Source organism: Mycobacterium sp. AT1 (assembly GCF_002043095.1).
In the GTDB taxonomy this organism is placed as follows: domain Bacteria; phylum Actinomycetota; class Actinomycetes; order Mycobacteriales; family Mycobacteriaceae; genus Mycobacterium.
The window spans coordinates 1-47,906 of the sequence record NZ_MVOC01000096.1 but is presented as its reverse complement, the minus strand read 5'-3'; the positions used below and the strand labels follow the sequence as shown (position 1 = coordinate 47,906).

At 64.9% G+C, this 47,906-nt stretch carries 45 protein-coding genes and 2 pseudogenes; 27 read left to right on the top strand and 20 right to left on the bottom strand.

Annotated elements, in window-relative coordinates; all coding sequences use genetic code 11:
- A partial coding sequence (locus tag B1790_RS32610) for a GMC family oxidoreductase (RefSeq protein ID WP_079927420.1) occupies positions 1 to 1,177 on the top strand: 1,177 nt, incomplete at its 5' end.
- Here B1790_RS32610 and B1790_RS32605 read toward each other — a convergent pair.
- Both B1790_RS32605 and B1790_RS32600 read right to left on the bottom strand, forming a co-directional pair.
- Positions 1,132 to 2,067, bottom strand: a complete 936-nt coding sequence (locus B1790_RS32605) for a helix-turn-helix domain-containing protein (protein ID WP_158083913.1) — start codon at positions 2,065 to 2,067, stop codon at positions 1,132 to 1,134. The two genes, B1790_RS32610 and B1790_RS32605, sit on opposite strands and share 46 nt — an antisense overlap.
- Positions 2,068 to 2,619: 552 nt before the next feature.
- Positions 2,620 to 3,534: a LysR family transcriptional regulator gene (locus B1790_RS32600; RefSeq protein ID WP_079927413.1), complete on the bottom strand. Its 915-nt coding sequence runs from the start codon at positions 3,532 to 3,534 to the stop codon at positions 2,620 to 2,622.
- 71 nt (positions 3,535 to 3,605) lie between these two features.
- On the opposite strand from B1790_RS32600, the gene B1790_RS32595 reads away from it, so the two are divergent.
- From B1790_RS32595 to B1790_RS35720, 4 genes and pseudogenes are all read left to right on the top strand, one after another.
- On the top strand, positions 3,606 to 4,544 hold the full coding sequence (locus B1790_RS32595; protein WP_198952183.1) for a DMT family transporter: 939 nt from the start codon (positions 3,606 to 3,608) through the stop codon (positions 4,542 to 4,544).
- Between the two features lie 132 nt (positions 4,545 to 4,676).
- Entirely contained in the window at positions 4,677 to 5,444 is a 768-nt protein-coding gene (locus B1790_RS32590) for a hypothetical protein (protein WP_079927411.1), read from the top strand.
- Entirely contained in the window at positions 5,441 to 5,962 is a 522-nt protein-coding gene (locus B1790_RS35535) for a DUF302 domain-containing protein (RefSeq protein ID WP_233165431.1), read from the top strand. The genes B1790_RS32590 and B1790_RS35535 overlap by 4 nt, the downstream gene beginning before the upstream one ends.
- 3 nt (positions 5,963 to 5,965) lie before the next feature.
- A pseudogene (locus tag B1790_RS35720) lies at positions 5,966 to 6,199 on the top strand (hypothetical protein); the annotation flags it as partial.
- Positions 6,200 to 7,110: 911 nt separating this feature from the next.
- Here the strand turns inward: B1790_RS35720 and B1790_RS32570 are convergent.
- From B1790_RS32570 to B1790_RS32490, 17 genes and pseudogenes are all read right to left on the bottom strand, one after another.
- Positions 7,111 to 8,022, bottom strand: a pseudogene (locus B1790_RS32570) (IS256 family transposase); the annotation flags it as partial.
- A 131-nt stretch (positions 8,023 to 8,153) separates the two neighbouring features.
- Positions 8,154 to 9,614, bottom strand: coding sequence for a hypothetical protein (locus B1790_RS32565; protein ID WP_233165430.1), 1,461 nt, complete (start codon positions 9,612 to 9,614; stop codon positions 8,154 to 8,156).
- Positions 9,615 to 9,751: 137 nt separating this feature from the next.
- Entirely contained in the window at positions 9,752 to 10,552 is an 801-nt protein-coding gene (locus tag B1790_RS32560) for a mammalian cell entry protein (RefSeq protein ID WP_079927409.1), read from the bottom strand.
- Positions 10,519 to 11,070, bottom strand: a complete 552-nt coding sequence (locus tag B1790_RS32555) for a mammalian cell entry protein (RefSeq protein WP_079927419.1) — start codon at positions 11,068 to 11,070, stop codon at positions 10,519 to 10,521. The genes B1790_RS32560 and B1790_RS32555 overlap by 34 nt, the downstream gene beginning before the upstream one ends.
- On the bottom strand, positions 11,067 to 12,065 hold the full coding sequence (locus tag B1790_RS32550) for an RDD family protein (RefSeq protein ID WP_079927408.1): 999 nt from the start codon (positions 12,063 to 12,065) through the stop codon (positions 11,067 to 11,069). The genes B1790_RS32555 and B1790_RS32550 overlap by 4 nt, the downstream gene beginning before the upstream one ends.
- Positions 12,062 to 12,676, bottom strand: coding sequence for an Mce protein (locus B1790_RS32545; protein WP_079927407.1), 615 nt, complete (start codon positions 12,674 to 12,676; stop codon positions 12,062 to 12,064). The genes B1790_RS32550 and B1790_RS32545 overlap by 4 nt, the downstream gene beginning before the upstream one ends.
- The gene (locus tag B1790_RS32540) at positions 12,646 to 14,196 is read right to left on the bottom strand and encodes an MCE family protein (RefSeq protein ID WP_079927406.1); all 1,551 of its coding nucleotides are present in this window, start codon (positions 14,194 to 14,196) and stop codon (positions 12,646 to 12,648) included. The genes B1790_RS32545 and B1790_RS32540 overlap by 31 nt, the downstream gene beginning before the upstream one ends.
- Complete coding sequence (locus B1790_RS32535; RefSeq protein ID WP_233165432.1) at positions 14,197 to 15,387, bottom strand: MCE family protein; 1,191 nt, start codon at positions 15,385 to 15,387, stop codon at positions 14,197 to 14,199. It abuts the gene before it with no gap.
- 5 nt (positions 15,388 to 15,392) lie between these two features.
- Entirely contained in the window at positions 15,393 to 16,997 is a 1,605-nt protein-coding gene (locus B1790_RS32530) for a virulence factor Mce family protein (protein ID WP_079927405.1), read from the bottom strand.
- A gap of 3 nt (positions 16,998 to 17,000) precedes the next feature.
- On the bottom strand, positions 17,001 to 18,476 hold the full coding sequence (locus tag B1790_RS32525) for an MCE family protein (RefSeq protein WP_142271647.1): 1,476 nt from the start codon (positions 18,474 to 18,476) through the stop codon (positions 17,001 to 17,003).
- Complete coding sequence (locus B1790_RS32520) at positions 18,473 to 19,513, bottom strand: MCE family protein (protein WP_079927403.1); 1,041 nt, start codon at positions 19,511 to 19,513, stop codon at positions 18,473 to 18,475. Before B1790_RS32520 ends, B1790_RS32525 begins: the two co-directional genes overlap by 4 nt.
- Positions 19,510 to 20,727: an MCE family protein gene (locus tag B1790_RS32515; protein ID WP_079927402.1), complete on the bottom strand. Its 1,218-nt coding sequence runs from the start codon at positions 20,725 to 20,727 to the stop codon at positions 19,510 to 19,512. The genes B1790_RS32520 and B1790_RS32515 overlap by 4 nt, the downstream gene beginning before the upstream one ends.
- A gap of 5 nt (positions 20,728 to 20,732) precedes the next feature.
- On the bottom strand, positions 20,733 to 21,614 hold the full coding sequence (locus B1790_RS32510) for an ABC transporter permease (RefSeq protein ID WP_079927401.1): 882 nt from the start codon (positions 21,612 to 21,614) through the stop codon (positions 20,733 to 20,735).
- Position 21,615: 1 nt separating this feature from the next.
- Complete coding sequence (locus tag B1790_RS32505; protein ID WP_079927400.1) at positions 21,616 to 22,413, bottom strand: ABC transporter permease; 798 nt, start codon at positions 22,411 to 22,413, stop codon at positions 21,616 to 21,618.
- A 475-nt stretch (positions 22,414 to 22,888) separates the two neighbouring features.
- A complete protein-coding gene (locus B1790_RS32500) occupies positions 22,889 to 23,650 on the bottom strand; it encodes an SDR family NAD(P)-dependent oxidoreductase (RefSeq protein ID WP_079927399.1) in 762 nt (253 codons plus the stop codon).
- A gap of 39 nt (positions 23,651 to 23,689) precedes the next feature.
- On the bottom strand, positions 23,690 to 24,871 hold the full coding sequence (locus B1790_RS32495) for an acetyl-CoA C-acetyltransferase (protein ID WP_079927398.1): 1,182 nt from the start codon (positions 24,869 to 24,871) through the stop codon (positions 23,690 to 23,692).
- Between the two features lie 155 nt (positions 24,872 to 25,026).
- Entirely contained in the window at positions 25,027 to 26,247 is a 1,221-nt protein-coding gene (locus tag B1790_RS32490) for a glutamate-cysteine ligase family protein (RefSeq protein WP_079927397.1), read from the bottom strand.
- A 166-nt stretch (positions 26,248 to 26,413) separates the two neighbouring features.
- Here B1790_RS32490 and B1790_RS32485 point away from each other — a divergent pair, with 166 nt between their 5' ends.
- From B1790_RS32485 to B1790_RS32410, 16 genes are all read left to right on the top strand, one after another.
- The gene (locus B1790_RS32485; RefSeq protein WP_233165429.1) at positions 26,414 to 27,631 is read left to right on the top strand and encodes a CaiB/BaiF CoA-transferase family protein; all 1,218 of its coding nucleotides are present in this window, start codon (positions 26,414 to 26,416) and stop codon (positions 27,629 to 27,631) included.
- A gap of 15 nt (positions 27,632 to 27,646) precedes the next feature.
- The gene (locus B1790_RS32480; protein WP_079927396.1) at positions 27,647 to 28,327 is read left to right on the top strand and encodes an SDR family oxidoreductase; all 681 of its coding nucleotides are present in this window, start codon (positions 27,647 to 27,649) and stop codon (positions 28,325 to 28,327) included.
- A gap of 66 nt (positions 28,328 to 28,393) precedes the next feature.
- Positions 28,394 to 29,110, top strand: a complete 717-nt coding sequence (locus B1790_RS32475) for a glutathione S-transferase C-terminal domain-containing protein (RefSeq protein WP_079927395.1) — start codon at positions 28,394 to 28,396, stop codon at positions 29,108 to 29,110.
- Between the two features lie 34 nt (positions 29,111 to 29,144).
- A complete protein-coding gene (locus B1790_RS32470) occupies positions 29,145 to 29,849 on the top strand; it encodes a glutathione S-transferase family protein (protein ID WP_079927394.1) in 705 nt (234 codons plus the stop codon).
- A gap of 2 nt (positions 29,850 to 29,851) precedes the next feature.
- Positions 29,852 to 31,204, top strand: a complete 1,353-nt coding sequence (tadD, locus tag B1790_RS32465; protein ID WP_142271649.1) for a non-phosphorylative glyceraldehyde 3-phosphate dehydrogenase TadD — start codon at positions 29,852 to 29,854, stop codon at positions 31,202 to 31,204.
- Positions 31,205 to 31,241: 37 nt separating this feature from the next.
- On the top strand, positions 31,242 to 32,777 hold the full coding sequence (gene isoA / locus B1790_RS32460; protein ID WP_079927392.1) for an isoprene monooxygenase oxygenase subunit alpha: 1,536 nt from the start codon (positions 31,242 to 31,244) through the stop codon (positions 32,775 to 32,777).
- Positions 32,778 to 32,812: 35 nt separating this feature from the next.
- On the top strand, positions 32,813 to 33,097 hold the full coding sequence (locus B1790_RS32455; protein WP_079927391.1) for a toluene-4-monooxygenase system B family protein: 285 nt from the start codon (positions 32,813 to 32,815) through the stop codon (positions 33,095 to 33,097).
- Complete coding sequence (locus tag B1790_RS32450; protein WP_079927390.1) at positions 33,090 to 33,434, top strand: Rieske 2Fe-2S domain-containing protein; 345 nt, start codon at positions 33,090 to 33,092, stop codon at positions 33,432 to 33,434. The genes B1790_RS32455 and B1790_RS32450 overlap by 8 nt, the downstream gene beginning before the upstream one ends.
- A 21-nt stretch (positions 33,435 to 33,455) precedes the next feature.
- Positions 33,456 to 33,782 carry an isoprene monooxygenase effector protein gene (gene isoD / locus B1790_RS32445; protein WP_142271646.1) on the top strand — a complete coding sequence of 109 codons (327 nt, stop codon included), beginning with the start codon at positions 33,456 to 33,458 and terminating at the stop codon, positions 33,780 to 33,782.
- A 2-nt stretch (positions 33,783 to 33,784) separates the two neighbouring features.
- Positions 33,785 to 34,813 (top strand): toluene hydroxylase, encoded by a 1,029-nt coding sequence (locus B1790_RS32440; RefSeq protein WP_079927389.1) that lies wholly within the window; start codon positions 33,785 to 33,787, stop codon positions 34,811 to 34,813.
- Positions 34,814 to 34,839: 26 nt separating this feature from the next.
- Positions 34,840 to 35,862, top strand: a complete 1,023-nt coding sequence (locus B1790_RS32435; RefSeq protein WP_233165427.1) for a 2Fe-2S iron-sulfur cluster binding domain-containing protein — start codon at positions 34,840 to 34,842, stop codon at positions 35,860 to 35,862.
- Between the two features lie 30 nt (positions 35,863 to 35,892).
- On the top strand, positions 35,893 to 37,278 hold the full coding sequence (locus B1790_RS32430; protein WP_079927387.1) for an aldehyde dehydrogenase family protein: 1,386 nt from the start codon (positions 35,893 to 35,895) through the stop codon (positions 37,276 to 37,278).
- Positions 37,279 to 37,321: 43 nt separating this feature from the next.
- Positions 37,322 to 37,732 (top strand): hypothetical protein, encoded by a 411-nt coding sequence (locus tag B1790_RS32425; RefSeq protein WP_142271645.1) that lies wholly within the window; start codon positions 37,322 to 37,324, stop codon positions 37,730 to 37,732.
- Positions 37,733 to 37,847: 115 nt separating this feature from the next.
- Positions 37,848 to 38,261 carry a hypothetical protein gene (locus B1790_RS32420; RefSeq protein ID WP_233165426.1) on the top strand — a complete coding sequence of 138 codons (414 nt, stop codon included), beginning with the start codon at positions 37,848 to 37,850 and terminating at the stop codon, positions 38,259 to 38,261.
- Between the two features lie 310 nt (positions 38,262 to 38,571).
- Positions 38,572 to 39,612: a glutathione synthase gene (gene gshB, locus B1790_RS32415; protein ID WP_079927384.1), complete on the top strand. Its 1,041-nt coding sequence runs from the start codon at positions 38,572 to 38,574 to the stop codon at positions 39,610 to 39,612.
- Complete coding sequence (locus B1790_RS32410) at positions 39,609 to 41,006, top strand: FAD-dependent oxidoreductase (RefSeq protein WP_079927383.1); 1,398 nt, start codon at positions 39,609 to 39,611, stop codon at positions 41,004 to 41,006. Before gshB ends, B1790_RS32410 begins: the two co-directional genes overlap by 4 nt.
- Before the next feature lie 203 nt (positions 41,007 to 41,209).
- Here the strand turns inward: B1790_RS32410 and B1790_RS32405 are convergent, their stop codons facing one another.
- Positions 41,210 to 41,785, bottom strand: a complete 576-nt coding sequence (locus B1790_RS32405; RefSeq protein ID WP_233165425.1) for a MarR family winged helix-turn-helix transcriptional regulator — start codon at positions 41,783 to 41,785, stop codon at positions 41,210 to 41,212.
- Positions 41,786 to 42,180: 395 nt separating this feature from the next.
- On the opposite strand from B1790_RS32405, the gene B1790_RS34870 reads away from it, so the two are divergent.
- The 6 genes from B1790_RS34870 to B1790_RS32385 form a co-directional block, all read left to right on the top strand.
- Positions 42,181 to 42,354, top strand: a complete 174-nt coding sequence (locus tag B1790_RS34870; RefSeq protein WP_158083911.1) for a hypothetical protein — start codon at positions 42,181 to 42,183, stop codon at positions 42,352 to 42,354.
- A 179-nt stretch (positions 42,355 to 42,533) separates the two neighbouring features.
- Entirely contained in the window at positions 42,534 to 42,665 is a 132-nt protein-coding gene (locus B1790_RS35715; protein WP_255407319.1) for a hypothetical protein, read from the top strand.
- Positions 42,666 to 43,551: 886 nt separating this feature from the next.
- Positions 43,552 to 44,937, top strand: a complete 1,386-nt coding sequence (phnA, locus tag B1790_RS32400; RefSeq protein WP_079927382.1) for a phosphonoacetate hydrolase — start codon at positions 43,552 to 43,554, stop codon at positions 44,935 to 44,937.
- 18 nt (positions 44,938 to 44,955) lie between these two features.
- Positions 44,956 to 46,290 carry an MFS transporter gene (locus B1790_RS32395; protein WP_079927381.1) on the top strand — a complete coding sequence of 445 codons (1,335 nt, stop codon included), beginning with the start codon at positions 44,956 to 44,958 and terminating at the stop codon, positions 46,288 to 46,290.
- A 108-nt stretch (positions 46,291 to 46,398) separates the two neighbouring features.
- A complete protein-coding gene (locus tag B1790_RS32390; protein ID WP_079927380.1) occupies positions 46,399 to 47,310 on the top strand; it encodes a LysR family transcriptional regulator in 912 nt (303 codons plus the stop codon).
- A gap of 57 nt (positions 47,311 to 47,367) precedes the next feature.
- Positions 47,368 to 47,906: AMP-binding protein (locus B1790_RS32385; RefSeq protein ID WP_142271644.1), on the top strand; the 539-nt coding region annotated here is incomplete at its 3' end.

The window sequence follows — 47,906 nt, the reverse complement described above, 5'->3', positions numbered from 1 at the left end:
CCCGCGGTACCGCGGGGTAGACGGACCCATGACGCCCGGTCCCGCTCGCACCGAGGAGGCCAACCCCCTATCGAGTGTGTTCCTCGAGGGCGCCCTCGCCGCCGGGCATCCGATCACGGAGGACTTCAACGGACTTCACGCCGAGGGGGCGGGATGGCACGACATGACGATCGTCGGCGGCACCCGACAAAGCGTCGCCGCCGCCTATCTCCACCCGATCCGCAGCCGGACGAATCTCACCGTCTCCACCGAGTCACGTGCCGTGAAGCTGGTCATCGACGGAAACCGTTGCCTAGGTGTGCGATACCGACGAAAGGGCGCCATCCACACCGCGTATGCCGAGAATGAAGTCGCGCTCAGCGCCGGCGTGGTCGACTCGCCACGGTTGCTGATGCTCTCCGGGATCGGGCCGGCCGCCGAACTCGAGGCAGCCGGGGTAGTCGCAGCACACGACCTACCCGGGGTCGGTCGCAATCTGCACGACCACCCGTTGTGCGGGATCGTCTATGAAGCGACGCAGCCCGTTCCCGCCGGACGGAACAACTACGGCGAAGCGTCCCTGTCGTTTTGCAGCAACGGGTCGCTCGCCGGACCGGACATGCAGATCTTGTTCATCCACATTCCCTTCCATCCGCCGCACCTCGTCGGACCGACCAACGGCTTCACCTTCGGCGTGACCACGGTGCCCGACGCCCGGGGAACGGTCCGGCTGCGCGACGCCGACCCCGACACACCACCGCTGATCGACCCGAACTATCTCGGCGCGGAGTCCGACGTGCGACGGATCATCCACGGCGTCGCCATCGCGAGGGACATCGCGGCGAGCGCCCCCTTCGCGCCGTGGAGAGGGCGGGAGATATTGCCCGGACCCGACGCAACGAGCGAAGAGTCGCTACGCGAGTACCTGGCCCAGGCCACCAGCACCTACTACCATCCCGTGGGAACCTGCGCGATGGGCATCGGTGACGACGCGGTGGTCGACGCCGAGCTACGCGTCCGCGGTGTCAGGGGACTGCGAGTGGCGGACGCGTCGATCATGCCGAAGATCGTCTCGGTGAACCCTGGTGCAGCGGCAATCATGGTCGGGGAGAAGGCGGCCGACCTCATCTCGGGGTCAGCAGCAACTACCCGTCAACGAGGGACCGATCTCCACTCGGCCAGCGCGGAGCACCGGTAGCGTGACGGAGACGTTCCGTAGCGCGCACGAAACGACCGCGACAGCACGGCCGGATCTGACAGGCACCACCTACCGGCGACATCTCCGATCGAGAGTCCGCGCATCGCCGGATCGGCCAGATCCTGTCGGATCGCTTCCAGGCGCAGATCGCGGATCATTCCGGCGACACCCCGAGTCTCGTTCTCGAACAACCGCTGCAGCGTGCGCGTCGACACGTGGTGCTCGCGGGCGAGCTCGGCGGTGGACAACGAGGGATCGGACAACCGGGCCTTGATCGAGTCGAGTACGGCGTTGCGCAGCAACAGTTCCGGCGTGAGGGTCGCGCGGTCGTCGAGGTCGACCAACGTCGCCGTCAACAACGCGGTCACCGCCACGCCCAGCCGGTGACGAGCGCTGGGCGACGTCGTGCCGAGTCGGCCGACCTCGGTGAGTACCCGGCGCAACGCGCGGCCGGCGCCGCTGGTCTGATACACCCGCGTCGATGCGTGCTTCAGCACGTCCGTCGGCATGCCCATGGTGGCCAGTGGGACGGTGACCACGACGCAACTCCACCGGTCGGGCAACTCCAGCTGATAGGGACGCGACGCCTCGTAGACCGCGAACTGGCCCGGTCCGACTTCGAGGTCGGAGCTCCCCTGGCTGAACCACCCCACGCCATGTCTCATCATGATCACCTTGGCAACCTCGAGGGAAACCTGGTGCGCCGAGGAGACGCTACGGCTGACTTGTTGTGCGTTTCCCGTCAGTGAGAAAGCGTCGACGGCACCCAGCCGGGTCTGCGTGAGCCGGCCGGAGGCGCAGTCGGCGCCGGTCGGTCGACTTTGCAGGCCACTGAATTGGCCCTCGAGGAGCTGGCCCCACCCCGATCCGTCTATCAATGGCTCTCGCACGTTCTCGAGATTACGAGCCTTACCTGGCAACACCTTGGAGTGAACTGCGAAGTAATCCAATCATCGGGGAGCTGCCGGCGTGCCCCTCGGTGCAGGGGTTCCCGTCGGGCGAACGCCTTGGAAGACGACGTGGACGTAGGTGCTCGGCACACGGTGTGCTGACAAGCGGTTTGACACGATCTCAGACTCCAGCGCGAGCGCTGGACTAAACAGCGGCCACGTCGCCCTGGGCCGTCTTGAGCGCAACGCCATGCTGCCGGATGGGGACGGGAGGACCGCGCAACCCAACGCTTTCCTCCGATCTCCGCTCGACAGGAATCTTCGCCGTCCCCCAGCATGCGGTGACCGCACTACGCGAATGCCCGCGCGGTGTCTCGGAGGCGCCGGTAGGCGTCCACCTCGCCACCGGGCCTCGCGTGCTTCGCTCGCTGCTTGTTCGAGGCCGTCGCTTCCTCCAGCTCCGGTGATGCTGCGCTTCTTCCGTTCGGTCAGGCCCCCGTGATCGCACCGCACGCACGCCCCGGTCCGTGCCCCTGGTCGCCGGCGGGTGGCCTAGCGGCGTTGGATCGCTTCGGCAGCCTCCACGATGTGTCGAGTCAGGCGCCCAAGCCCAACATCCGAGACCGAGGTGGCCCGGGCGAGCGAGAAGACGTACCGGAATACCGGTTGGTGTAATTCGAGGAGGCGGACCCCCTCCGGTAGTACCTGGCAACCTAGTTCGGGAATCAGCGCCACACCCACGCCAGCTCGGACCAGTGCCAACTGTACGGTAAAATCAGTTGCCTCGGCAATCGCGTCCGGTACGAAACCCGCTGCGCCGCACGCGCGTTCGATCATCTGGTAACAGCTCCACACTGGGCGGGGGACGATCCACCGATCGCGATTGAATTCCTCCAGCCCGACGCGTGTTCGAGTCGTGACACGCGCATCAGTGGTACTCACCGCCAAGCGGACCGACTCGGTGAGCACCTGTGTGGCGCTCAGATCGCCTACCGAGACTGGCGCCACGTTTGAGTAGGCATGGGTGACCGCGAGGTCTACCGTGCCTGCACCGAGAGCTGACAGCGCTTCCGGAGGCTCCATCTCCGCCATGGTCATTGGTGGCACGACACCCGGTGCGGACAGTGCCGTTGACCACGCGTCGGCGACGAATGACCGAGCCGCGGTCGGAAACGCCGCCACCCGATAGGTGCCGGTCGTCCCCTCCCGAAGTGCGCGAACATCCATTTCCGCGGCTGTCAGCAGGTCGAGGACACCTCGCCCATGAGCAGCCAAGACTTTCCCGGCGGCGGTCAGCCCCACTCGGCGTCCGCGACGTTCGATGAGCTTGAGCCCCAGTTCTCGTTCCAGGGAACGCAGTTGGATCGACACCCCGGGAGCGGCGAGCTTTAGCTCTTCTGCCACCGCGGTCACCGTGCCCAGGCGCTCCAATTCGGTCAACATCCTCATCTTGCGGACATCCAGCATGAAACCTTATTTATCAATCAATGACCAAAAAGTAAATGGAACTTCGGTGTTGGTTGCTGCAGGATCGACGTGTGAAGACGTTGCGGGTACTGGCCGCGGGCCTGGGTGTGGTGCTGCTCTGGGCGAGCGCATTCCCCGCTATCAAGGTCGCTTCTCCGGACCTGGGCCCAGTAGGTTTGTCGTTTCTGCGGTCGCTGTTCGCGTCGGTGACGTTGCTGATGTTCGCTCCGCTGCTCAGAGTCCGCCTACCGCGCCGGTCGGACCTTCCGATCCTGTTCCTGCTGGGACTGCTGCTCGCCGGCTATCAGCTGCTGCTGAATTGGGGAGAGCAAGAGGTGCCTGCAGGCACCGCCAGCGTCATCGTGGCCGCAGCTCCTCTCGTCTCTGTGGGCATTGCCGCGATTCGTTTCGGCGAGCCGCTGACGACGATCAAGATTATTGGTTCCGTCCTTGCGTTGTCGGGCGTCGCGGTGGTGTGCTTCGCTCGGTCTGGGCCGACCCTGTCTGCGGGGGTTGTCATCGTCGTGGTGGCGATGGTGGTGCAGGGCATCTATCACCCTCTGACCAAACCTGTGCTTCGCACCTACAGCGGTGCCGAGCTGACCACCTACGGCATGATCGCCGCCACCGTCGTCGCGCTCCCGACCCTCCCCTTCTGCTGGCAGCCGATCACTGATGCGCCGTCCTCGGCGTGGCTCGGGGCGCTTTACCTCGGAGCCCTGCCCTCGGCAGTGGGATTCATCTTGTGGGGCTACGCCGTGGCGAATCTGCCCATCGCGACCTCCACCTCATTGCTCTACCTGGTTCCGGCCGCTGCCATCGTCATCTCCTTTCTGTGGCTCCACGAGCTGCCACTGCCAGCCGAGCTGGCCGGCGGCGCGATCGTCATACTCGGTGTCGTCGCGATCAGTCAAGGCGACCGCCTCCGCGCGCGAGTACGTCACAAACCGCAACCGCAGCCCACCGCCGTCGCCGATGTCGGTCACGTATCCCATGCACGTCCCATCTGACAGGACCCGTATGAACGCTTGCTACCTCCAGTGCCCAACTACCGGGCGCACCGCGGAGTTGCCGACCGGGCCATCTCCACTGCCGCAGTTGGCACGCAGGGAGTTTCTGCGCTTAGACAACGGCTTTCGACGGTGAGCCCCGATCTTCTCGCCACCGTCATCGATCGGGCCGGTGGAGCGGCCCTGTGGAGCCGGATCGGCCAATTGCGCGCCCACCTGACGATTGGGGGTCCGATCTGGGCTAGCAAGGGTTGGCCAGCCGGCCAAACCTTCGATCAAATGGTGACGCTGGACCCCAAAGCCCAGCGAATACGGTTCTCGCCGTTCACGCTCCCCGACCGCTGGATGGAATTCGACGCCGTCGCCGACACCGTCACGCTGCAGCCGTTCGACGGTTCACCCGCAGAGGTTCTGTCATCGCCGCGCGCGTCGTTCACCGGAATGCTGCGATCCAGTCCCTGGGACGCCGCGCATTTGGGCTACTTCTTGGGCTATGCGTGCTGGAACTACCTCACGTCGCCGTTCTTGTTCGCCTATCCCGGCGTTCTCACTCACGAATTAGACCCATGGCGTGAAGCTGGACAGTCCTGGCGACGGCTGGCGGTGACCTTCCCACCGACGATCGCCACACACAGTCCCAAGCAGGTCTTCTACTTCGACCACGATGGTGTGCAGCGGCGGATGGATTACATCGCCGAGGTCAACGGCTCGGCTCTGGTGGGGCACTACAGCACTCGATTTCGCGACTTCGGTGGTCTGCAGATTGCCACGCGCCGACGTGTATTCCGCCGCACCCCCGACAACACGGTGAATCTGAACGTCGCTTCCATCACCCTCGACATCCACGACGTCGAACTAGATTTCTCGGCCGACAACGAGATAGGAATGGCCTCGCCGTGACCAGCTCCAACGACGTAATCGAGTACCAGACGCGCCGACTCGACATCGGGCTGCCTTCGCTCTACGACCAGGCGCGGGACAACTTTGAACGTTTAGTTCCCGAGGTCGACTACGCACGCTTCTTTCAACTTGCCAACTGGCAGGCCCATCTCGAGCTAGCCGAAATCAACGCCCCACACGGCTTCATGTTCTACAACCGCATCGACGTCTCCGCCGTGTTGGCCAATGCGCCGTCCGCGCCGTGGAAGGCCACGCAGTACCTGATGGGTAATCACACGATCGCCGAACGGATGTTCCGACATGACCCGTCCATCATGTTGCATGCTCCGTTGCGTGCCTTGATCTACGCCGATCGCGAAGGACACACCCACTTCACGATCGACCAGCCCAGCTCGCTATTCGACAGCTACGACAGCCCGGCCGTCAGCGCCGTCGGAGTCGAACTCGACGAGCTGGCGGCCCAGCTGATTCACCTGCTCGGAGGCCAGCCGCCCTCCGAGCTCACCAGTCGTCGATAGCGCTTGAACGACGCCGATAATGAGAGAGCTGGCAGCGCAGGGACGCAGGATTGTCGGCAGACGTGCGGCAAGCTCGACGATGGGTGGACGGCCGAGTCCAAGGGTAGAAAGGCCTACGACGGTCTGCACGACGTGTTCACCGATCAGCCTATGGGCGCGCTGACCGAGGAGCGCAACGACGTCAACCCGTTCACCCGGACCCAGCAGGACGAGGTGGCGGCCCGGTCGCACCAGCGCGGGGACTAACGGTGTTTCCGGCGGTTTTCATCAATAGGTTTCGGCTGCCGGGAATCGGTTGGCGAAGGTGATCGCGAACGCATTCGGGGCAGGTTTCGTGCGCCGTGAGTCGCTGTGATTTGAGTGGAGGTGAGAGACCTTTGCCGTCGGGTCGTCGCAGCGGCCCGATCGGAGCTGAGGGCAGCCCAAGCCGGGAGGTGTCGGGGAGGGTGGGAGCAGCCTTGACAAAGCCGGGGCGTGTCAGCGCTGCCAGATGGTGCGGGTCCGGCGAGCGCGATCGAAAGGAGGGCGTGAGGAACCGATGTTGTAAAGCCCCTCAACGCTATACCGACTCGAATCTGGTGGATGTGGGTCGGGAGCGGCGCATCCCGAGGTGTGTAGGAGCCACGGGAACTTTCCGGGCCGGTGAAACGCGGTCTGGAGAGGCTGCGGAGAAGGTCTGCGGCGTAACCGCAGTGAGGCCGCAGGGGCAGAGGCGGACTCCTCCTCGATCGATCGAAGCACAGTGAACACGGGAACCGTTGCGGGTCTGCCCTTTCCGAGTGCAGCCAGCGTATCGGGGGGGCTGGGCGCACCGTCGGTCGATCGGCTCGCAGCGGGGCGGAGTTGCCGTAGTACTCCGGGAAAGCCGGTCACATGGGGAAGGGCAACAGCGAGAGGAGTCAGTTGGTTGCTGTAATGCCGAAAGATGCGCCGCCGAATGGCGGCGCCGGCGGCGCGGGCCCGAAGGGTCCGTGGCAGCGGGTATCGGAGATGCAGGACAAGCTGCACCGTTGGGCGGCGGCCGATACTGGCCGCCGATTTGATGATGTGTTCAACCTCGTGCACGACCCGGCGACGCTGATCGTGGCGTTTGATCGGGTCGCGGGTAACCGGGGCCGCAACACACCCGGTGTCGACGGTGTGACTGCCGCCGTGTAGATCGGCTTCACATCGCGTTGGATCTCGTCCCAGTACTTTCGTGATGTTAATCGAAATGGGTTGCGCAGCAGGTGAATGATGCAGATCTGCACGATCGCTTGCGGCCATACGTTGCTCACCACATCGGGCAGACCCTTCAGTCCGTCGCAGACCACGAAGAACGTGTCCTTGACGCCGCGGTTGCGCAGATCGGTCAGCACGCTCATCCAGAACCTGGCGCCCTCCCCGCCGGTGCCGGCCCACGAGCCGAGGATGTCGCGTTCCCCGGCCAGGGTGACCCCGATGGCGGCGTAGAACGGGCGGTTGGCGACCTGGCCGTCGCGGACCATCACCACGAGATCGCGTCGATGAAGATCGCGGCATAGGTTTCATCAAGGGGCCGTACCGTCCACGCGTTCATCTCCTCGAGCACCTCGTCGGTGATCCGGCTGATCGTCTCCTTGGACACCGACGCACCGTAGATCTCGGCCAAATGCGCCGAGATATTCTCCGTCGTCAGGCCTTTCGCGTACAGCGACAAGACCACCTCATCGACCCCATTCAGCCGGCGCTGGCATTTCTTGACAATCTGGGGCTCGAAGGTCGATGCTCGATCCCGGGGGCACGTCAAGTTCGACCGGGCCGGTGGTGTCGGTCAGCACCGTCTTGGAGCGGGTGCCGTTGCGGACGTTGCCCGACCCCGCCTCGGGCGGGTCGTGCTTCTCATAGCCGAGGTGTTCGGTCATCTCCTCATTGAGCGCGGTCTCCAGCACCGTCTTGGTCAACTGCTTCAGCAGCCCGTCGGGCCCAATCAGCGACAGGCCCTGCTCTTGGGCCAGTCGCACCAGCTCGACCGCAGCCTTCTTCTCAGCGGACTGCTCAGCCGCCTTCTTCTTCGCCATATCTTCCAGTGTCGTCATCACGGCACCTTTCTCGCCGAGCAACGCTCAGCGAGTCAGTGCCGGAAACACCGTTAGATCCACAGCCCCGCGCTGGGACGCGAAGCGGTGCAGGTGGTCTGAGGTCACCGGTGTCGCTTCCGGTCATCGGTGTGTCAGCTAACGTCGGCCGGAATGGGTGGACTGGACGTCGGAGTCAAAGGGCTCGGCGGTTCGCCTTGCGCTCGAAGCAGTTTACTTGTGAGAGAACGGATTAGGAATCCGTAGACAAAGACCGCAGCACCCAGGGCGCACAGGAGGGGCGCGAAGATGATGAGCTGTGGCCAATTGGTGTCGACGATCACGAAGTGGGGTTGTTGTCTTTCCAGTCCGGGAATTACGTCGTTGCGGAAGTAGTCGCGGATGAGGGGGACCGAGCGGGAGGGCGTGCCATCGAAGTGGGTCAAGTTTTCGGTGCCGGGGACTTCGGTCCATCCGTCGGTGACAGTCTTCAGGCTCGTGATCAGTTGATAGGTCTGCGGCAGTTGTGCCTTCATGTCCTGTAGGACCCGTTCGGAGGTCACGTGTGACGTCGAGGCCAGTACGTTGATCAACGTGGTGGCATCGGCGGTGGACGCAGAGAACGGTACGCCGTCGAGCAGTCGGGCGGCGTGGGGGAAGTTGAGGTGGACTAGGCCGCGGACGTCCTGCAGGGGGATGCCGACGTGCTGGGCGACGTGCTCGAGCAGCGCCGGGTATTCCTGGGTCACGCCACCGTCGGGCAGGACCGCGGGCCCGAGCGCATCGACGAAGATGGAGATGAACTCGACGCCGGCATGGTCTCCTTGGATGCGGTCCAAGGCGAAGACGGGCCGGGTGTCATCCAGCAGAGCCTGACCGCCGATGAGGCGGGGAAACAGGTTCAAGGCGAGCACCAATCCGGGCACGATGACGCCGATCACCGAGACGACTGCCCACGCATATCGCAATCGGTTGCGTTTCACACCATTTCGCGTCTTGACTATCATGGCCACGCCGAACGCGATCACGGCAGCACCCAAGACCAGCAACAGCGGCGGAAGGAACCACACACCGCCCCTTGCACCCAGCGGCCGGAAGTTGGCTTGTTGGCGTTCGACGGGTCCCACGACTTCCTGGCTGAGGTAGGTTCGCAGCTGCGGCATCGTGCGCACCGGCGTGCCGTCGAAGCGGGTAAGCGCTTCGGTGCCGGGGATGGCGTCCCACCCGGCGGTGAGTTTCGGCAGGTTTTGATACACCTGCCAGATCTTGGGGTAATCGGTTTGCAGCATCTGGTCGGTCTGTGCCGGCGTTTGTTGCAGGACCGTGCTCAGGTAGTGGACGAGTTTGGGCAATTCGGCGCTGACTTCGGGCAGTGGGAGCGAAGTAAGAAATCCGTTGATTGCGGGAAAATCATTGCGTAGCAGCTGTTGTGCTGCATCGGGAGAGCTTCCGGTGCGCGAGGCGATGAAGTCGATCAGTCTGGGCATCTCGGCTGCCGCCCCGTCGGGGTGCATCATGGCGTCACCGGTATCGGTTGCCGCGGAGACCATTTCGATGCCAGCGCGGGCACCGATGACGCGGTCGACGGTGAACGCCGGGCTGAGGTCGTCGACCATCGACTGCGCGGCGCCCAGCCGGTCGAACAGCTGCCACGACACCACCAGGATGACCACGATCACCCCGACCAGCGCTACTCCGGCCCATGCCAGCGGAACCGATTTGCGGGCCATATTTGCCTTTCATCGTCGAGTCGTCAGAGCTGCGGAGTGAGGTCAGTGAAGCTGACGGTAGACATTCCGGTGACCAGCCAGCGCGAGCTTTCCTGCGTCATGGTGAGTCGGTAGCCGACGTACTTCAGCGAAGGGACGTTCTTGGTCAGCGGACTCGTCGCCGTGGTGTTGGTGAAGACGATGGCCACCGCGTCCGAACCGTTCAACGACTCGACCCCCGCGCCGACGACCTCGGTGCTGTCTGTCACCTGGGCTTGCTTGTTTGGTGCGGCGGCCGCGGCGAGGAACTTGCGGTATTGCGCCCCGAAGTCTCCGCTGAGGTACTGCCTGGCGCGGTCGGCCAGAGTGTCGATCGTCTCGGGTGTATAGGTCCACAAGGTGGTGACGGCGGCGACCGCGGTGCGTACCACCTCGGTGCGCGTGGACGCCTCGGCGCGGTCGGCCAGGTAGGCGTGCAGACCGGCACCGGCGAAGGTCAGCGAGCCCACGAACACCGCCGTCGCCACGGCGACGAGAGCAATCTGCCACCGGTTGAAGCGTGAACGCGCAGTGCCTTGTTCATCCGAGGTATCGGCGGAGGGGACGTCGTCGGCGCCGGTCTCGGTGGTGGTGGCGGGGGAGTAGTCGTCGCCCTCGTGCTCGAGCAGGGCGGTGGTACCGGAGCCGGAAGCGCGACGTTGACGCTTTCCGCGCGGAGTGGCGCTCGGCGAGCGTTGGGGGCGCCGGTTTCTCACTCTTCTCGCGCCGCCCCCGGCGACTCTCTGGGTGCCGTCCTGGTCGTGTTCGGTGGTCACGTCATCGGGATCAGGCTGCTGATCTTCCATTGGTCACCCTCCTGTTTCGTCGTGACGACCCACCGGTTGGCCCGTGCCGCTTGCAACGTGCCGTCCGGTGACTGCGATGTGAGCTTGGTGACGACGAGTACGTCGACGCTGCCGTCGTCGTTGCGCCGCGACACCCCGGCGTCGAGCACGGTGCCCGTCGTGGGTTCGGATCGGGCGATGCCGATGAGGATCTCGTTTTCGTTCTGGCGGTATTGGTCGGCGAATCCACCGGTGGCCTGGGCCAAGATCCGATCGGCGTAGTCGTTGGCGTGGAATGGATCCGGAGAGGTGAATTCGGTCATGAACGTTCGGACGTAGTCCACGGCGAAAGCATCGGTCATGGTTGCCCGCCGGTGGACGTCGTGTGACGACAGCACCCAGGCACAGGTCGCGATCGCGCTGATTGCCACGAGGGCGGCGACGGTCACCACCAGCGGCGCCCCCCAGCGGCGCGCAGGTCGCGGCGGCGGCGGAAAGCACGGGACATCATCCGGATCGATCTTGCGGCGGGGGCTCACGGCTTGGCCTCGATCGGTTGAGGGCTGGTCACGACCGTCAGATCGTCGAGACGCCAAAGCGCCGAGCCGGATTGAACGAAGGTCACCCGCACCGTTGCGGTGAGGTAGCGCTGATCGGGCGCAGCTCCGCGCTGCCCCTGCAAGAACAGCAGCATCGTCGCCCGGCCGCGGCCCGCGTCGAGCACGGCGCCGTCGGTCACCCAGTATTCGTTGCGCACCGCTCCCGACCTGCGGATTGACTGCTGCTGGGCGGTCAGCTGCCCGCGGTATCCATCGGTGACCAAAGATTGGGCGCGCGCGAAGTCGGCCTCGATGGTGTCGGGGTGATACGTCAGGATCTGCTCGACGACGTGGGGGCCCAGCGCGGTGATGGCCGCGTCGGTGTCGGCGACGGTACGGTCCGGCAGGGCGATGACGGCGAGGCTTAGACCAGCGCCGGCGGCGCAGAGCACGGCCGCGGCCAGGGCAGTGACGACCGCGGCGCGGCGGGGCCGGCGCGCCGCACCCACTGCTGGCGCCACGTGGGTTTCGGTATCGCAGATCATGTCGGCGAAGGTCCGTCGACGGGGATCCTTCAGCGGCCACAGCCAACCCAGAAGCACCGGCACGGTGTCCAACAGGTGCGCCGCGTCGCGCAACAGCAGTCTCACGGGCCCGACGACCGATCCGTCGCGGCGGACCAGCGTGAGCCCGAATACTCTGCGGCCCAGTGTCTTTCCGCTAGCACCTGGGAGGAGAAACCTGTTGAAGCCTGTCCAGAGCACCGCCGCGACACCGAGGCTCACACACCCCCACCACCATCCCCCACGCAACGGCACGGTCAAGGCGACCAGCGCCGCGGTGGCCAGCACCGCAGCGCCGGGCAGGAGGTCCAGACTCCATGCGCCGGCGCGCGCAGGCCACGATGCCCACTCCCCCGCGGGAGGCTCGTCGGGTTCGGGCCTCGTGTCCGAGGATGTGGTGTGCGGACGGGCCGCGACGTCGGTGAGCGTCACTTGGCCACCTGATCGAGTTCGGCGACCTTGAACTGGCCGTCGACGGGCACCATTTTGACCCGTACCCGGTAGCTGTTCTCCCGGTCGGCCATCCCCTGCTGAGACACGGTGGCGCGGAATACCACCAAGACCTGGATCGACCCGTTGTCGCGGACCCGTTCGACGGCGGCGTACATCTCGGGGACATGCACACCGACGTCGACGGCTTGGTAGGCCTGCGCCAGCACCTCGCCGTACCACGTGGCCTGGTCGCCGAAGCTGCCCGTCGAGCATTCGGCGAGCTTGCGTTGGGTGGCGGGCAACGCGGCGGCGTTGGGGGGTTGGGTGGCCGCGACGCAGTCCTTGGCGGCTGCCAGCGCTGCGTCGGCGGCGGCGGCGTTCGCCTGGCTCCCGCGATGCGCCTGTCGCGCGTAGAAACCGCCGGCGCCAGCACCTCCAGCGAGCAGCAGCAGCACAGCTGCGATCAGGATCGGCCACGGTCGTCCCGTGCGTCTACCACCTGAGTCGTCGGTGTCGGTCGACGTGTCGGTGGCGTCGGGCGTTCCGGCGGTCATCGAGGTGTCGATCGGGGTCAGAGTGCTCACCCCACCGGTGCCAGCATCTTCTTCCATCCGTCGTCTCCTGCCTGGATCGAGTTGTCGACGGAGTATCGAACCCCGTCGGGCCCGGTGATCTCTCCGGACTGGGTGTGGATGGGGGCTACCGGCGGTCCGGCCGGGGTGTAGATGCACGGGTTGGGTTGCTGGCCGTTGCATTGGACGGTGCCTGACCCGGGCGGGCTGAGTGCGTCGTTGACGGGCGGCGGTGTGCCCGGCAGTCCGGTCGCGGGCATCGGGTTGAGGCCCGTGTCGATTGTCGGCGCTGGCACCACGAAGCCGGGTTTGACCGGTTGATCGCAGCGCGCTGCGGGCGCCGGGCAGGTCAGCCCCTGGTCAGGGTCGCCGTACCAGGGGTTGGTGCCCATGGGTTCATAGGGTTGACCGCTGCGGCACTCCTGCGGTGTGGCGGCGGTCTTGCCGGGGACGTCGACACAGGGGATGTTGCGGGCGCCGCGGACCGCGTTGGCCGGGGTGTCCTGAGGGATCTTGCAATATGTGCCCGAGGGCAGCGGCGCGATGCTGGTATCGGCGGGTGAACGCCACTGCGAGGCAGGCAGGAACCCGGTCAGGCAGGGCGGGGGCTGGTTGATCGCCAACCCGAGGTCGATGCGGGCTTCGCCGGGGAACGCCAGGGTGGTGGTCTGGGCGACTGAGGCGGCCTGCGGCAGCAGCACCAGCACCTGCTCGATGCCTGCCCGGTAGCGCAAGAGCAGACCGGTGACGACTTCGAGGTTCGCCAAGGTCTGGGGAAGGGATTCGCGGACGCCGCCTAGGACGTCGTTGGCGGTGTCCAGGGTCGGGGCTGCGTTGGTCAGCACGTTCTTGAGCTGGGGGTCGTTGGCGGCGGTTTGGGTGGAGATCACGTTGAGGTTGTGGATCCACTGCTTGATCTGGTCGGTGGAGGCCGATTGGCTGGTGAGCAAGGGGGCGGACTTGGAGATGAGGTCGTTGATGTCGGTGGTGTTGTCCTTGAGTTCACCGGTGAGCGATTGGGTGGCGTCGACCAACTGGTGCAGTGCCGGGCCTAGGCCACCGATCGCTTGCGACGTCTCGTCGAGCACGGTGGCGATCTTGTCCCGTGGTAGCGCCGCGAGGCCGCGATCGACGGCGTCCAGCGCCGCCCCGATATCCTCGGGAACCGTGCCCGCCGCGACGGTTTGTCCGTGGGTGAGGTACTTACCGTGGTCGCCGTCGGCGACGAGATCGAGGTACTGCTCACCGACGGCGGACACCGAGTGCACGCTGGCGGTGGCGCCTACGGGGATCCGATAGCTGTCGTCGATGCTCATCGTGACCTCGACGCCGGCTTTCGTCGGCTCGACCGCGGTCACCCTGCCGATCGTGGTACCGCGGTAGGTCACATTCGCCGTGCGGTACAGGCCCCCAGACACTGGCAGATCGGCGGTCAGGGTGTACTGCCCGACGCCGACCTCGGCGGGCAGACGCAGGTAGTACCCACCCAGGACCACCACCGTAAGCAGTGTCAAAATGCCGAAGACGATGAGCTGGATCCGAACGAATCTGGTCACCATTCAGGGCCCCCTCTCGACCAGCGGGCCGCCGGGCGCATCGTTTGGATTCGGGGTGAAACGCACGTCGGGAATCATCGTGGCGGGATCGCGGCCCCAGGACTGCTCCAACGCTCGCAGTGCTCCGGTGAAGCGCGTCCCAGTCAGAAGCCCGTTGTCCAGGGCACTAAGCGTCAGGTCCACGTTGAGTGAGGTGTTGATGAAGTCACCGCGGAAGCTCTTCGGAACGGCGTCGATGTCGAACGGTGCGGTGAGGGCCACCTTGAGCGCCGGAACCAGGAACGGTGCCGCACGGACGAGTTGGGCCAGCGGCCGCTGCAGGGAAACTAGGTTGCGGTTCAGGGTGGCACTCGACGAGTCGGCCGTTCTTTGCGTGGCGTCGCTGAACCGGCCGATCGACTCGACGGCGTTGATGACGGTGCCGCGGGAGTCGGTGAGGTACTTGACCAGTGGGGGCAAATCGGTCAGCGCCCCGTTGAGCGTGTCGTTGTGTGCGGCGGCCATGGCCAGCAGCCGGTCGGCTGAGTCGATGGCGTGGGTGACGTCCCCGATCTGCCCTTCGAGCTTGGCGGTGAACGTGTCGAGTTTGTCGAGCAGCGCGCGAATTTGGTCGGCGCGGCCGTTGACGACGTTGTAGACCTCGTTCGAGATGACCTCGAGGTTGGCCACGCCGCCACCGTTGAGGAGTGTCGCGATGCTGGCCAGTGTCTGTTCGGTGGTGGGGAAGGCCGACGAGTTCTGCAACGTGATGGTGTCGCCGTCACGGAGGAATTGTGGAGAGGGGTCCGGTGGGGCGGCGAGCTCCACGTGCTGTGTACCCAGCAGGCTGGTCTGTCCGATCTTGGCGGTGGCGTTGCGGGGCAGTCGCACACCACCTTGGAGTTCGACGGTGAGGGTGGCGACCCAGTTCTTCATCTGGATTTCGTGGACCTGCCCGACGAAGACGTCGGAGATCAGGACCTTGCTGTTGGGGGTCAACCCCAGCGTGTCGGGCATCTGTACGTAGACGACGTAGGAACCGTGGCCACTGCCGGGACCGCCGGGGATGGGCACGTTGGCGATGCCGCGCCACTGCCCGCAACCGCTCAGCGTCAGCGCGATGGTCAGCACCACCGCGCCCTGCCAGGTTCTCCGGCGCGGACGGCGCGCGGCTCCGCTGCGGGGTCGGATGATCCGGGTCCGCCACCAACCCAGGGCGGTCACCGGCCCGGTCCCATCGGTTCTTCGGCTGGCAAAACGGGTCCGTCGGCGGGAACGGCGGCCGGGGCAAGGGCTGGAGTCGGCGCGACCGGACCTGGGATGACCTCTGGTCCCGGCGGCGGCGGCGGTCCCGGCTGTGGGTACCACGGCGGCGGCAGCGGGTTCGTCTCGTCGAAGCTGTTCGGCTTTCCGGGCAGGTTCGGTCCCCACGCGGGCGGTGCGTCGTCCGGACCGCCCATGAGTTCGGCCAGCGACCCTGGTGACAGCAAGTTCCCGGTGACGGGACGCACGTTCAGGCCCTGCATTCCGGGTGCCGCCACCCAGCCCGGTTGGTGGTTGCCGTGCCCATTGACGTAGGTGTCCGGCGCGAAGATGCCGGGCACGGTGGTGTCCTTGAATCCCGGTGGGGGTTGCAGCCGCGGCTCGGAGTAGGCGGTCATCTTGGGTAGCGTCTCGCCGGTGCTGAACGGCATCAACCCGAACGGCAAGTAGTTGAATTTGATGGCATCCAGGACAGGTGTCAGATACTGCGCGCACAGCTCGGCAGAATCCTGGTAACCGAGCCTGCTGCCGGCCTGGATGGAGCTGCAGATCAGCTGCAACGGATTCGCGAAGTTGGTGACGGCCGGGATGATCGTCAACGCGCCTTGGGCGGGGTGATAGCTGTTGTTGGTGTTGGCCGCGAAGGTCGGGAAGGCGTGCAAGAAGTTCTCCAGGTTCTTCTGCTGATCCGGTGTCACCAGCGGATTGGTCGCCGTCGCCAGGTTGTTGACGTCGGTCTTGAGTACGGAACCGTTCTCGTCGAGGAACTTGCGCAGCACGGGGAGCAATGTGTTGACTTGCTGAACGGCGTCGGAGACGGCGTGGTCATTCGGCGCGAGGCTGCTGGTCAGCTGAGATAGGTTGTCGTTCAACGAGATCAACTGTTGTTCGTTGATTTGCAAGGTGTTGAGGAACGTGGCCAGTCCGCCCACGATCGCGAACGTTTCGCCGCGGCTGTCGTTGATGGCACCCAGGGACGTCGAAAGCGTGTTCAGCGTCTTGCTGATGTCGTTGCCCTTGCCTGCCAGCCCCTCGGCGAGAGACTCTAGGGTGTCGCCGATCGGCCCCTTGGGTTGCTGTGGTGTCGGCCCCAGCGCGGTCACCGTCTTGCCGATGCTGTCGCGTAGGTCGTCCCACTCCACCGGCACCTGGGTGTGTTCGACGGGGATGACCGCGTTGTTGGTCAGGATCGGCCCACCGTTGTACGGCGGCTCCAACTGAATGTTGCGCGAGGCGACAAGGCTCGGGTTCATGATGACCGCTGAGACGTCGGCGGGCACCTTGTACTTGGTCGGAAAGTGAAACGTCACCTTCATCTTGTCGCCGGCCGGTTCGACGGTGTCGACGGAGCCCACCGGCACGCCCATGATGGAGACCTCGTCCCCCGGGTACAGCGAATTGGCCTCGGTGAAATAGGCAACGACCACGTTGTTCGTCAGCTTCTGGAACAGAATCCATCCTCCGTAGGACAACGCGAGCGCTGCGACCACGGCCACCGAGGTGACCACGATCGACTTTCGGGACGGCTGCCGCAGCTTCGGCGCGTCGAGAGTCGTGCTCATCGGCTAGTTAACCCCCATGGGATCGGTCGGGATGGGCGCGCTCGGCGCTGACGGCTCCGGCGCCACCGGTACGGTCCGCGCACCCGGCGGCCCGGGGGCGAGAGGTGCTGCCGGGACGCCTTCGATGGGCGGCGAGGATTCTCCGGGCACCGCCGCGCTCGGTACGCCCGGTGCAGGCGGCGGCGCGTTCGGATTCGGTGGCTGCCCGGTGAGATCGGGGCCCCCATAATTGGCGCCGTAGGGGTTGCCTCCGAATGGGCCGGTATCGCTGTTGGCGCAGGGCAGTGGGTTCGCAGCGGTGGGGTAATCGCCCGGCGCGGGTGTGTACGAGCATGGGGAGCCCGCGATCACGGCGGGGCCGGGATGCTCAGGGGTGCCCTCCAGCGGTGTGGGGGCCGGGGGCGGTGCACCGTTGGGCAGCCGTTGACCGTTGGGGTCGGGGAATTGCGATGATGGCAGCCCGGCATCGCCCCAGAACTTGTTGGGATCGATGCCGCGTTTCTTGAACGCGGCGTCCACCCACGGTTGCAGGATTTGATACGGCAGCAGGTTGAAGATCGCGGCCTTGACGTAGGGCCCGGAGGAGGCGATCTCGGTCAGCGACGCCACGAACTTGCCGACGTTCTGGACCGTGGCCGCCAGGTCGTCCTTGCGCTGAACCAGGACGTCGCTGACGGTGCTGATCTGTTTCAGTACGGCGTTGATGTTGGGGTTGTCGTTGATCAGGCCTTGGACTTGGGCCGCGACGGACTCGACGTTGCCGAGCAACGCCTCGATGGCCTGGCCTCGCGCGTTGATCGCCGACAGCAGCGCTTGTGCGTTGACGAGCAGGCGGTTGATCTGTTCGCCGTGGATGCCGAGGACGCCGGCCACCTTGCTGGTCTCCCCGAGCAGATGCTGAATCTGGTCGTCGCGAGTGCTGAGCGTGTCGGCGAAGCGCTTCACGCCGTCCAAGGCAGCGTTGAGGTGCGGAGAGGTCTGGTCGACGGTGTCGGTGAGCACCTGCAGCGATTGCTTGATGGTGCCGACGTCCCAGCCGCCCACGTCCTTGGTGGCGTCCCGGAACGCGTCGTAGATCTGGTAGGGGGTTGTCGTCTGGTCCAGGGGTAGCGTCGCACCCGGCCGAAGCGGGTCCGTCCCACGCGGTTCGACCTCCAACACCTTCTTGCCCAAGATGGTGTCGGTGCGGATGGAGAGCCGACTCTTGGTGCCAATGGTGTTGCCGTCCAACGTGAATTGGACGACTACGTGCCCGGTGGCCAGGGCCAGGCTCTGCACCGTGCCGACGTCCATTCCGGCGATGCGCACCTTGTCCCCGGCGCGCAGCGCTCCTGAGTCGCCGAACTCACCGTAGAAGCGTGGTTGGGCGAACAGCATCGGCACGCTGGTGAAGCTTTGACCGACGCCGGTGACGAGCAGGACCAGGATCAGCGCCATGATGCCGACGCGGACGCGGTGTTCGGGTTGCAGCGCCCTCATTGCGGTGTGCACCTTCCGGTCGGCTGCTGGGTGAGCCGGACCGTTCGGACCGGCCCGCCGGGTTGCAGCCCGTTCAACGTCAGCGTGACGTCACACAGGTACAGGTTGATGAAGTCGCCGTAGGTGCCGGCGCTGCGCCCGAGCAGCGTCAACGCGGTCGGCAACTTGTGCAGCAGGTCATCGACCTGTGGGCTCTGATCGACCAGGGGTTGGAGCACGCCCTGGGCCGACGTGATCGTCGATTTCAGCAAGGGCCGGTTCTCGCTGAGCAGATCGCTCAGCGCCCCGGTGGCGGTGCTCAAGCTGGCCACACTGTCGGCCAGTGGGCCGGCTCGGTCGCTCAGCCCGCTGATCAATGTTTCGAGGTTGACCACGGTGGCGTCGACCTGGCCGGCCTTGGCGACGATGCTGTCCAGCACGGTACCGAGGTTTTTGACCACCGACCCGATTGCCTCGTCACGGTCAGCGAGTTGAGAGGTCAGTCGGCCGGTCTGGTCGAGGATGTCGTTGATGGTGCCGCCCTGACCTTGAAAGACCGTGACGATGGCGGACGCGATGGTGTTGACCTTTTGTGGGTCGAGTGCTTGGAACACCGGGCGGAAACCACCGATGAGGGCGTCTAGGTCCAAGGCCGGTTGGGTGCGTTCGAGGGGGATGAGGCCCCCCGGCGGCAGGGTGCGGTCACTACCGTCGCCGGACCCGCGGGTGACTTCGAGGTAGCGCTCGCCGATCAGGTTGGCGTAGCGGACCTGCGCGGCCGACGACTGGAACAGCGGCAGTGCTCGGTCCACGGTGAAGTCGACGCGCACACGGGTGCCCCCGTCGACGAGCCGCATGTCGGTGACCTTGCCGACCTCGACGCCTGATGCCCTTACGAATTGGCCCTTGCGCAGGCCGCTGACCGAGGCGAATTCGGCGGAGTAGCCCACAGTCTTGTCGAAGCGCACTTGGCCGAACACCACGACCGTGAGCATCGCGAAGAGCACCAGGACCAACGAGACGGCGGCAAATTTTATAGCACTCGAGGTGGTGTTCACGGGTTCACCGTGTTCTCTCCGATTTGACGTCCCCACACGTAGTCGTTGGCCCACGGCGACCCGATCCGGAACTGCTTGTAGGGCGCGATGCTGGCGCCGGTGTCCATCACCAGAGCCGGAGCCGGCCACAGGTCACGGGTGATTTCTTGCCAACAGCCGGGCGCGCCGCCGGGGCCGCCACGGGCGTTGACCCTTGGCAGGTTGTCGGGGAAGACGTACGGATTGGCGCCACCGACGAGCTGGGTGTGCACCTTCACTGAGTATCCGTTGCCCCCGCCTTCGGAGGCCCCCACGGCTGGCTGGACCTGCCCGGCATTGCGGATGGCGCACGCCAGTTCCGGGCTGTAGGTGTCCAGGAGCGCGCTGACTGGCGCCAGCTGCAGAAGGGTCTGCGCCAGGTGTGGCTGGCTCTTGTTCAAGACGTCGGTGCCGGTGTTGGAGAATCCGATGGCCGACAGCAGCGTGGCATCGAGGTCCTTCTGCTGGGTGTTCAGGGTGCGTGCCGTGGTGGTGAGGTTCCCCAGGGCGCTCCACAGATCCGAAGAGGCATCCCCTAGCGCGTCGGTTATCGTCGCCAATTGACTGATGTCGGTATGGATTTGGTCCATTTGAGGGTTCAGGTTGTCGAGAACTTCGTTGCCGTTGGTCAGCGCGGTGCCGAACTTGTCGCCCAACCCGGACAGTGCGTCGGCCGCGCCGCTCAGGGTGAGGTTCAGCTTGACCGGGTCTATCGAGTGCGCGATCGAGGTGACGGTTTGGAAGACGGTGTTGATCTCGGTGGAGACCGACGCAACGGCGATGACGTCGGTGGGAGTGATGGGTCGCCCGGGTTGTTTGGGCGAGGACAGGGCCACGTATTTGCCGCCGAATACCGTGGTGGCCTTGATGGCGGCGTCGATGTTGACCGGGATCAGCGAGTAGTACTTCGGTGCGATGTCGAGGATGAACTTGGCCGCGGGCTGGCCGTCACGGTCGATCTCGGTGAGGCTTCCGACCTTGCCGATCTCCACGCCGTTGAGGGTGATCTTGGAGCCGGGTCCGATCAGCAGTCCGGCCCGGTCGGAGATCAGCGTGAGCGGTTCCTTGGCTGTGAAGCCGCCCCGGAACTGGATGAAGACGACGACGGCGATCAGCACGAGCACCGTCGCGCCGAGTGCAGCCAAGGTCTTGAAAGGCGGTGTGCGCTGGGCGTTCTCGGGAAGGGGTGTTGACATGGTGGCTACACCGAGAGGTTGAAGTTGGGGTCGACGCCGTAGAGCGCCAGCGACGAGAGCATGGCGATGATGACGACCGCGGCCAGGGAGAACCGCATCGAGCGTCCGACGGCGTCGCCGACGCCGACCGGTCCCCCGGCGGCGGTGTACCCATAGAAGCAATGCGTGATCATCACGACGACGGCGGTGATGACGGCGACGAGGAACGACCAGAACACGTCCTCGGGTCGCAGGAACGTCCGGAAGTAATGGTTGTAGGTGCCGCTGGATTGTCCGTAGAACAGGGTCGTGACCAGCTGAGGCGAGAGAAAAGCCATGATCATGGCCAGCCCATAGAGCGGCAGGATCACCACTACGGCGGCGATGATCCGCGTTGAGGCCAGGAATGCCAGGGACTTGACTCCCATCACCTCCAGCGCGTCGATTTCCTCACTGATGCGCATGGCGCCGAGTTCGGCAGTGGCGCCGGCGCCCACCGTCGCCGCCAGCGCGATGCCGGTGACGACGGGGGCGGCGATGCGCACGTTGACCAGCGCCGCGAAGAACCCGGTGAAGACGTCCACCCCGATGTTGCCCAACGAGGAGAACCCCTGGATGGCGACCAGTGAGGCACCGGACAACGTGATGAAGGCGACGATGGCGAGCGTGCCTCCGATGACCGCCAGCGCTCCGGTGCCCATCCCGATCTGGGCGATGAGCCGCGTCGTCTCGGCGCGGTAGCGGCGCAACGTCAGCGGTATCTGCCCAATGCTGACCAGCGTGAACCACACCATCTGCCCGAACGAGTCCATCCCGCGGCGGGGGACGCTGAAGTAACGGCCGAGGTTGGCGGTCACGCGTGGGTAGCGGGCACGGATGACGGCGGCATTGGCGCTGCTCGTGGTCACCTCAGTGCCCCGTTCCGAATCGCACGCCGATGGTGGTCAGCACGACGTTCACCGCGAAGAGGGCGATGACGCAGAGCACTACGGTTTCGTTGACTGCAGTGCCGACGCCCTTGGGTCCGCCGGACACGGTGAGACCGCGGTAGCAGCCGACCAGACCGGCGATCAGCCCGAACGTGACAGCCTTGGCGGTCGCGATGAGCACCTCGGGCAGCCCGGTGACCAGCGTGAGGGTCGACAGGTAGGCGCCACCGGAAACCCCTTGCAGGTAGACGCTGAAGACGAAACCGCCGACCAGTCCCACGATGATGACCAGACTGTTGAGCAAGGTGGCGACGACAGTCGCTGCGATCACCCTGGGTACCACCAACCGGCGGATGGGGTCGATGCCCATGACCTCCAGGGCGGCGATCTCTTCTCGGATCGTGCGCGCACCGAGGTCTGCACAGATGGCGGTAGAGCCCGCCCCGGCGACCACCAGCACCGTGGTCAACGGTCCCAACTGGGTGACGGCACCCAGCGCGGCGCCCGCCCCGGAGATGTCGGCGGCGCCGAACTCGGCCAGTAGGACATTCAGCGTGAAGGTGAGCAGCACTGTCAGGGGTACTGCGGCCAACATGGTCGGGATGATCGTGACGCTCATGAGGAACCACGCCTGCTGGATGAGCTCTCGCCATTCCACGGGATGGCGGAACAGGGCCTTGGCAGTCAACGTGCACATTCGGGCAAAGCCACCAATGTGTCCTATAGGGCCGCTCAAGTGGATACCGAGGTAGTTGCGCACCCCCGCGGAGGTCGTCATGGAAGTCGGCTCCCGGGGTGGGCCTGGTGAAGCGGTGACACCTGGGACGCCTCCTCAATGAGAATCGTGCGACTAAGAAGATGCACTAGTAAATAGTTGACACCTAAGAGATAGCGGTGATGGTATCTAGTGGGCTGCGTCACCACAAGTGCGTCTTTGTGGTGTGGGCCATAGCCGGTGGCCGCTGGTGTCGACCATGGGGCTCGAGCGCAGCGCGTCCGGCGGGGTCTCGGGTCGTTGAGGATGGAAGGTTCGCTACCTTCCCCGAGGTGGCATCGCCGACGACCCCCACCGTCACCGTGCGGCGCAATTGTTCGGGGTGGGTTCGTCTCGCCGACGAACGGCGCGTCCCCCCGTAGTGACATCGGCCGCTCAGAGGGCGAGTCCTGATTCTGCCCACTGGACAACGGTTTTCAGCTGTCCGCTGGAGCTGCGCTGTCGTCCTGAAGGTGGGGTGCGCGAAGTAAGGCGCCGCTCACGTGGGACCCATGCGCACTGCGCCATCGAGCCGGATCGTCTCGCCGTTGAGCATGGGGTTGTCGATGATGTGGGTGACCAGCGCGGCGTATTCGGCGGGTTTGCCAAGCCGCGATGGATGTGGGACCTGTTGGGCGAGAGACGCTTGTGCGGCGTCGGGCAGACCCGCCATCATCGGAGTTTCGAAGATTCCCGGTGCAATGGTCGTGACACGAATGAGGTGTCGGGCCAACTCGCGGGCGATGGGCAGGGTCATCGCCGCAACGCCGCCCTTGGATGCGGCATAGGCGGGTTGGCCGATCTGGCCGTCGAATGCGGCCACCGATGCGGTGTTGACGATCACGCCGCGTTCACCGTCGACGGGTTCGGCGCGGGCCATCGTTGCTGCGGCCAGCCGAATCACGTTGAAGGTGCCGAGGAGGTTGATTCGTACGACACGTTCGAATTCGGTCAGCGGCAGTGGGCCGGAACGGCCAAGCACCTTTCCGGGAGTGGCGACGCCCGCGCAGTTGACCAGCACTCGGACGTCGCCGATCGACGCTGCGGTATTGATCGCCTCGGAGACCTCTTCCGCGGAGGTGACGTCGGCCGGCGCGAACGTGGCCGCCGGTCCAAGCAACTCTGCTGCTTGCTCGCCGGCGGAGCCGGGGAGGTCGACCAGAACGACGTGGGCCCCTCGGTCATGCAGTGCGTGGGCGGTGGCGTTGCCGAGACCGGAAGCTGCGCCGGTGACGATCGCGACGACCTGGTCGATGTTCACGGGATTCTCCTTCGGGGTTGGGTGCTGCGGTCGACTGAGTCATGGAATGTGCAGGATGAGGGCGTCGCCCTGGCCGCCGCCTCCGCAGAGAGCAACCGCGCCGATGCCGCCGCCCCGGCGGCCCAGTTCCAGAGCCAGCTGCAGGGTGATGCGGGCGCCGGACATCCCGATCGGGTGGCCCAGGGCGATGGCGCCGCCGTTGACGTTGACGACGTCGGGATCGATGTCCAGGGCGCGTGTGGAGGCGATGGCCACCGCCGCGAACGCTTCGTTGATTTCGACGAGGTCGAGTGCTCCTGCGGTGATGCCGGCGGCGGCGCAGGCCGTCGCGATGGCTGCGGCGGGTTGGACGTGCAGACCGGAATCTGGGCCGGCGACGATGCCGTGCTCGCCGATCTCGGCGAGCCAGGTGAGTCCGGCGGAGATCGCGCGCTGTTTGTTCATCACTACGACGGCGCAGGCGCCGTCGCTGATCGGTGAGGCGTTGCCGGCGGTGATCGCGCCACCTTGCCGAAACGCGCCGGGTAACTGGGACAGTGTCTGGACGGTCGTCTCGGGGCGGACTGCTTCGTCGCGGCGTAGCCAGCCGCCGTCACGTTGGTGGCCGGGGATGCACACCGGAACGACTTCGTCGTCGAAGACGCCGCCGTCCCACGCATCGGCCGCCCGCTGATGTGAACGTGCTGCTAGTGCGTCCTGCTGGCCGCGGGTCACCCCGCGGGTATCGTTGTCGGCTTCGGCGAGCAGCCCCATGGGTTGGTCGGTGAACGCGTCGTGAAGCCCGTCGAGGGCGAGGTGGTCCCTGAGGATCACGTCTCCGTATTTTTGGCCAGTGCGGGAGTGCGGCAGGAGATGCGGTGCCCGGCTCATGGATTCCATGCCGCCGGCGACGATAATCTCGAAGGCCCCGGAACGGATGAATTGGTCGGCCAGGATGATGGATTCGACGCCTGACAGACAGACCTTGTTGACGTTGAGCGCCGGAGTGCTCATGGGGATTCCGGCCGCGGCGGCGGCTTGACGGGCGGGCATCTGTCCTGCGCCGGCGGTGAGGACCTGGCCCATGATGACGTACTGCACATCCGACGGAACGATCGAGGCGTTGGCCAGCGCCGCGTTGATCGCGATGCCGCCTAGGTCGGCCGCGGTGAAGCTCCGCAGGGCACCTTGGAAGCGGCCGATGGGGGTGCGCGCACCGGCGATGATGACAGAAGTGGTCATGCGGGCAGATAGCCTTTCTCGACGACACTCACGAGGTGGGTTGCGGATAGCGGACCGGGACGGACCCGCGGCCGGGTGGTGCGGTCAGCCTGGGATGGCGATGGCGCAGTGCTGCCGCGGGCAGGCCGGCAGCTGGTTGGTCATAGCCGGGTTGGTCACAGCGCCCGTTCGAAGGGCGCTGGTGAAAACCACCCGGCGTTTCGGTGCTCGTGATCGTCGGCGGGTGCGAGACCACGGCGGGTGAAGCGTTCGGCGAATGTTTCGACCGTCTGAGCGGCGGCGTCATTCCCAGGGGTCTGTTGGAGAAATGCTTGGGTGGTGTCGAGCAGGATGAGCGCGCCAGTCCGCAAGGTCGGGTTCACCAGGCCCGACCTGGCGGCGATCGTCCAGAGGTGGCGGGTGTCGGGCAGCGCCGCCAGCAACTCGGTCGCCACCGCCGTGGTCATCGCTGCGCAGACGGTGTGAACTGCTGCCGCCCGCAGCTCGGGGGGTAGTGCGTCGATCATTCGTAGCTCCAGCCAGCCACGGGGCCGGATGGGGGGGAACAGCGTCGTGAGGTGGTAGCGGAGGTCTGCTCGGCTGGGCCAGCCGATCGGGTGCCCGTGGGCGAGCCAGTCGCCGAAGCTGAGCCCAGGTGGCAGAGCGATGCCCTCACGGCCGGTGTTGACGAAGAAGACGTCCGCGCCGAGGGCGTAGCGGGCCCAGTCCCTTTCGGGCGAACGGGTGAGGGGTAGTGGAGCGGTGCGGCCGGGGTCGATGCGGCTCCAGATCTCCTGTCGCCGCGACTGCCAGCGCGCGCCGTCGTGACCGATGCCCGGGGAGTTGGCGAACATGGCGATCAGCAATGGCCCGATCCGGTTGGCAAGGTCCCAGCGATGGTGGCCGCCAAGCGGATCGTGACTGACGTTGATCTGCACCGAGGCGGTGTTGGTCATCATCTGGGTGCCGGCGTTGCCGCGGTGAGCGAAGAAGGCCTCCATCGCGGCGTAGCGCGGCTGGTCCAGAATCCGAGCCGGTGGGCGACTTTCGTCGAAGGCCAGGTCAGAGGTACACCAGCCGTGCCGCCGCAGTTGCGCATGCACGATCTGGGCGTCGGTTTCCAGGGCGGCAAGGGCGGAGCTGGCCGTCGGCTGAGGTGAGGTGGACACTTCGACTTGCCCACCCGGCTCGATGGTGACGCGTCCGCGGTGGGGCAGCCGGATGCCGAGCAGCGGGGTCAGCTCCGCCACCGTCGGCCGGGGCGAAGGTTGCTCCCGTGCGTGGTGCAGCCGCCATTCCACCTCGATGCCGACCAAGTCGTCTGCGGTGCACTCGAAGTTGGTCGCTGCGATATCCATGGCCTGATCGACGGTCAGGGTCGGGTAGGGGTGCGGCATGCGGGTTGACTCCTCGAATGGATGAGTAAGAAGTTTCAGAACTAAGTAGTTGACTGCTAAGAGATTGGACAATAGTATCTAGTGAACCACCTCACAACAACCATGGCTTTGCGCGATGGACCACAGGGGCGCCGCGCGCCACGAAATCGATGAAAGGCGCCTATAGATGAGCGGCCCGATGACCGGAATCAAGATCGTTGACTTGTGCTCGATGATGTCGGGCCCGTGGGCCACCGACATCCTGGGCGACCAAGGGGCCGACGTCATCAAGGTGGAGGTGCCCGGCAAGGGCGACCACGTCCGTGACCTTCCCAACCGGTCCGGGGACATGTCGGCAATGTTCGTCAACGTGAACCGCTCGAAGCGTTCACTGACGCTGGATCTGAAGAAGCCCGAGGGCGTCGCGGTGCTCAAGAAGCTCGTCGAGGGCGCCGACGTGCTGGTCCAGAACTTCAGGCCGGGCGTGGTGGAGCGCCTCGGAGTCGGCTACGACGACCTGGCCCCGCATAACCCACGCTTGGTATACCTGTCGATGAGCGGATTCGGAGAACGCGGCCCGGCCTCGGGACAGAAGGTGTACGACTCGTTGATCCAGGCACTGTCGGGTCTGACGACGGTGCAGGCGGGTTCCGATTCCGAGCGGCCACGGCTGATCCGCACCATCCTGCCCGACAAACTGACCGCGGTGGTCGCCGCGCAGACCCTGTCGGCGGCATTGTTCGCCCGCGAACGCACCGGCGAAGGACAGCACATCCGGCTCTCGATGCTCGAGGCGGTGCTGTCGTTCCTGTGGGCCTCCGACATGGGTGCCTACACCTTCCCGGATCAGCCGGTGCCGGTCGAAAAGGGCGGCAGCTTCATCGACCTGATCTATCAGACCGCCGACGGCTACATCACCGTGGCCACCAACAGCAACGTCGAGTGGCAGAACATGTGCAGGGCATTGGGCCATCCGGAGTGGATCGATGATCAGCGATTCGCCACCCCGACCGGGCGTTCGGAGTACATCAACGAGCGGCTCGCCATGATCCAAGAGGTGCTCATCGAGAAGTCCTCGGTGGTGTGGCTGGACCTGCTCGACGAGTTCGACGTGCCGGCCGCGCCGATCCTGAAGCGCTCCGAGGTCATCGAGCACCCCCAGATCAAGGCCACCGAGATCATCGTCGAATCCGTGCACCCGGTCGCCGGTCGGCTGCGCCAGGCCAGGGTTCCCGCACGGTTCCTGGGCACGGTGCCCGACGCCCCGCGCGGTGCGCCGTTACTGGGTCAGCACAACGCCGAGATTCTTGCTGAGGCCGGCTACAGCGACGAGGACATCGCGGCACTGGCCGCCGCCGCGGTCATCGGCACCGAGCAGGGCGCCACCGCCGGCGCCTCAGCCTGAAAGGAAGTACGAGGAATGACAACGACATTGGTGGTCGGAGCGGACAGGGGCATTGCCCATTCGATCGTGCGAAAGTTGCACGCCCGCGGTGACACCGTCGTCGCCGCGTGCCTGTCCGACGGCGCGGATTTGGCCGTTGACGGCATCCCGGTCGAACCCCACGTCGATGTGACCTCCGGTGAATCGGTCACCGCACTGGCGCAGCGTCTTACCGCCGCGGGTACCAAACTCGACGTGCTGTATCACATCGCTGGCGTGATGTGGCTCGATGAACTGGGGTCGATCGACTACGACCGGTTCCGTCAACAGTTCGAGATCAACGGGCTGGGGCCGCTGCGCACCGTGGAGGCACTACGTCACCTGCTGCAGCCCGGCGCCAAGGTGGGCATCGTGTCGAGCCGAGTGGGATCGTTGGGCGACAACACTTCTGGCGGCATGTACGCCTACCGCATCTCCAAGGCGGCCGCCAACATGGTCGGACTCAATCTGCACCACGACCTGTCCAAGGTCGGCGTCAGTGTGTTGATGCTGCACCCGGGAATGGTCGCCACCGACCTGACGAAGGACTTCCCCGGTGAGCACGAGTACATCACACCCGATGAAGCCGCCGCTGGGCTGATCGCCAACATAGACGGATTGACTCCCGAGACCTCAGGACGTTTCCAACATTCCAACGGCACGTATCTCCAATGGTGACAACGCCATAGCTGTCTCGCGCACGCACTTCACACTTCGACCCGCTTACAAGGATAGGAATCGCCGATGATCACCGTCTACGGATACGTACCCGCGTGGGGGATCCCCGACATCAGCCCGTACGTCACCAAGCTGGTGAACTACATGACGTTCACCGGGCTCGAATTCGAACACAAGACCCAGGACTTGGCCACCTTGGATCAGGACTCCCCGCACGGAAAGCTGCCCTACATCGTTGATTCCGACGGCACCAAGGTGGGCGATTCCAACACCATCATCGCCTATTTCAAGAGCAAGTACGGCGACCCGCTCGATGAGGATTTGAACAGGCAGGACCGCGCCGTCGGGTTGGCCTTCAACCGTCTCATCGAGGAACACCTGTATTGGAGCGGGATCATTCAGCCGCGCTGGCGTGAAGACGCCGGCTGGGAGACGTACATCCCCTACGTCGTGGAAGGCGCCGAGGTCACCCCGGAAATCCGGCAAGGGCTCGATGCGTTTCGGGCCCGGATCCTCACCGAATTCGATGGCCAGGGCATGGGCCGGCGCAGCGCCGAGGTCGTGGCCGAGTTCTTCCGTGCTGATATCGATGCCATCTCCGACTTCCTGGACGACAAGCCGTACTTCCTGGGCGACAAACTGCATTCGATCGATGCGTCGGTGTACTCGACGCTGCGCCAGATCGCCGACCAACCGCAGCAGTGGCTGGGCACCGGTTACGTGCAGTCCAAACCAAATCTCGTGGGCTACATGGACCGCATCCGCAAAGAGTACGACATCTGAGCGTCCGTAACCCCTTGTCTAGGAGCATGTCTCGATGATCGACCTCTACTACTACACCAGCCCCAACGTCCGTAAAGTGCTGATCGCGCTCGAGGAACTGGCCCTGGACTACCGCATCGTCTGGACCGACATCAGCGAGGGCGATCAGTTCGACGCGCAGTACGTCGAAATCAACCCGAACAGCAAAGTGCCCTCAATCGTCGACCACGACGGGCCGGACGGAGGGTCGATAGCGCTGTTCGAATCCGGGGCCATCCTGCTCTACCTCGCCGAGAAGACCGGACGGCTTCTTTCCCCCGATCCTCTCACCCGCCAAGAGACGTTGTGCTGGTTGTTCTGGCAAGTGGCAAACCAAGGGCCGATGGCAGGCCAGGCCGCGCACTTCGTCTCCCATGCCCCCAAACAGGGTATCGACAATCCGTATGCCCGGGGCCGCTACCAGGCCGAAGTAGCCCGGCTCTACCAGATTCTCGACGACCGCTTCACTGATCACGACTATCTAGCCGGCGACGACTACTCCATTGCCGACATCGCCACCTTTCCCTGGACCCGGGTCGCCGCCGGGCACGGCGTCACCATCGCCGACTATCCCCACGTCAGAGCCTGGCAATCCCGGATCGCCGACCGCCCGGCCGCCAAGGTGAAGGTGTCCGATCCCCGCGAGGAGAAAGCCCTGCGCCACGACTACAGCCCCGAGCAGTTCCAGAAACTCTTCCGGCCGGAAGGAAGCACACAGTGAGCATCCCCGTCGTCAACCCCGCCACCGGCAAGGTCTTCACCGAGGTCCCCGACACCTCGCTCGCTCAACTCGACGCCGCAGTCGATGCGGCCAACGACGCCTCGACCTACTGGGCCGCCACCTCGCTGGCCGACCGGCAGAAGACGGTGCTCGCCCTCGTCGAGCATGTCCGCGCCAACATCGACGAACTGGCCCGCCTAGTCACCCTGGAACAGGGAAAACCGCTGGCAAAGGCAGCTGGGGAGATCGAGTCCGGGCTGCGCGGATTGGAACGCTACGCCAGCTGGGACATCCCCGTCGAGGTGATCCGCGACGACGGTACCGAACTGATCGAGGTGCACCGCTCACCGGTCGGCGTGGTCGGCGCGATCACCGCCTGGAACTATCCGATGTTGTTGGCGCTGTGGAAGATTGGGCCGGCGCTGGTCACCGGAAACGCGATCGTGCTCAAACCCTCCCCGCTGACCCCGGTGGCCACCGCGCGTCTGGGGGAGCTGGCCCAAGACGTACTCCCTCCGGGAGTACTACAGGTTCTCGCCGGCGGTGACGATCTGGGCAAGGCGATCACCACCCACCCGGGCATTCACAAGATCACCTTCACCGGGTCCGAGCGCGCCGGCAAGGCAATCATGTCCGCGGCAGGTGCCACCCTGAAGAGGTTGACGCTGGAGTTGGGCGGCAACGATCCCGGGATCGTCTTGGACGACGTCGACGTCTCTGCCATCGCCGCCGACCTGTACTGGGGGGCACTGTCCAACTGCGGGCAGGTCTGCGCCGGCCTCAAACGGCTCTACGTACCCCTGGCATTGGCACCGCAGATCGAGGAGGCATTGGCCGAGATCGCCAGGACCGTCACGGTGGGCAACGGCTTGGACGACGGCGTCGACATGGGACCCATCCAAAACGCCGCCCAACTCGCCAAGGTCCAGGGTTACGTTGCCGACGCGGTCTCCCGCGGTGGCGAGGTCTACTTCCGCGGACAAGCGCCCGACGGACCGGGTTACTTCCACCCGGTCACTCTGGTGCGCGGCGTCGATGACTCCGTGCCGTTGGTTGCCGAGGAGCAATTCGGACCCGTCCTACCGATCCTGACCTACACCGACCTCGACGATGCGATCGCGCGCGCCAACGACTCCGAACTCGGCCTTGGCGCCTCGGTGTGGTCGGGCGACGAGGACCGCGCCATCGACGTCGCGGGGCGGGTGCAGGCCGGCACCGTGTGGGTCAACCAACATCCGATGCTGTCCTCTGATGTTCCTTTCGGAGGCATCAAGCAATCCGGCCTCGGCGTCGAGCAGTCCCTACATGGGGTCCTGGAATACACCAACTACCGCGTGCTGCGCGTCAAGCGATGAAAACCGTTATAGCCCAATCAGATTGGAAGGCAATGGCATGTTACTGAACCGCGACGACTGGTATGACACTTCCCGCGACCTCGATTGGGAGTTGAGTTACGTCGACCCTGCAGTAGCCTTCCCCGCCAGTTGGAGCGGGGTCGGTGACATCCCCGAGCAGGCGTGGGACGCGTGGGATGAGCCGTTTCGGGTGTCCTACCGCGACTACGTCCGAATCCAGCGGGAAAAGGAGTCTGGCGTCAAGGCAGTGAGCGGCGCCCTGGTACGCGCCGGCATCTACGAGAAGCTCGATCCCGCGCACGTCGCCGCCTCGCATCTGCATATGGGCACGACGTGCATGGTCGAGCACATGGCCGTGACGATGCAGAGCCGATTCTGTCGGTTCGCGCCCACGCCACGCTGGCGCAATCTCGGAGTTTTTGGAATGCTCGACGAAACCCGCCACGCCCAGTTGGACCTACGGTTTTCTCACGACTTGCTCAAGCACGACCCTCGATTCGACTGGGCGCAGAAGGCATTTCACACCAACGAGTGGGGTGTGCTGGCGGTAAAGAACTTCTTTGACGACGCAATGTTGAATGCCGACTGCGTCGAAGCGTCGTTGGCGACCAGCCTGACCGTGGAGCACGGTTTCACCAACCTACAGTTCGTCGCGTTGGCCGCCGATGCGATGGCCGCAGGCGACATCAATTGGTCAAACCTGTTGTCGTCCATACAGACCGACGAGGCCCGCCACGCGCAGCTCGGATTCCCGACGTTGGCGGTGTTGATGGAGAACGATCCGCAACGCGCGCAGCAGGCCCTTGACGTTGCTTTCTGGCGCTCCACCCGGCTGTTTCAGACGCTCACCGGCCCTGCGATGGACTATTACACTCCGCTCGATCAGCGCAAGATGAGCTTCAAGGAGTTCATGCTGGAGTGGATCGTGAATCATCACGAGCGGATCCTGCAGGACTACGGACTGAAGAAGCCGTGGTATTGGGACCAGTTCATGGTGTCGTTGGAAAACGGCCATCACGCGATGCACATCGGAACGTGGTTTTGGCGGCCTACCTTGTTCTGGAACCCCAATGCTGGTGTGTCCAAGGATGAACGGGACTGGCTGCGCGAGAAGTATCCCACCTGGGAAGACAACTGGGGGGTGCTGTGGGATGAGATCATCGACAACGTCAACGCCGGCCGGGTGGGGATGACGATGCCCGAAACTCTGCCGTCATTGTGCAATTTGACGCAGCTTCCCTTGGGATCGGCGTTCTCGCGCCACGAATTGGCCGAGCACAGCCTGACCTACAAGGGCCGGCTCTATCAGTTCGATTCGGAGATCTCCAAGTGGTGCTTCGAGTTGGACCCGGAGCGCTACGCGGGGCACCGCAACTTCGTCGACCGGTTCATCGCCGGGGAGGTTCAGCCGCCGGACCTGGTGGGGGCACTTGCCTACATGGGACTCACCCCCGAGGTATTCGGCGACGACGTTTACGGATACTCGTGGGCCGAGGACTATCTGCCCACAGCCAACGGCAAGTCTTCCGCTGGGAGCGTGCCTCTACTTCTCCCCGAACCCATTTCGCTTTGATCCCGTCCGGACTAGTCAGCTGAGGAGAGACCTGCATGGCTCCATTTCCGATCACTGCCCGCTTCGTCGGGGACTTCGTTCCCCACTTGGTGGCCGTTGATACCGACGACACCTGGGACCAGGTCGCCGTCAAGGCCGCCGTCCATTCGGTGGGTCGTCGCGTCGCCGAGCCGGACCCGCATCCGGGCTATGAGGTGCTCCTCGGCGGGCAGGTACAGCCCGCCGACGCCACGCTCGGTGAGTTCATGAACGGCCGTGAGTTCTTGCCGTTGCAATGGGTCGACGTCCGATTCCGGACGGCGGCGCCCAGCAATGTCTGACCAGGTCGGCGACGGGTTCGTCGACCTGGTCGAGGAGGACCAGGTCTGGGACGGCGAAATGGAGGCCTACGACGTCGGCGACGAGGAGGTCCTGCTCGTCAAGGTCGACGGCCAAATCCGTGCCTACCACGGGATTTGCCCGCATCAAAGTGTCTCATTGGTCGAAGGTCAACTCGAAGATGGCGTGGTGACCTGCCGCGCTCACGAGTGGCAGTTCGACGCGTTGACCGGCGAGGGCATCAACCCCCGCGACACCTGCCTAGCCCGTCACGACGTTCGCGTGGTGGACGGCGTCATCCAGGTTCGCCTGAAGACGCCGGCCGCGGCGCAGCCCTGAGATCGAGGAGAACATCAGCTCATGAGCATCATCGACATGGACGTCGCGATGGAGTCCTCCCCGGACCTGGTCGGGCCGGTCATCCGGGCCGGCAACCTCGCCGAAGCGGTCATCGACGCCGTCGAGGAGGACAACCCGGGTCTGGACGTACTGGTGCTGGACCGCGAGGACTACGTGCGGATCCACACCATGCGCCAGTGCCGGCTGACCCAGTCCAGCCTCGCCAAGCACCTCGGGCAGCACTACGAGCTGTCTGCATTGGAGATCGACATGCCCTCTTTCAAGGGCCGTTTGAAGACCCGCACCACCGAATACCTGTGGTTCTACGAAAACCAGGGACAGGAGTAATCATGACCGAGCAGACTGCGCAACCTCGCAATCGAACACGAAAGCTCAAGACCTGGAGCGCCTTCGGCAATCTGGGGCGTCGGCCCACCGAGTACGAAGTCCTTACCCACAACATGAACCACACCACCGGCGTGGTACCGCTCGAGATGGGCCCCGAGGTACACGGCAATGTGTGGCTGCGCACCCATCGCGACTCGATGTCCCTGGTGGTTCCCGACTGGGACGCCTTCCGTGATCCCGACATCATGACCTACGGCAGTTACGTTGCTACACAGGATGATCAGGAAACCTACGTCGAGGGACTGCTGGCGCAGTTCGACGGCGATCACCATGACGAGCAACTCTCGTCGGAGGCGCTGAGCCTACTTGGCCACGCAATGACTCCGACCCGCTTCGTGGCGCACAGTCAGCAGATGCTGTCGGCCTACGTTCAGCAGCTCGCGGTGAGCAGCTACGTCGGGAACTGCGCCGCCTTCCAAACCGCCGATCAATTGCGCCGTGTTCAGCTCACCGCCTACCGCACCACCCAACTTCGGCTGAACCACCCCGACCACGGTTTCGGCACCGGGGAGAAGGCGACGTGGACCGGACACCCCGACTGGCAGCCGATTCGGGCCGCCTTCGAGTGGGCGCTGATCGAATTCGACTGGGACGCGGCGTTCGTCGCGACCAATCTGGTCAACAAGGCGATCGCCGATCAGCTCTTCCTGGTCCAGTTGGGCAGCCAGCTGCGCGCGACGGGCGCGCAGCTGGACTCTTTGATCGTGGAAAACCTGTGGCACGACGCCCAACGCAGCCGCCGCTGGAGCGCCGCATTGGTCGAGTTCCTCAGTGCAGCCGACACCGCGAACCTGCCGGTGCTGCAAGATCATCTCGACGGCTGGAGCGAGCGTGCGCACGCCATGATCGACGCCGGTGCGCGTCTGGTGTCCACACCCGCTGGGGCGGACGCCGACACCATCGCGGCCGCTGTGCAGCAGGACTGGTCGGGCTGGCTGGCATCGCTCGGACTGCGCACCGGTTCGTCGTGAACCCCGCCACCACGGTCGATACCACCGTGGCCTTCACTGGACACGGCACCACCGTGGAGGCGCAGCCGGGGGAGACAGTCCTGCGGGCCGGATTACGGGCCGGGTTACCGCTGCCCTATGAGTGCGCCAGCGGTGGCTGTGGCAGCTGCCGAGCCCAGCTCGTCGAGGGGACCGTCACCACGCTGTGGGAGCAGGCCGGCGGGCTCAGCGAACGTGACCGACGCCGCGGAAACCGGGTGCTGATGTGCCAGTCGGTGCCCGCCGGGCCGTGTACCATCAATGCCCCGCGAGTATCGATCCCCGAGGGTGTCGACGAGCCGACGCCCCAGCGGCACGGGGCACGTTTGGTCGGCCGTCAGCTGCTGACGGCCGACACCGCCCTGTTCACCCTTGGCGTCGAGGCGCCGGTGCAGTACCTGCCCGGACAGTTCATGCTGCTGGAATCACCGACCGGGGTGCGGCGCGCGTATTCGATGGCCCATCCGGTCCGGGACCCCTCCACCGTCGAATTCGTGATCCGCGCCAAACCTGGGGGTGCCGCATCAAAGTGGCTGTTCAGCGACATGAGCGTCGGCGATCCGCTGGTGGCAGAAGGACCCTACGGGCGTGCCTACGCCCGACCACATTCGGCCCGGCCGGTGTTGTGCGTCGCCGGTGGCACGGGACTGGCGCCGATCCTGGCGATCACCGAGCACCTTCTGACCGCCGCTCGGCCGCCGTCCCTGCATCTGTACGTCGGCGCGCGCACCGACACCGACATCGTCCTGCTCGACCGGCTAGCTCGACTCCACGACATGGGCGCCGAGCTTGCGCTGTCCGTGGAGCACCCCACCCTCAGCGCGGAGGCGCTGAGCCCTGGAAACCATCGCTTCTCCCCGGTGCGAATCGGGCGGGTCATCGATCACGTCGCCGACGACTGGCCAGCTCTGCAGGGGCACGACATCTACCTGGCCGGTCCCGCCGGAATGGTCGACGCCGCGTTGCGCGCCCTGGTGCGTGGGGCAGCCGCCCCAGCCGACCGGGTGTTCTTCGATCGATTCCTGGCCTGAGCCGCTCTACAAACGATTAGGAACACCGCCATGTTGCTCGACACCCCGTCGTCCCTGCCGACCGACGAGATCTACAACCGAAATTTCATCGACGGACAATGGGTATTTCCTGGTGCGCCGTACGAATACGAGATCCGCAACCCCGTCGACAGCACCATCACTGCGGTCGTGCCGCTGTCGTCGCGTAATGACGTCGGCCGTGCCATCGCCGCCGCGCACCGCTCGCAGGATGGGTTGTGGGCCGACACCGACCGACGCAACCAGTTGCTCACAAAGCTGCTCATTCGGTTGGCCGAACTGGCGCCCGACCTGTCGCGGCTGCAATCCATGGAAACGGGACTGGCACAGGCTGATTCAGCCGCAACGATCGACGCCGCACTGCGCCTTGCCCGCACCATCCTGACGCGCGCGGTCATCGACAAGCACCCACTGCACCCCGGGGTGTCCGGGCACGTCCTGTCCTGGGGACTGCCGTTTACCGAGATGCTCGCCAATGTCTTCGGTGCGTGGACACAAGGCAAGTCCGTGGTGGTCAAACCTTCGCTGCGTGGTCCGCTCTCACCGGTGGTCGTCGCGCTCGCGGCGAGTCATGTCGGTTTCCCGCCGGGGGTGCTCAACGTGGTGCAAGGCACCGGGGTCGACGTCGGTGCCGCCCTAATTAGCAGCTCTACGTTGGCGCGACTCCACGTGCACGGCAACGACAACACCTTGAGCCGTGGTCGCCGCGCGACCCCCCGCACCCACGTCCCGTTGTCGACCCTTTCCGCGGGCGGCAACGCCGCAATCGTATATCCCGACATCGCCCCCGACCGGGTTGCGAGGCTGGCCGGCGACATCGCCGCCGCGGTCCGCATGAACAGTGCCGGTGGCCCCTTCGGCCTTCCGATCATCGCTCTGCACTCAACGGTGGCGAGCCAGGTTCTGGAGGCCATCGTGGGCGAGGCCACGTCTGTGCTGCCGGCACCCCTACCCACCGAGCCGCTGCGCCGCCGCGCGATGGGCCGTCTAGACGTGCTCCGCGCCGGCGGAGCACGGGTACTCGCCGGGGCGACGATTCCCGATGACGTCGAGCACCGGATGGGATGGAGGATCCCGGCCACCGTGCTCGACCTCGGCAACGCCGAGCGGGCGGCTCCGCTGCTACGGGCCGCAGCTGAGCCGCTGGGGCCGATCCTCACCGTTGTTTCGTGGGACAGTCACCAGGACTTGGATTTGTTGTTCGCTGCCCAGCGCCACCTCGACGGTTACGCCAGCACCTGGGGCGACAGCGTCGGGGACGAACGGATCCGATTCGGTGTAGTCACCGGTGAGCAGAGCCCTCTGGATGCGGCCTTCAGCGGCCTCTTGCCTTCGGCGTGGATCGGCGACACCTCGGACCCGCACGAACCACTAACGAACATTCGCAAATGTCCATAGTCGGGGAACGGGATCCCCGCAGTAACCAAGGAGGACTAGTCCAATGGCAATGAAGTTCCTATCGGACGAGTGGTGCGCAGCGGCCATGAAGGCGATCAACGACAACCCTGCCGTATACCGCGGCTTCAGAGACCCCAAGACCTTCGACCACAAGATGTACTTCGGGCTTCTGGACAAGCCCGAAGTCATTTCCTACTTCACCTTCGAAGGGGGCAAGGTCACCGAGTGGACTGAGGAGAAGATCCACGGCGACGGGCCGTTCGACTTTGGGCTTCGCGCCACCGTCGACGCCTTCCGCCAGGCCGCCGAGGGTCGGGTGGAGGGCGGCAAGCTGCTGATGGGCGGGCTGCTGAAAGTCACCGACGGTCAGATATCCCTCGCAATCCAGAACGCCGGCGCGTTCAACAACTTCCTGCTCTCGTTCGGCCAGGTCGACACCGACTGGGACGTGTGACTGCAACGTCGGCCGGTCCCGGTACCCATTGCCCGCCTTCGACACAACGGCGGCGCTCTCATGAAGATCGGATCAAGAGATGTCTAGAGAAACGGCCACGTATGAGGTCACGTGCATGGGTGGCGATGACGCCAACGGCGTAGCAGGAATCCTGCACATGCTGCTGACCCAGAACTTCGCCAACAAGCCGGACCTGGTCGAAGTCGCTCGAAGAATGAGGAGCCCGGTGGCCATCGTTAGCACCGATACGGATGAATCGGCCACGCTTGAGTTCACTCGGGACGGCGTCACCATTTCCAACGGGATCGTCGGCAAGCCCAACGTAGCGGTGTACGCCACCGTCGACCAGATCCTTGATGTTTCGCAGTTGACGATGAAGGGCGGTGGGCTATTGCCGATCGGATTCTTCACCAAGCGTGGCGCAAAGGTGTTGGGTCAGATCGCCGTTCACCGGCTAGTGGTGAAGGGCCTGCTGTCTCACACCCTCGCGTCGCTGCGAACGATCGCGCTGCTGTCTGTTGCGGATTAGCACGATCGGGGTCACCCAGGCTCGGTAATGTCTTAGTAGTAAGTAGTCAACGCTTGAGATAAAGCTCACTCGCATTGTTTGCGACAACTCGCCACGCGGAGGGGTTGCGCGGCTGATCAACTCGCGGTCCTCGAAACCGTTCACGTGAAAGGTGCCTTCAAATGTTTGGTCTGATTGCTGAAGTCAAGATCGTCGACCTGCCCCGGAGGGAGGTGGGCACATTCGAGCAACATGTGTCCGATGTCGCCGCAGGCTTGGAGTCCACGGGGTGGACCAGCGGCGGCGGTGCCACCGCGAATGTAGCTTGCTGATGAAGACCGTCTCATTTCTCGATCCGACCCGGTCTGAGGAGGCAAGCACTGGCCTGGACTTCGTGTTCATCGTGGACCCGTTGGAGAGCCTGCAGCCTGCGCACGATTCGTCGGTCGCCTTGATGGAAGCAGCCCAGGCTGCAGGTCACCGAGTACTGGTCACCGAAATCTCTCAACTGGCCATCAGCGAGGGGAAGGCGGTCGCCCGGTGCCGCGACACGCGGCTGCGTCCGGCGGTGCTCACCGACGGACGCTGGCTGGCCGACACCGACTGGTTCGCGGTTTCGGCCCCGCGGATGATCGCCCTCGACGACGTGGCCGCGGTATTCATGCGCACCGACCCGCCCGTGGACGCCAACTATCTGCGCGCCACCTTCATCCTCGATCTCGTCGACCCCACGAGGACGCTGCTCGTCAATTCCCCGGCCGGGTTGCGCGACGCCAACGAGAAGATCTTTGCGTTGCGAGTGCCCGAGATGTGCCCGGCGACGCTGGTGTCGGCTAGCCGCGAAGACATCATCGACACGGTGAGCCGGTGGGGTTCCGCGGTACTCAAACCCACCGACGGCATGGGTGGACGAGGAATACTGCTGCTGCGCGACCACGATCCCAACATGCGATCAATTCTGGATACCGCCACTCACCGGGGCCGCGACCACGTCGTCGTGCAGAAGTTCATCCCCGCCGTCGCCGAGGACGGGGACCGGCGGGTGATCTTACTGAACGGTGAACCCCTCGGGGTGATCCGGCGGATGGCCAGCGGTGCGGAGTTCCGCTGCAACATGGCCGCCGGCGCAGACGTGCACGCAGATCGTGTAAACGACCGCGACCGCGAGATCTGCCGTGCCCTAGCGCCTGAATTAGTGTCCAGGGGCCTTCACTTCGTCGGGATCGACGTCATCGGAGGCATGTTGACCGAAGTGAACGTCACCAGTCCCACCGGGATCCGGGAAATCGACGCACTCTGCGGCACGCACTTGGGTGGGGACGTCATCGACTGGATCGCAGCCCGCTGCAGGAGCGGAGCATCCATCCGATGAGCAATGCTGAACGTGTCATAGTCGTCGGTGCCGACGCCGCTGGGATGAGTGCCGCACACCAGGCGCTGCGCACCGCCCGAACCACCGGCCGTGACATCGACGTCGTCGTTCTGGAGAAGACGCAGGACACCTCCTACTCGGCGTGCGGAATCCCCTATGTGCTCGCGGGATTGGTGGGATCTACCGACGAATTGAGTGCTCGCACCGCGGATAAGCACCGCGCGATGGGTGTCGATCTGCGCCTGGGGGCCACGGCCACCGGGCTGGACATGGCCACCCGCACCGTGACGAGCGTCACCGACGACGGCCGGGAGAGCCATCTGCCCTTCGACAAATTGGTTCTTGCCACCGGGGCCGATGCCATCGTCCCGCCGTGGGCGCGTGATTCCGATGACCACCTCATCACCGGAGTGCTCACCGTCAAGAACCTCGAGGACGCACGGTCGTGGCTTGATCTACTCGTGGGTCGCGAAGCCACCGCGCGTCCGCGCGGCGCGGTCGTGGTCGGGGGCGGCTACATCGGTGTGGAGATGGCAGAAGCCTTCCTCGCCCGTGGACTTGCCACCACATTGATCACCCGAGGTGCAGTGATGAGCACCCTGGACCCACTGATGAGCGAGCGGGTCACCGCTGCGCTCGAGGCGGCCGGCATCCGGGTGGTGACCGACACCACCGTGATCGAACTGGACACCCACCACGGCACGGTGCGTGCGGTCACCACGGCGGCCGGAGACACCTACCCCGCTGATGTCGTCGCCCTGGGCATCGGGTTGCGGCCCGCCAGCGCTCTGGGTGCCGGCGCCGGTCTGGCCATCGGTGGGCACGGTGGCTACCTCCCCGATGACCAACAGCGCATCGGCGATGGAGTGTGGGCCGCCGGAGACTGCTGTGAGGTACTCGACCGGATGCGCGGCAAGAGTGTGTTCTCCCCATTGGGGACCCACGCCAACAAGCAGGGACGCGTTTGTGGATACAACATCGCAGGCGAACACCGCACGTTCGCAGGCATCCTGGGTACCGCGATCACGCGCTTTAGCCACGGCGACACGCACCTCGAGATCGCCCGAACGGGACTAAGCACCACCGACGCCCTCGCCATGGGCTTCGAGGCGGAGTCGCTCACCACCGAAGGCGGCACGGCGAGCGGGTATATGGCCGAGCGCGCCCCGATCGCCGCCAACATCATCGCCGACCGCCGCACCCGGCGCCTCCTCGGCGTCCAGGTCGTCGGAGGCGCCCAGGCCGGAAAGCGCATCGACACCGCGGCCGCCGCGCTCTGGGGTGAAATGGCCATCGATGATCTCGCCGAGATGGACCTCTCCTACGCTCCACCGTTCGCGACTGTCTGGGAAGCACTTCAGCTCGCCGCCCGACGGCTCGCTGATCGCCTCTAGCGCTACGGCCGCCGTCAGAGAGATGGAGAGACTGGAGACCCCACGTTGATCGTGAAAGAAGCGCGGGTTCCCTACGTCCGACGTCGAGCTCGCCTATCGCAGTGCCAAAGACTCCGCGAGTCGTCCTCTATGGGGTCAACGGAACGAATAATGGCTCGGCTGCTTCGCAACGTTCTCACCTGGCGACCGTTCTAGAGGGTGCGCTACTTCTTCTTCTTCGGGGCCACTACGGCGTCATTGTCATGGTCGGGATGCTCGAAACGTGCGAGCAACGTCTTGAGCAACCGCCGTAAATCTGCATGATCCCGGTCGCTCAGGTCGGCCAGCAGCGCGGACTCGTGATCCAGCACTTCCGAGACCACGGAATCGACTAGCTCCACCCCGGCATCAGTAAGTTCCACATCCACCCGGCGGCGATCCTTTGTATGGAAACTTCGTGTGACAAATCCGGCACGTTCCAGCTTGTCCAAACGTCCCGAGATGCCGCCCGACGTAATCAAAGCCGCCTTCGTCAATTGACCAGCGGTCATCCGGTACGGGCGACCACGTCGGCGCAACATGGCCAGCACGTCCAGCGTCACGCGGTCGGTGCCCAGTTCGGCCAGCCGCTGATCCCTTTCCTGCTCCAAATATCGCGAGATGCGCCAGAGCCGGGTCACGATGCCGATCGAGCTGACGTCCATGTCCGGGCGCTCACGAACCCAGTCCTGTTCAACGCGGTCCACCCCGTCATCGCCGGTGACGGCGGCCCCCGAGGTCCCTGATGCCGCCACCGTCACAGGCACCTCCAATAGATCATGTCGGAAGTCTACCGAGGGACAAACAATTCGCTACTAAGAGACCCGCGACCGCGAACGGGTGGGTGCTGCCTTGTTGCGCAGGCGCGTGCCTTGCAGCGCGTAATCAGCACCGCGCTGCAACTGTCGGAAGCTGACGACATGATTCGAGCGGTGCCTGTGAATTCGACCCAGCACGTCTCGGCGAGGCGAGATACTGGGTCGCCGCAACATGAACGCAGCGCAGTGATCACCCTAGATCCCGTGTGCCGTAGACCCTTCATTGTTCGGCGGTCGCTGGCAACTATCGCGAGTTGGTTTTGGCATTCTGTCAGCGCTCTTTGAATCTCCGGCCACTGGCGTTCTTGAAAACCGGCCACCCAACCAAGATCGGATGGGTGATCACAGTGCAGGACTGGGCGCAGGCGAGGTACCTCTTCACGCGGGTGGTGTGCCGAGATGCGTTGGCACTCGGACGGATAGGAGAGCTCACCACTGATCCGTCACTCCGTGCCCGCCCGGTGTGCTTCGTCCGACGCACCGACCACCACCTCACCCGAGCCGAAGAGTAATTCCTGGCACTCATCGTCGATGGCGCCGATTTTCAACCGCGGACGCCACGGACAAGCGTCGGCGCCTGCTGGTCGCTGAGCTGGTCGAGGAGGGGCCGAGCCTGTTTGGCGGTGATGCCTTTGTCTCACCCACGCGCACCGGCGCATGTTTCTCCGCCGAGAAGGCCGATCAGGCCACGGTGGCCGAAAACGGCATCGACGGCGTTCTCGACTTGGTGGGAATGCCGCTACCGCGGGTCTATTCGGCTGATCTGTCCGAGTTCGCGCTGGCCGCGGGGGTCGCGGTCCCCACGACTGTGGCGCCGACCTGATGTACCTGTCGTTGACCGGCTATATCCAGCACGAACACGCCTGTCGCGGGGACTGCGAATGGCTTCTGCGCGATGACCGACCGGTACGCCGCCGCACTGGATGCGCTCGGCGCGATTGTGGTCCTGACCGCAGGTCACGGAATGAGTGCCAAGACCGACCACACCGGCACGGCATGCGTGATCTGCGTCGAAGACGAGGTCCGCGAAATCCTCGGCACCCCGGCAAGCATGCCCGTCGAAGGCGCAGACCACCTCCGCGTCATCTTGCCCATCACTGACGCCCATACAGTGCACCACGGTGCACTCGGGTCGTTTGGCAGCATCTACCTGCCGGCATCCACGGACAGGGCTTCGGTCATCGATCGATTGAGATCTCTGGACGGCGTGCGGGCCGTCCACACCCGCGAGGGGGCCGCCGAGACTTACGGCCGGCCGGAAGACCGCACAGGTGACCTGGGGTTGTTGTCAGAGGCGGGCACGGCCGTAAGCCGGTTCGCCGAGTGGTACGACCTCAGCGGGTTGGATGCCGATGCGCTTGCTCGGCGCGCTCGTCAAGCAGCAGATTCCCTCACCGTCAACCGCCGGCTACCACCCCCGGCTCTGCTGACGAGCTGTACTACCACTTGGCCGACGTCCCCAATTGCGACGATTTCTGGGTGGCAACCACGCCGGTCACGGAGCGCCAGAGCATGTCTGCGGTGTGACCGTCGTGCGGTCCTGCGGCACGGTGGCGCCGGGGGAGGGGTACTGGGGAAGCCGCGCCGCCACCGCAGTCGCCATCGCCTTCAACGATGGCTGCGATCGGCTTTCGGGGGGTTCTGTGTGGCGGGCGTCACGGACACGATGGCAATGCGAAGTCCAAAACGTACTAGTTCAGGAGTTTTTCATGAAGCCCCTAAGTTTCTCCGTCAACGAACGAACCTACGTTCTGCATGAGCAGCCGGTGGTGGTCATCTGCATCGACGGCAGCGAGCCCGATTACCACATCGAGGCCATGGCGGCGGGCAAGATGCCCTGGCTGAGCAGTCTCCTCGACGGAGAGTCGAGTAGTTCGTGGCCGGCGCATTGCGCCATGCCAGCGCTGACCAATCCGAACAATCTCTCGATCGCCACGGGCCGGCCGCCCGTTGCCCACGGCATCTGCGGCAACTACATCTTCGACACTCAGACCGGCGAAGAAGTACTCATGAACGACAAGAAGTACCTGCGGGCGCCGACGGTCTTCGCCGCGGCGAACGAGGCCGGCCTGGACGTGGTCGTCGTGACAGCCAAGGACAAGCTGCGTCGCCTACTCGGAGCCGGACTGGTGGAAGAAGGGCCTAGCTTGACCGGTGACGCGACCACGTTCGTCGCGCCGTCGCGGACCGGAATCTGTTTCTCCGCGGAGAAGGCGGATTCGGCGACGGTAGAAAGCAACGGGATCACCGATGTCCTCGAGTTGGTGGGCATGCCGCTGCCGAGCGTCTACTCCGCCGAACTGAGCGACTTCACGTTGGCTGCGGGCGTGGCCATCCTGGAATCGCGCGGAGCAGACCTGATGTACCTGTCCCTCACCGACTACATCCAGCACAAGAACGCGCCCGGCTCCGAGGTCGCGAACGGCTTCTACGCCATGATCGACACGTATGCCGCCAAGTTCGACGAACTCGGTGCCGTCGTCGTCATCACGGCCGACCACGGAATGAGCGCCAAGACCGACGAACGTGGTGTTGCGAACGTCATCTACGTCGAAGACGAGGTCCGCCGAATCCTTGGCCACCCGACCGGGGCTGCCTCTGACTCCGAGAACGGTGTCCGCGTCATCCTGCCAATCACCGACCCGTACACCGTGCATCATGGCGCGCTGGGTTCATTTGCGAGCATTTACCTACCGAGCGACGCCCCCGTCCAGGACGTGGTGGACGGCCTCCGCACCCTCGAGGGTGTGGAGCAAGTGCTCGAGCGTGAGGAGGCCGCAACGCTCTACAGCTTGCCGGCGGACCGGATCGGAGACATCGTCCTGCTCTCAGCCGCGGGGACCGCGGTTGGCCGTTATGAGGCATGGCACGACCTCAGTGGTTTGGACGCCCCGCTCCGCTCACACGGAGCGCTGGGCGAGTTGCAGATTCCGTTCCTCGTGAACCGTTCGTTGCCGAGGCCAGCGCCGCTTGACGAGCCGTTCGGCGACACCGCATACGTGCACAATTACGACGCATTCTGGATCGCAACGACTCTCGTTGCCAACGTGGCCAAGCACGGCCGCGATCGCGCCTCGGCTGCTCGCGTCTCTTGAGAAGTGTGAGGTGCAGAAATGACAAAGTCGCAACGGCGCGCGCCGTCAGATCTTCTCGTCAACGATCCACCGTCTCTGCGTGAAGTCACCGAGCAGGAGTTCGCCAAGTACAAGTGGCGCATGCTGCTGGCCACCATGTTCTGCTATCTGTTCTTCTACACGGGCCGGCAAACCTTCGGGTTCGCCATACCCGGAATCCAAGCCGAACTCGGCCTGAGCAAGTCCACCTTGGGCGCGATCAGTGGCGCGATGCTGTGGTGCTACGCGGCCGGCCAGATCGTCAACGGCAACCTCGCCGACAAGTTCGGCGGTCGCCGTGTGATGGCGTTGGGTGCCGTTCTGTCCACCGCGTTCAACTGGCTCACTAGCTTCTCTGTTGGAACCCGGTCCCTGGGTGTGCTCTGGGGGGCCAACGGGTTCGTCCAAGCGATGGGCTTCCCATCCGGCGGCAAGGTGATTTCGGGGTGGTGGAGCACCCACGAGCGTGGCAAGAGCTTCGGCTTCTACAACTTCGCCGCCGGCCTGGCTTCGGTTCTCGCCTTCGTCACGTCCACGTTGGTGGTGGATGTCTTTGACCTGGATTGGCGGTGGATCTTCCGGATCCCAGTCCTGTTGATGATGGTCGGCGGCATTGTGTTCTTCATCGTCGCGCGTGACAACCCCCGCCAGGCCAAGATCAAGCCTCCGCGATCCTGGGAGGCCGATCAAGACCAACCAGCTCAACCCCGGGATTCGGCCGGTCAGGTGCGCGGCGTCAAGTCCCTGGATCGCTACAAACTGATGCTCAAGAACCCCAAGGTATGGGTGACGGGGTCGGCTCTGGGTTTCAACAACGCTGCGCGGTACGGGTTGCTGATCTGGGTTCCGGTGTACTTGCTCGGCAGTGACTGGAAGTCCGACGGCTCGAAGATCAGTCCCCTGTGGATCTCGGTGGCACTGCCCGTCGGCATGGCGCTTGGGGCACTGGTCAACGGCCAGCTCTCCGACCGAATCTTCAACTCTCGGCGGGACTATCCCATCGCACTGTTCATGGGACTCGGTGCCGTGACCGCACTGGCGATGTACCTGCTGGATCTGCCGATCTTGCCGGAGGTTGGTCTGATGTTCTTGCTCGGGTTCTTCGTCTACGGGCCTCATTCGACGTTTTGGGCGTTGAGCACGGACGTCGCGGGTAAGGCGATGGCTGGGACGGCCATCGGCGTAGTCAACTTCTTCGGCTACATCTTCGCCGGGATCGCCGAACCCCTGATCGGTCACATGATGGACGTCGCGGGAAACACCGCCCTGATCTTCCCGGTGGTGGCCGGAGTGTGCACGTGCAGTTGTCTTCTCGCCTTGACGGTTCGCCGCTGACCGTCGCCGTCGTCGGCGTCTCGTCTGAGTTTTACTCGGGGACGCCGACGACGGGTGGCACACTGACCAGAGCTGCGGCGACGACCGGACAGCAAGGAGGGCAAGGGCATGATCTCGATCACCCAGCTCGAAATCTTCGCCGCCGTGGTCGACTGTGGAGGATTCTCCGGCGCTGCCAAACGTCTGTTCATGAGCCAATCGTCCGTCTCGGGTCACATACGCGCACTGGAGAATTCACTTGGAATGCAACTGGTCCAGAGGACCAGCCGCGGTGCCCAAGCGACCTACGCGGGGGAGGTCGTCCTGCAGCACGCCCGCGAGGTGTTCTCCGTACTCGAGAGTCTGGAAGGCCAAGTGGCGCAATTGCAAGGTCTCAAGACCGGCCGACTCTCCGTGGCGGGCACCACCACCCTGGGCACCTATCTCCTGCCACAGCTCGTATCCGAATTCTCGAAGCAGATCCCGGGTGTGGAATGCCAAATTCGCGTGGGCAACGAGGATGTGGTCGAGGCGTGGCTGCTCCAGAACGAGGTCGCCTTGGCGCTGTGCGCCGAGGAGCCAAAGGATGAACGCCTGACCACCACTCCGATGTTCGAAGAACAGTTGCTGCTCATCGGACCGGCAGATTGCCCGATGCGAGCGCAGGTCCTCAGCTCCTTCGACATCGCCGATCAACGATTCATCCTGCGGGAGGTTGGTTCGGCGACTCGCAGACAGCAGGAGGCTGCTCTGGCAGTTTGGGGTCTACCTCACGTGGAGCGGTGGGAGATGTGGGGTCCTGCCACGCTCAAGGAGTCCGTCTGCGCGGGGCTGGGTTTGAGCCTCATCTCCGAGCATGCGATCACCCGCGAACGGGCCTCGGGGATGCTCACGGTGCTCGCGATCGAACCGCCGCCCCCACGTCGCACCGTCTCCTTGGTGACTCGGTCCGGTCGCGCGCTGACTCCACCTGAACGCGCCTTCGTCGAACTGGTCGGCACCCTCGCAAAGTGGCCCGAACCCGACGACGGCCTCTACTAGTTTCACGACTTCCCCGTTCTGATAAACCCATTCGGCATCCAAGGAGATGAATCCGTGATGAACGCGGCCGCAACCAATCTGCCGTCGGCATCGTCGTCCCCGGCCGTGGAGGAGCGTTTTTCGCCGCCGCCCGCATTCTCCGAGCAGGCCAACGCGTCCGCCGCCCTCTACGACGAGGCCGAAGCCGACCGCCTGGCGTTCTGGGCGACCCAGGCCGAGCGACTGTCCTGGGCGAAACCCTTTACCGAGGTCCTCGACTGGTCGGAGGCGCCGGTCGCGAAGTGGTTCGCCGACGGCAAGCTCAACGTGGCCTACAACTGCGTCGACCGCCACGTCGAGGCGGGCAACGGTGACCGGGTCGCCATCCACTGGGTGGGCGAACCGGTCGACGACCAGCGCACCATCACCTACGCCGAGCTCAAGGACGAGGTCTCCAAGGCCGCCAACGCCCTGACCGAACTCGGCCTCGTCGCCGGCGACCGCGTCGCCATCTACATGCCGATGGTGCCCGAGGCGATCGTCGCGATGCTGGCCTGCGCCCGACTCGGCGCGATGCACTCGGTGGTGTTCGCCGGATACTCCGCGTCCGCGTTGAA

What these genes read in the sequence shown, in the direction of transcription:
- B1790_RS32410 (WP_079927383.1), top strand. Translation starts at nt 39,609, where the DNA reads ATGAGCAATGCTGAACGTGTCATAGTCGTCGGTGCCGACGCCGCTGGG.
- isoD (WP_142271646.1), top strand. Translation starts at nt 33,456, where the DNA reads ATGAGCATCATCGACATGGACGTCGCGATGGAGTCCTCCCCGGACCTG.
- B1790_RS32560 (WP_079927409.1), bottom strand. Translation starts at nt 10,552, where the DNA reads ATGGAAGATCAGCAGCCTGATCCCGATGACGTGACCACCGAACACGAC.
- B1790_RS32515 (WP_079927402.1), bottom strand. Translation starts at nt 20,727, where the DNA reads ATGTCAACACCCCTTCCCGAGAACGCCCAGCGCACACCGCCTTTCAAG.
- B1790_RS32450 (WP_079927390.1), top strand. Translation starts at nt 33,090, where the DNA reads ATGTCTGACCAGGTCGGCGACGGGTTCGTCGACCTGGTCGAGGAGGAC.
- gshB (WP_079927384.1), top strand. Translation starts at nt 38,572, where the DNA reads ATGAAGACCGTCTCATTTCTCGATCCGACCCGGTCTGAGGAGGCAAGC.
- B1790_RS32495 (WP_079927398.1), bottom strand. Translation starts at nt 24,871, where the DNA reads ATGACCACTTCTGTCATCATCGCCGGTGCGCGCACCCCCATCGGCCGC.
- B1790_RS32440 (WP_079927389.1), top strand. Translation starts at nt 33,785, where the DNA reads ATGACCGAGCAGACTGCGCAACCTCGCAATCGAACACGAAAGCTCAAG.
- B1790_RS32390 (WP_079927380.1), top strand. Translation starts at nt 46,399, where the DNA reads ATGATCTCGATCACCCAGCTCGAAATCTTCGCCGCCGTGGTCGACTGT.
- isoA (WP_079927392.1), top strand. Translation starts at nt 31,242, where the DNA reads ATGTTACTGAACCGCGACGACTGGTATGACACTTCCCGCGACCTCGAT.
- B1790_RS32475 (WP_079927395.1), top strand. Translation starts at nt 28,394, where the DNA reads ATGATCACCGTCTACGGATACGTACCCGCGTGGGGGATCCCCGACATC.
- B1790_RS32525 (WP_142271647.1), bottom strand. Translation starts at nt 18,476, where the DNA reads ATGAGGGCGCTGCAACCCGAACACCGCGTCCGCGTCGGCATCATGGCG.
- B1790_RS32425 (WP_142271645.1), top strand. Translation starts at nt 37,322, where the DNA reads ATGGCAATGAAGTTCCTATCGGACGAGTGGTGCGCAGCGGCCATGAAG.
- B1790_RS32420 (WP_233165426.1), top strand. Translation starts at nt 37,848, where the DNA reads ATGGGTGGCGATGACGCCAACGGCGTAGCAGGAATCCTGCACATGCTG.
- B1790_RS32540 (WP_079927406.1), bottom strand. Translation starts at nt 14,196, where the DNA reads ATGGTGACCAGATTCGTTCGGATCCAGCTCATCGTCTTCGGCATTTTG.
- B1790_RS32545 (WP_079927407.1), bottom strand. Translation starts at nt 12,676, where the DNA reads ATGGAAGAAGATGCTGGCACCGGTGGGGTGAGCACTCTGACCCCGATC.
- B1790_RS32470 (WP_079927394.1), top strand. Translation starts at nt 29,145, where the DNA reads ATGATCGACCTCTACTACTACACCAGCCCCAACGTCCGTAAAGTGCTG.
- B1790_RS32600 (WP_079927413.1), bottom strand. Translation starts at nt 3,534, where the DNA reads ATGCTGGATGTCCGCAAGATGAGGATGTTGACCGAATTGGAGCGCCTG.
- B1790_RS32480 (WP_079927396.1), top strand. Translation starts at nt 27,647, where the DNA reads ATGACAACGACATTGGTGGTCGGAGCGGACAGGGGCATTGCCCATTCG.
- B1790_RS32485 (WP_233165429.1), top strand. Translation starts at nt 26,414, where the DNA reads ATGAGCGGCCCGATGACCGGAATCAAGATCGTTGACTTGTGCTCGATG.
- B1790_RS32530 (WP_079927405.1), bottom strand. Translation starts at nt 16,997, where the DNA reads ATGAGCACGACTCTCGACGCGCCGAAGCTGCGGCAGCCGTCCCGAAAG.
- B1790_RS32455 (WP_079927391.1), top strand. Translation starts at nt 32,813, where the DNA reads ATGGCTCCATTTCCGATCACTGCCCGCTTCGTCGGGGACTTCGTTCCC.
- B1790_RS32395 (WP_079927381.1), top strand. Translation starts at nt 44,956, where the DNA reads ATGACAAAGTCGCAACGGCGCGCGCCGTCAGATCTTCTCGTCAACGAT.
- B1790_RS32505 (WP_079927400.1), bottom strand. Translation starts at nt 22,413, where the DNA reads ATGACGACCTCCGCGGGGGTGCGCAACTACCTCGGTATCCACTTGAGC.
- phnA (WP_079927382.1), top strand. Translation starts at nt 43,552, where the DNA reads ATGAAGCCCCTAAGTTTCTCCGTCAACGAACGAACCTACGTTCTGCAT.
- B1790_RS32565 (WP_233165430.1), bottom strand. Translation starts at nt 9,614, where the DNA reads ATGGTCGACGACCTCAGCCCGGCGTTCACCGTCGACCGCGTCATCGGT.
- B1790_RS32430 (WP_079927387.1), top strand. Translation starts at nt 35,893, where the DNA reads ATGTTGCTCGACACCCCGTCGTCCCTGCCGACCGACGAGATCTACAAC.
- B1790_RS32490 (WP_079927397.1), bottom strand. Translation starts at nt 26,247, where the DNA reads ATGCCGCACCCCTACCCGACCCTGACCGTCGATCAGGCCATGGATATC.